Source organism: Rhizobium giardinii bv. giardinii H152 (assembly GCF_000379605.1).
Classification (GTDB): Bacteria; Pseudomonadota; Alphaproteobacteria; order Rhizobiales; family Rhizobiaceae; genus Pararhizobium; species Pararhizobium giardinii.
This window is the reverse complement of record NZ_KB902746.1, coordinates 57,538-114,954: the sequence shown is the minus strand read 5'-3', so window position 1 is coordinate 114,954 and position 57,417 is coordinate 57,538. Positions and strand designations below refer to the sequence as shown.

Annotated in this window: 48 protein-coding genes and 1 pseudogene (2 of these 49 cut by a window edge); 22 read left to right on the top strand and 27 right to left on the bottom strand. The window is 59.0% G+C overall.

What is annotated here, in order from left to right; genetic code table 11:
- The 3 genes and pseudogenes from A3AY_RS0132460 to A3AY_RS0132450 form a co-directional block, all read left to right on the top strand.
- Nucleotides 1-1,341 carry the 3' portion of a hypothetical protein gene (locus A3AY_RS0132460; RefSeq protein WP_018329835.1) on the top strand. The gene continues 843 nt to the left of window position 1, outside the view, so the window shows 1,341 of its 2,184 coding nt (coding positions 844-2,184); the start codon falls outside the window, past its left edge; its stop codon occupies nt 1,339-1,341.
- Nucleotides 1,342-1,391: 50 nt separating this feature from the next.
- Nucleotides 1,392-1,775: pseudogene (locus A3AY_RS36790) on the top strand (glutathione peroxidase); the annotation flags it as partial.
- A 118-nt stretch (nt 1,776-1,893) separates the two neighbouring features.
- Nucleotides 1,894-2,178: an acylphosphatase gene (locus A3AY_RS0132450; protein ID WP_051108457.1), complete on the top strand. Its 285-nt coding sequence runs from the start codon at nt 1,894-1,896 to the stop codon at nt 2,176-2,178.
- A gap of 344 nt (nt 2,179-2,522) precedes the next feature.
- Here A3AY_RS0132450 and A3AY_RS0132445 read toward each other — a convergent pair whose 3' ends face one another.
- Nucleotides 2,523-3,509, bottom strand: coding sequence for a substrate-binding domain-containing protein (locus A3AY_RS0132445; RefSeq protein WP_026204058.1), 987 nt, complete (start codon nt 3,507-3,509; stop codon nt 2,523-2,525).
- Between the two features lie 47 nt (nt 3,510-3,556).
- Complete coding sequence (locus tag A3AY_RS0132440; protein ID WP_018329831.1) at nt 3,557-4,537, bottom strand: NAD-dependent epimerase/dehydratase family protein; 981 nt, start codon at nt 4,535-4,537, stop codon at nt 3,557-3,559.
- 185 nt (nt 4,538-4,722) lie between these two features.
- Between A3AY_RS0132440 and A3AY_RS0132435 the strand changes: the two genes are divergently transcribed.
- On the top strand, nt 4,723-5,520 hold the full coding sequence (locus A3AY_RS0132435) for an ATP-binding cassette domain-containing protein (RefSeq protein ID WP_051108456.1): 798 nt from the start codon (nt 4,723-4,725) through the stop codon (nt 5,518-5,520).
- Nucleotides 5,521-5,563: 43 nt separating this feature from the next.
- Complete coding sequence (locus A3AY_RS0132430; RefSeq protein WP_018329829.1) at nt 5,564-6,562, top strand: ABC transporter permease; 999 nt, start codon at nt 5,564-5,566, stop codon at nt 6,560-6,562.
- Nucleotides 6,563-6,976: 414 nt separating this feature from the next.
- Here the strand turns inward: A3AY_RS0132430 and A3AY_RS0132425 are convergent, their stop codons facing one another.
- The 3 genes from A3AY_RS0132425 to A3AY_RS0132410 form a co-directional block, all read right to left on the bottom strand.
- Nucleotides 6,977-7,414 (bottom strand): hypothetical protein, encoded by a 438-nt coding sequence (locus tag A3AY_RS0132425; protein ID WP_026204057.1) that lies wholly within the window; start codon nt 7,412-7,414, stop codon nt 6,977-6,979.
- A 518-nt stretch (nt 7,415-7,932) separates the two neighbouring features.
- Nucleotides 7,933-8,073, bottom strand: a complete 141-nt coding sequence (locus A3AY_RS41315) for a hypothetical protein (RefSeq protein ID WP_018329826.1) — start codon at nt 8,071-8,073, stop codon at nt 7,933-7,935.
- A gap of 478 nt (nt 8,074-8,551) precedes the next feature.
- Nucleotides 8,552-9,556, bottom strand: coding sequence for a helix-turn-helix transcriptional regulator (locus A3AY_RS0132410; protein ID WP_018329825.1), 1,005 nt, complete (start codon nt 9,554-9,556; stop codon nt 8,552-8,554).
- Nucleotides 9,557-9,990: 434 nt separating this feature from the next.
- Here A3AY_RS0132410 and A3AY_RS0132405 point away from each other — a divergent pair, with 434 nt between their 5' ends.
- The 3 genes from A3AY_RS0132405 to A3AY_RS0132395 are packed head-to-tail and all read left to right on the top strand — an operon-like array spanning nt 9,991 to nt 12,494.
- A complete protein-coding gene (locus A3AY_RS0132405) occupies nt 9,991-11,385 on the top strand; it encodes a TadE/TadG family type IV pilus assembly protein (protein WP_018329824.1) in 1,395 nt (464 codons plus the stop codon).
- Entirely contained in the window at nt 11,382-11,909 is a 528-nt protein-coding gene (locus A3AY_RS0132400) for a TadE/TadG family type IV pilus assembly protein (RefSeq protein ID WP_040669535.1), read from the top strand. Before A3AY_RS0132405 ends, A3AY_RS0132400 begins: the two co-directional genes overlap by 4 nt.
- A 9-nt stretch (nt 11,910-11,918) precedes the next feature.
- Complete coding sequence (locus tag A3AY_RS0132395; RefSeq protein WP_018329822.1) at nt 11,919-12,494, top strand: TadE/TadG family type IV pilus assembly protein; 576 nt, start codon at nt 11,919-11,921, stop codon at nt 12,492-12,494.
- 370 nt (nt 12,495-12,864) lie between these two features.
- On the opposite strand, the gene A3AY_RS0132390 is transcribed toward A3AY_RS0132395, so the two are convergent.
- Complete coding sequence (locus A3AY_RS0132390) at nt 12,865-14,211, bottom strand: sigma-54-dependent transcriptional regulator (RefSeq protein ID WP_026204054.1); 1,347 nt, start codon at nt 14,209-14,211, stop codon at nt 12,865-12,867.
- 4 nt (nt 14,212-14,215) lie between these two features.
- Entirely contained in the window at nt 14,216-16,090 is a 1,875-nt protein-coding gene (locus tag A3AY_RS0132385; RefSeq protein ID WP_018329820.1) for a sensor histidine kinase, read from the bottom strand.
- Between the two features lie 228 nt (nt 16,091-16,318).
- On the opposite strand from A3AY_RS0132385, the gene A3AY_RS0132380 reads away from it, so the two are divergent.
- On the top strand, nt 16,319-17,650 hold the full coding sequence (locus A3AY_RS0132380) for a dicarboxylate/amino acid:cation symporter (RefSeq protein ID WP_018329819.1): 1,332 nt from the start codon (nt 16,319-16,321) through the stop codon (nt 17,648-17,650).
- A 105-nt stretch (nt 17,651-17,755) separates the two neighbouring features.
- On the opposite strand, the gene A3AY_RS0132375 is transcribed toward A3AY_RS0132380, so the two are convergent.
- From A3AY_RS0132375 to A3AY_RS36775, 9 genes are all read right to left on the bottom strand, one after another.
- A complete protein-coding gene (locus A3AY_RS0132375) occupies nt 17,756-18,589 on the bottom strand; it encodes a Hint domain-containing protein (RefSeq protein ID WP_112864757.1) in 834 nt (277 codons plus the stop codon).
- Between the two features lie 278 nt (nt 18,590-18,867).
- Nucleotides 18,868-20,274, bottom strand: coding sequence for an HlyD family type I secretion periplasmic adaptor subunit (locus A3AY_RS0132370; RefSeq protein ID WP_018329817.1), 1,407 nt, complete (start codon nt 20,272-20,274; stop codon nt 18,868-18,870).
- Nucleotides 20,271-22,415 (bottom strand): peptidase domain-containing ABC transporter, encoded by a 2,145-nt coding sequence (locus A3AY_RS0132365; protein ID WP_018329816.1) that lies wholly within the window; start codon nt 22,413-22,415, stop codon nt 20,271-20,273. The genes A3AY_RS0132370 and A3AY_RS0132365 overlap by 4 nt, the downstream gene beginning before the upstream one ends.
- Before the next feature lie 31 nt (nt 22,416-22,446).
- Nucleotides 22,447-22,755 (bottom strand): hypothetical protein, encoded by a 309-nt coding sequence (locus A3AY_RS0132360; protein WP_018329815.1) that lies wholly within the window; start codon nt 22,753-22,755, stop codon nt 22,447-22,449.
- A gap of 33 nt (nt 22,756-22,788) precedes the next feature.
- Nucleotides 22,789-24,003 carry a GTP-binding protein gene (locus tag A3AY_RS0132355; protein WP_018329814.1) on the bottom strand — a complete coding sequence of 405 codons (1,215 nt, stop codon included), beginning with the start codon at nt 24,001-24,003 and terminating at the stop codon, nt 22,789-22,791.
- Between the two features lie 755 nt (nt 24,004-24,758).
- Nucleotides 24,759-25,967 carry an L-2-hydroxyglutarate oxidase gene (gene lhgO / locus A3AY_RS0132345; protein WP_018329812.1) on the bottom strand — a complete coding sequence of 403 codons (1,209 nt, stop codon included), beginning with the start codon at nt 25,965-25,967 and terminating at the stop codon, nt 24,759-24,761.
- Nucleotides 25,968-26,021: 54 nt separating this feature from the next.
- Complete coding sequence (gene wecC / locus A3AY_RS0132340) at nt 26,022-27,278, bottom strand: UDP-N-acetyl-D-mannosamine dehydrogenase (protein ID WP_018329811.1); 1,257 nt, start codon at nt 27,276-27,278, stop codon at nt 26,022-26,024.
- Entirely contained in the window at nt 27,271-28,101 is an 831-nt protein-coding gene (locus A3AY_RS36780) for a WecB/TagA/CpsF family glycosyltransferase (protein ID WP_018329810.1), read from the bottom strand. Before A3AY_RS36780 ends, wecC begins: the two co-directional genes overlap by 8 nt.
- A gap of 1 nt (nt 28,102) precedes the next feature.
- Nucleotides 28,103-29,386 (bottom strand): hypothetical protein, encoded by a 1,284-nt coding sequence (locus A3AY_RS36775; protein WP_154663365.1) that lies wholly within the window; start codon nt 29,384-29,386, stop codon nt 28,103-28,105.
- A gap of 341 nt (nt 29,387-29,727) precedes the next feature.
- On the opposite strand from A3AY_RS36775, the gene A3AY_RS0132325 reads away from it, so the two are divergent.
- Both A3AY_RS0132325 and A3AY_RS37275 read left to right on the top strand, forming a co-directional pair.
- Nucleotides 29,728-30,699, top strand: coding sequence for a glycosyltransferase (locus tag A3AY_RS0132325; RefSeq protein WP_112864762.1), 972 nt, complete (start codon nt 29,728-29,730; stop codon nt 30,697-30,699).
- Nucleotides 30,700-31,355: 656 nt separating this feature from the next.
- On the top strand, nt 31,356-32,972 hold the full coding sequence (locus tag A3AY_RS37275; protein WP_478001577.1) for a calcium-binding protein: 1,617 nt from the start codon (nt 31,356-31,358) through the stop codon (nt 32,970-32,972).
- Nucleotides 32,973-33,144: 172 nt separating this feature from the next.
- On the opposite strand, the gene wecB is transcribed toward A3AY_RS37275, so the two are convergent.
- From wecB to A3AY_RS36765, 3 genes are all read right to left on the bottom strand, one after another.
- Entirely contained in the window at nt 33,145-34,317 is a 1,173-nt protein-coding gene (gene wecB, locus A3AY_RS0132315) for a non-hydrolyzing UDP-N-acetylglucosamine 2-epimerase (protein WP_040669561.1), read from the bottom strand.
- Between the two features lie 76 nt (nt 34,318-34,393).
- Nucleotides 34,394-35,182, bottom strand: coding sequence for a CpsD/CapB family tyrosine-protein kinase (locus A3AY_RS0132310; RefSeq protein WP_018329805.1), 789 nt, complete (start codon nt 35,180-35,182; stop codon nt 34,394-34,396).
- 67 nt (nt 35,183-35,249) lie between these two features.
- A complete protein-coding gene (locus tag A3AY_RS36765; protein ID WP_174371936.1) occupies nt 35,250-36,863 on the bottom strand; it encodes a GumC family protein in 1,614 nt (537 codons plus the stop codon).
- A gap of 421 nt (nt 36,864-37,284) precedes the next feature.
- Between A3AY_RS36765 and A3AY_RS0132300 the strand changes: the two genes are divergently transcribed.
- Both A3AY_RS0132300 and A3AY_RS0132295 read left to right on the top strand, forming a co-directional pair.
- Nucleotides 37,285-38,208, top strand: a complete 924-nt coding sequence (locus tag A3AY_RS0132300) for a glycosyltransferase family 2 protein (RefSeq protein WP_018329803.1) — start codon at nt 37,285-37,287, stop codon at nt 38,206-38,208.
- A 391-nt stretch (nt 38,209-38,599) separates the two neighbouring features.
- The gene (locus tag A3AY_RS0132295) at nt 38,600-39,280 is read left to right on the top strand and encodes a sugar transferase (protein ID WP_018329802.1); all 681 of its coding nucleotides are present in this window, start codon (nt 38,600-38,602) and stop codon (nt 39,278-39,280) included.
- A gap of 98 nt (nt 39,281-39,378) precedes the next feature.
- Here the strand turns inward: A3AY_RS0132295 and A3AY_RS0132290 are convergent, their stop codons facing one another.
- Nucleotides 39,379-40,164 (bottom strand): response regulator transcription factor, encoded by a 786-nt coding sequence (locus A3AY_RS0132290; protein WP_018329801.1) that lies wholly within the window; start codon nt 40,162-40,164, stop codon nt 39,379-39,381.
- Between the two features lie 610 nt (nt 40,165-40,774).
- The gene (locus tag A3AY_RS0132285; RefSeq protein WP_026204053.1) at nt 40,775-41,755 is read right to left on the bottom strand and encodes a right-handed parallel beta-helix repeat-containing protein; all 981 of its coding nucleotides are present in this window, start codon (nt 41,753-41,755) and stop codon (nt 40,775-40,777) included.
- A 226-nt stretch (nt 41,756-41,981) separates the two neighbouring features.
- On the opposite strand from A3AY_RS0132285, the gene A3AY_RS0132280 reads away from it, so the two are divergent.
- Nucleotides 41,982-42,890 carry a glycosyltransferase family 2 protein gene (locus A3AY_RS0132280; RefSeq protein ID WP_112864763.1) on the top strand — a complete coding sequence of 303 codons (909 nt, stop codon included), beginning with the start codon at nt 41,982-41,984 and terminating at the stop codon, nt 42,888-42,890.
- A 59-nt stretch (nt 42,891-42,949) separates the two neighbouring features.
- Here the strand turns inward: A3AY_RS0132280 and A3AY_RS36760 are convergent, their stop codons facing one another.
- Nucleotides 42,950-44,206 (bottom strand): glycosyltransferase family 4 protein, encoded by a 1,257-nt coding sequence (locus A3AY_RS36760; RefSeq protein ID WP_018329798.1) that lies wholly within the window; start codon nt 44,204-44,206, stop codon nt 42,950-42,952.
- Nucleotides 44,207-44,574: 368 nt separating this feature from the next.
- On the opposite strand from A3AY_RS36760, the gene A3AY_RS0132270 reads away from it, so the two are divergent.
- Genes A3AY_RS0132270 through A3AY_RS0132245 form a run of 6 tightly spaced genes read left to right on the top strand, consistent with a single transcriptional unit; the run spans nt 44,575 to nt 50,090 of the window.
- On the top strand, nt 44,575-45,078 hold the full coding sequence (locus tag A3AY_RS0132270) for an acyltransferase (RefSeq protein ID WP_026204052.1): 504 nt from the start codon (nt 44,575-44,577) through the stop codon (nt 45,076-45,078).
- Nucleotides 45,078-46,115 (top strand): Gfo/Idh/MocA family protein, encoded by a 1,038-nt coding sequence (locus tag A3AY_RS0132265; protein ID WP_018329796.1) that lies wholly within the window; start codon nt 45,078-45,080, stop codon nt 46,113-46,115. Before A3AY_RS0132270 ends, A3AY_RS0132265 begins: the two co-directional genes overlap by 1 nt.
- Nucleotides 46,112-47,218, top strand: coding sequence for a DegT/DnrJ/EryC1/StrS family aminotransferase (locus A3AY_RS0132260; protein WP_018329795.1), 1,107 nt, complete (start codon nt 46,112-46,114; stop codon nt 47,216-47,218). Before A3AY_RS0132265 ends, A3AY_RS0132260 begins: the two co-directional genes overlap by 4 nt.
- Entirely contained in the window at nt 47,208-47,912 is a 705-nt protein-coding gene (locus tag A3AY_RS0132255; RefSeq protein ID WP_018329794.1) for an acyltransferase, read from the top strand. The genes A3AY_RS0132260 and A3AY_RS0132255 overlap by 11 nt, the downstream gene beginning before the upstream one ends.
- A gap of 16 nt (nt 47,913-47,928) precedes the next feature.
- A complete protein-coding gene (locus tag A3AY_RS0132250; protein WP_026204051.1) occupies nt 47,929-48,906 on the top strand; it encodes an NAD-dependent epimerase/dehydratase family protein in 978 nt (325 codons plus the stop codon).
- Nucleotides 48,903-50,090 (top strand): DegT/DnrJ/EryC1/StrS family aminotransferase, encoded by a 1,188-nt coding sequence (locus A3AY_RS0132245; RefSeq protein ID WP_018329792.1) that lies wholly within the window; start codon nt 48,903-48,905, stop codon nt 50,088-50,090. Before A3AY_RS0132250 ends, A3AY_RS0132245 begins: the two co-directional genes overlap by 4 nt.
- An 89-nt stretch (nt 50,091-50,179) precedes the next feature.
- Here the strand turns inward: A3AY_RS0132245 and A3AY_RS0132240 are convergent, their stop codons facing one another.
- The 3 genes from A3AY_RS0132240 to A3AY_RS0132230 form a co-directional block, all read right to left on the bottom strand.
- Nucleotides 50,180-51,682 (bottom strand): O-antigen translocase, encoded by a 1,503-nt coding sequence (locus tag A3AY_RS0132240; protein ID WP_018329791.1) that lies wholly within the window; start codon nt 51,680-51,682, stop codon nt 50,180-50,182.
- Nucleotides 51,683-51,689: 7 nt separating this feature from the next.
- Nucleotides 51,690-52,607 carry a dTDP-4-dehydrorhamnose reductase gene (gene rfbD, locus A3AY_RS0132235; protein WP_018329790.1) on the bottom strand — a complete coding sequence of 306 codons (918 nt, stop codon included), beginning with the start codon at nt 52,605-52,607 and terminating at the stop codon, nt 51,690-51,692.
- A gap of 67 nt (nt 52,608-52,674) precedes the next feature.
- Nucleotides 52,675-53,985, bottom strand: a complete 1,311-nt coding sequence (locus A3AY_RS0132230; protein ID WP_018329789.1) for a polysaccharide biosynthesis/export family protein — start codon at nt 53,983-53,985, stop codon at nt 52,675-52,677.
- A 548-nt stretch (nt 53,986-54,533) separates the two neighbouring features.
- Here A3AY_RS0132230 and A3AY_RS0132225 point away from each other — a divergent pair.
- Together A3AY_RS0132225 and A3AY_RS0132220 are read left to right on the top strand one after the other, a co-directional pair.
- Entirely contained in the window at nt 54,534-55,280 is a 747-nt protein-coding gene (locus tag A3AY_RS0132225; protein ID WP_018329788.1) for a helix-turn-helix transcriptional regulator, read from the top strand.
- A gap of 369 nt (nt 55,281-55,649) precedes the next feature.
- Nucleotides 55,650-56,087 carry a hypothetical protein gene (locus tag A3AY_RS0132220; RefSeq protein WP_026204050.1) on the top strand — a complete coding sequence of 146 codons (438 nt, stop codon included), beginning with the start codon at nt 55,650-55,652 and terminating at the stop codon, nt 56,085-56,087.
- Here the strand turns inward: A3AY_RS0132220 and A3AY_RS0132215 are convergent.
- Entirely contained in the window at nt 56,081-56,731 is a 651-nt protein-coding gene (locus A3AY_RS0132215) for a LuxR C-terminal-related transcriptional regulator (protein ID WP_018329786.1), read from the bottom strand. The two genes, A3AY_RS0132220 and A3AY_RS0132215, sit on opposite strands and share 7 nt — an antisense overlap.
- Nucleotides 56,728-57,417, bottom strand: the end of a protein-coding gene (locus tag A3AY_RS0132210) for a sensor histidine kinase (RefSeq protein WP_040669552.1). 693 nt of this gene lie beyond the right edge of the window; 690 of the gene's 1,383 nt are visible here — the last part of the coding sequence; its start codon lies off the right edge, out of view; the stop codon is at nt 56,728-56,730. The genes A3AY_RS0132215 and A3AY_RS0132210 overlap by 4 nt, the downstream gene beginning before the upstream one ends.

The window sequence follows — 57,417 nt, the reverse complement described above, 5'->3', positions numbered from 1 at the left end:
AGCATCCGAGACGAGCTTGCGCGCCGGTTCATTGCCGAGGCCAATGCAGACGGCAAGATTATCGTGCCGCCCCAGTATGTTTCGCGCGTCGAGCGGCTCGCCGAAACTGGCGGGCTTGCCTCCGACGCCCTGTTGCTTGGCTGGTATCATCTGCCGCGCGGTGACATGGAGGCCGCCGAAAAATGGTTCCGGCGCGCCCGCGACAAGGAGGATTCCGCGTCCGCCTCACAGGGGCTGGCGCTGACATTGATCGATCGCAACATGCCTCTCGAAGCCGAAAACGTGCTCTATCGCTGGCGCGACGCCTCGAAGGAGGCGAAAGCGGTGTATCTGGCTGCGACCACAAACCTGCTTGCAGTTGATCCGCCGATTCCGATCACGGCAGAAGTCCTGAAGAGGATTGCCACCGAGGTGATCAAATCGCGGGATGCCGCAACGGCGCAACAGTTCGGCTGGTACGCCCGCGCCCTGAACCAGCCGCAGACGGCGGTGCAATGGTTCAAGACGGCGCTCGGCTGGAAGCTCGACGACGAGCCTTCCGCCTACGGGCTGGCGATCACCTACCTGCAGCTAAACGACATGAAGGGCGTTTCCGAGATCCAGCATCTCTGGGCCGGACGCTCGGAGCGCATCGCCAAACTTGGCGAAGAGGAAAAAGAACCCGAAACCGTCCGGAAAAGGCTGCCGCATGCGGAGGAAACGGTAACGACCCAAAACGGGGCCCGCCCGGCTGCGCGAATAGATGCGGTTTCTAAAGAGCCCCGGGGCTATGCCCGTCCGGAGACCGCCGCTCGACCCCGCCAGCGCAGAAGCGCTGTAACCGTGCGGGGCTGCAGGACGACAATCAACCCGCAAACGCTTTCTCCAGATGCAGCGTTGGCGCGCGGCTGGTGCCTGATGGAGCTGAACAGGCCGGTAGAGGCAGCCGCTGCTTTCGAGGTCGGCCTGCTCGGCGCGTCGGCGAAAACGCGGGAGGACGCGGCTTATGGGCAGAGCCTGGCCTATCTGCGTTCCGGATTGGCGAGCAAGGCTGCCGTTGCGGCAGTCAAGGCGCCGCAGAACCGCCAACGCGCCCTCGAACTGCAGACAGCCATCCTGGCCGACAAGGCCGTCGCCGCCTTCGATGCGGGCCGCCCGCGGGAAACCTTGCTTGCGCTCGACCAGTTGAAACAGATCACGCCGGAAAGGACGGACCTGATGGCCCTTCGCGGCTATGCCTATCTGAAATTGAAGCGATATGGCGACGCCCGTCGGGTCTTCGAAGCCCTGGCCGCGATCGGCAATACGGATGGCCAGCGTGGAGTTGCCATTATCCATGAGATGTTCCATGGAAACGATTGAACGGACGGTGCCACCGGTTTTTTCGTTCACGACAAGAGGGGTCAATACACGTGACATCATCTTTACTGGATATTCCCGTCAAGACCGCTGACGGACGCAATACGACACTTGAGAACTTTCGAGGACAAGTGATGCTTGTCGTCAACGTTGCCTCCAAATGCGGCCTGACCGTCCAGTATGCGGAGCTTGAAAAGCTTTTCGAGGCAAAGCGCGACGACGGCCTCGTCGTTCTTGCCTTTCCGGCCAACGACTTCATGGGGCAGGAGCCGGGAACCGAAGCGGAAATCGTCGAATTCTGCACCAGCACCTATGACGTGCAGTTCCCGATCTTCGCGAAGATATCGGTCAAGGGCGAGAGGATCCATCCTCTCTACCGCCGCCTGACCGCCCTTGCACCCGAGGCGATCGGCGAGGGGCCGATGCGCGACCGGCTCTGAGTCCAGAGCGCGCGGTCTGCTACCGCGTTCCATTCTTGTCGCCCGGGACGAAAACACCCTTGAATCCGCTCACGAATGTTCCAGATTCACGCGGGCGGTGTTGATGGAGACGGCGATGACGGATGATCGCAAGGCAACTCTTGTGCACATATCGGGAAGAGTGCAGGGCGTCAGCTTCCGCGTCTGGACACGCAAGCAGGCACAACGGCTCGGCCTGACCGGTTGGGTGCGCAACGAGGATGACGGTTCGGTCACAGCATTGATCGCCGGGCCGGATGGCGCGGTCGCTACCATGTTGAAGCAATTCTGGGACGGGCCGATCGGCGCGTCTGTTTCCCGGGTCGACACCGAACCAGCACCCGCAGGCGAGCTGCCGTCAGAATTTATCATCAGGCATTAGGCGGCACCATTTCGGGTGCCCACTTGCTTAATCGCGCCACACTCAGCTCCTGTCCAGAAATCCGCCACCTTGCCCCAGGCGGTGCCTTTGAAGCGTTCCGGGTGATAAGGGCGGGGGTCGACCAGAAGTACGGCGCCGGTAATGAGATCGACGATTTCGCTCGGGCAGCGCTGGGTTGTCGAGGATAATGGCGTGGCGCGTCGACCTCGAATTTATGCTCTGGCGAGCCAAGCCTGGGCTGAGATTGAAAGTCGCAAATATCGATCAAGCGCGACAAACCGGCAGACCTAGGGCCGCCATAGCCGTTCGGAGCGCCGACGGTTGAGCGCCCCGAACGGTGCCGTTCACTTCTGAATGCAGGTGTCGACCGTGTCCTTGGTGCATTCATCAAGCCCTGTGAACACCGGATCTTCAACCGGCTTACCGGCAATCAGGTCCAACATCACCGAAGGTGCCTTGTAGCCCATCTCGAAGGGGCGCTGGCCGACAAGTGCCGTCACCAGGCCTTCACGCGCAATCGCCACTTCATCGCCGATCGTGTCGGCGGCCCCAATGACGAACTCGTTGCTGGCGATCTTGTCGGCCATCGGCTTGAACAGATCGCGATAGGGCTGCGGTGCGCCGAACAGCGGCCAGCCGCCCATGATGCCGAAGGCGTCGAGGTCGGGATTGGCGGCAAGAATATCAGTCATCGCCTGGACGCCCTTAGCACCGTCGTCATTGGTGAAGACCGGGCATCCGGCGACTTCCGTCCATCCGCCTTCGCCTTTCAGCTCGGTGAGCCCCTTCTGACCGGTGAGAGTGTCACGCATGCCTTGGGCGCGACGCAGGATATTGTCGGCGCCTGGATTGCCCTCGATCGTGCAGATCTTACCGCCGTTCGGTTTGGCCTTCTTGATGTAGTCACCGATGCGCGCGCCCATCAGATAGTTGTCGGTGCCGAGATAGGTCTTGCGCAGCGCCGCATCTTCGGCAGCAAGATCGGCATCAAGTGTCATCACTGGAACGCTCGGATTGGCGGTCCTCAGCGTCTGGGCGATCAGCTTTGCGTTGGAGGGCGAGATGGCGATCGCTGCGGTGTCGGCTTTGCCGAGCATATCCTGGACGATCTGCGCCTCGCCGGCCTCGTCGGAGGTCGATGCAGGACCAGTGTAGAAGCATTCATATTCAGAGTCGGGATTTTCCTTGTTCCATTTCTGGCAACCCTGGTTGATCGCTTCGAAGAACGGGTTGTCGAGGCCTTTCACGACGATGACGAGCTGCTTCTTGGCCAAAGCCTCTCCTGCGCCGAGGGCTAAAACGGCGACGCCAAGCAATAATATCTTCCTCATAGATTCCTCCCATGAAACAGACGGACACGGCGTGTCCGCCACACACATCAACCCGGATACCAGACGATGCGAGGGTCATTCTGTGAGCGCTCGTATTTCCAAGCCGAGTCGATAAGCAATTCCAGATCGTAGCGGGGCCGCCAATCCAGCAAGTACTTCGCCTTGCTGTTGTCCATCCAGTTCGAATGGAACTGGCTTGGTATGTCGACCGAAGAGAGGCCGCGGGTGCGGGCGAGATAGCCTGCAACTTCGCCGTAGTCGACCGGCCGGTCCATGCAGACGTTGAAGAGCTGACGCTTCGCACGCGGATTGTCGATCGCGGCCAATATGGCGCTGACGAGATCTTCGACGTGGACGAAGTTGCGCTTCAACGGTCGACCGTCGGCATCATGCAGCAGAGGCACGGTCCCCTCCGCGGCATAGCGCTTTGCGTCGGCTTCAGGAACAAGCGTTTTCCAGTCTGGGCCGCCGAACACGTCGTCACCGAAGGACAACGTATGCTTGAAATCGTCCTTTTCCATAATCCACGGCGCGCGCAGACAGCAGCCGTTGATGTCATATTGGATGCCGAACTGTTGCAGTATCACCTCTTCCAGAACTTTCGAGAGAGCGTAGCTTCCCGGATAGGCCTGGTGCGGCACGTTTTCGGTAATCGGGCCGTCGTGGCGATAGTAAAAATGGCCGATTCCGGCATCGCCGCCGATAAGAATGAACTGACGGGCGGTGGTGCTTATCCGGAATGCCTCCAGAAGCCAGAACAGTCCCTTGACCGTGACGTCCATAACGTCGGCGGGCGTTTCCTTGCACGTGGCGAGGTGTACGACGTGGGTGACGTCAGTGAGCGCCGCGTTCGCGACCACCCGGTCGGAAATCGACCCGCGCACAACTTCAATCCGGTCGCTCTCATCGCACAACCGGTTGTGGCAAAGGGCACGTATGCGCGCATTCGAAAAGCGCGGATCGTCAAGCAGCCCAGCTATGAAGTGCCGCCCGACCTTGCCCGTAGCACCCGTGACAAGGATAAGCATGCTCTCCTCCCAATAACAGCTAATAACGGCGCGCGCCGCTCGTCAACAGGATATTTGTACTACAAATGGATATGGTGTGATGGCGCGGCCAATATCGTACAATTGATTGACGCTTTCGCGGCGTTTTGCGTAATGTATAGTATCGCTTCTTCCGAGAGGAAAAGCGAGACGCGGACGGCTCGACCTTGCAGGACGCACGGTTCGTTGCAGCCCCGCGACGGCGTGGGGAGGATAGAAGGCTGGTGGCTGTTCTCGAACTCACCAATATTTCCAAACATTTCGGCGCCATTCAGGCTGTCAATGACGTTTCGTTCGTCCTTGAGGCGGGACAGGTTGTCGGCCTCATGGGCGACAACGGGGCAGGCAAGTCCACGTTGGTGAAGATGATCGCCGGCAATTTCCGGCCAAGTCATGGAACCATGCACATGGACGGGCAGGAGCTTGCCCTTCACCGCCCGGTGGAAGCGCGCCAGCACGGCATCGAGATCGTTCACCAGGATCTTGCCCTGTGCAATAATCTCACGGCGGCAGCGAATGTGTTTCTCGGGCGCGAATTGCGCCGTGGCGTCGGGCCGCTGAAGGTGCTGGACTACAAGGCAATGTACCGGCGCGCTGGCGAGATTTTCAAGGAACTGAAATCGGAGACGCGCCCGCGCGACCTCGTCAAGCAGATGTCGGGTGGCCAGCGGCAGGCGGTCGCGATCGCCCGCACGATGCTCTCCGAGGCGAAGATCGTGCTCATGGATGAGCCGACGGCTGCCATCTCGGTGCGCCAGGTGGCGGAGGTACTTAACTTGATCCGCCATTTGCGCGACCGGGGCATCGCCGTCGTGTTGATCAGTCACCGGATGCCGGACGTCTTTTCGGTTGCCGACCGGGTGATCGTCATGCGGCGCGGCAGAAAGGTCGCGGACAAGCCGATCGAGGCAAGTTCGCCTGAGGAAGTGACGGGGCTTATTACGGGCGCGATAGAGCAGGTGTGATCGAAGCAGCCCCACCGTGTCGGATGGAAACGAAGGTCGACCCATGACGATTACCCTTGATCAGACGATCAAACAAAAGCAGCAGAACTGGCTTGCGGCAGTCCTTGGCAGTCAGACGTTCTGGATCCTGCTCTCCGTCATTCTCGCCTGCATTTTTCTCTCCTTCGCCACCGACTCCTTCGCTACGACGAAGAACCTCTACAACATCACCCGCAATGTGACCTTCGTTGCCATCATTGCACTCGGCATGACGATCGTGATTATCACCGGCGGGATCGATCTGTCGGTGGGATCGGTGCTTTGCCTGTGCAGCATGGTGCTGGCGGTCGTCATGCATGCGGGCTACAGCATCGAGGTAGGGATAGCCGCGTCGATCGGCACCGCCCTGGTGATCGGAGCCTTCAACGGGGTATTGATCGCCTATCTGGGTTTCCCTCCCTTCGTGGTCACACTCGGCATGCTGTCGATCGCGCGCAGCCTGGCGATGGTTGCCTCCAACAACACCGTCGTTTTCCAGTTTGGACCGGATCACGACAAACTGCTGGCGCTGGGCGGTGGCGCCTGGTTTTTCGGTATTGCAAACCCGGTGCTCTACATGATCGTGCTGGCGCTTCTCACCGGTTTCGTGCTGCGCTGGACAAGGTTCGGCCGGTACGTCTTCGCCATGGGCGGAAATGAGCACGCCGCCACGCTCACGGGCGTGCCCGTGCAAAGGATAAAGGTTGTCGTCTACATGATTTCTGCCTTGTCGGCCGGGGTGGCCGGCATTATCCAGACGGGCTGGCTCGGTGCGGTCACCACGAATATCGGCGCCGGAATGGAGCTGCAAGTCATAGCTGCTACAGTTATCGGGGGGGCCAATCTGGCCGGTGGCGTCGGGACCGCCTTCGGCGCGCTGATCGGCGCGGCCTTGATCGAGGTGATCCGCAACAGCCTCGGTTTGCTCGGCATCAATGCCTTCTGGCAAGGTACTTTCATCGGCGGCGCCATCGTGCTTGCCGTTCTGTTCGATCGAATTCGGAATTTGCGCCAAAGCGAATAGAAAGAACGCCAAACCCTTGCTTTCAGCCTGCAAGCGTACTGCGGCTACGGCGATGCGCGCACGTTATTCGGTAAGCAGCGATCCCCTAAAGCGATTGGATGGGCTGTGGTGTTCTGCAGGTGCTGTTTGCGGCTCGCTGCCCTTGTACCCTTGAAATAGCAATCGGAGCGCTGCTCGACGGTATGGCGAGGAACAAGCGCTTGCGTCGACGCGCCCTCGAAAACGAAAACGCTCGTTCCGCGCGGTCGCGAACGATTCCATAAAGAGAGCGTGCAAGACAGCCGACCAAGGTGTTGAGCCGCGCGGCGCTCTTGGTGAGCAAATACGCGCGGTCCTCCGTGCCACGAAATGCAGGACGGCTTTACCGCCGTTACAACGGTTCGTAGACGGAGGCGACAACGCCGGTTTGTTACCTCATCCTACGAATATATCACGTAGGCGCGCCCAGATTCCCTGTGGCCTGTCGATATGCCTTGCCCGGATATAGCTGGCGGTCGTCGCAGCGCTTACCGTTGCACCGAAGTGGCAGTAGCAGACGATCTTGTGCAATTGCCTGTCCGACAGCTCGAAAAACCGTTTCGCTTCTCCATACGTGTCGTTCTTCATCCCGGCTGCGCGAAGGACAGGGTCGTTGAAGGCGACCGAAATCGCGGAGTTGTCGCAGTGCAATGCAGCACGCACCGCATGCGGCTGATATTCGGTTTCGTGCAGCGTCGAGAGAAGCCGCTGTGGATCCGCTTCGAGGAGTTCTGCCCACCGTTGGATGCGCTTTTCGCGCGGCATGGTCTGATGCGGGTAATACTGATTGATCCTGGCAAGATTTTGCAGTTGATCGAATTCATGGTGCTTCATTTCGCCCTCCATTGAACGATTGATGCTCCGACCCTTCTCCTTCAGTAGCGTGACTCGTACGAGGCAATAAGTCCAATCACGATTGGGCGTTCCCGAAGATTTGGACCGCCACAGCGAACGGCTGGGCGGTCGCGATAGTGACATTGCATTATGCCGCACCGCCCGCGTCGCTGGTCGGAAAGCGCGAATACTATACAGAAAGCGCATCTACTGTTTCATGCGGGTAAGGGCATGCCTTTCTTTAAGGTTCCATTAGCGAAAGCGAGACGTCGCTGATTTTCAATAACATCATGTATGACAAGGCCGGGTCTGAGGGGCATGCCCGTGTCATCAGCGGCGATCTGACGGTGGTCAACGATCCGCGCATGATCGAGGCACTCGAGGTGCTGCGCCGCGTATAGCGCCGTGCGGAGCCTGCCGCAGCCCGAAAGACCAAGTCCTGGGCGGATGCCACGACTGCGGTCGGGCCTGGCGAGGCGGGGATGCAGTTCACAGGTGATAGGGCCAAGGGCGCGCTCTCAGTGCGTGGCTATACCGCCGATAAGGACTTCGGTTGCAGCCTCGTGCCCGGCACTGCAAGCCGCGAGGAAGCAGCCGAAGGACAGAAGGCTTTCGCCCGCATGGTGCTCGATCGCGACAATCAGGTGGCATTCAGCCATATCAAGGGCTCGCTCCCGCTCCTGCGACGATCCAAGCGGGGTCGACCGTTGCGACGGCCTGGTCTGCAGATGATTGCCGAAAAAAAAGCGAGGTCAGTGTCAAATCCATGCCGACTCAGTTGTCGGACGGCTGGATCGACGTCCTAGCCGATTTCTTCAACCACCTGACCATCACGTCTGAGACAGCCCCAACGGCGCCTGCAATGATGTCGTCATGCAGCGTTGAGATGAGCGGCGTCCAGATAGCGCAGCCTTTATACCAACTCCGCAGGAAAACAACGGGGGGGACAGATTTGGCAGCTCAGCGTATTGAGGCTTGCCATTTGGTGCGGCAATCTCAGGCGGTCAATGCGACGGCCATGAAGGCCAATTGCCGAAGCAATACCCGCCCGTCGATGATGTCACCGCGATGGGCGGTTACTTCTTTCATCCCGCGCCCTGTTGCCGCAATCGGACGCCGGCAAACCGATCCTAAGCCCTATTTTTTAGTACTGCGCTGCCTGGTCTCGCTCCAGCGCATTCTGGCTGTCTCCGATGGCGTTTCCCCGAAAGCTTGATGGTAGGCTGCCGCAAAGCGACCCATATGGGAAAACCCCCAGTCTCTTGCAATCTCGGCGACAGACAGGGAATCGCCGTCGTCGGCGAGAGCCTTGCGAACCCCCTCGAGGCGAATCGTCCGCAGATAGTTCAACGGCGTGGTGTCCTTGAATTGCTGAAAGGACGCCTGCAATGCCCGCACGCTGGTGCCAGCCTCGCGCGCAATATCCGCGACGGTGATCGCGCGCGATATGTTGGCGTACATGTACTCTATCGCTCTTTTCAATCGCCGGGGAACGGCAGGAGAAACCGGGCGAGTCAGTCGCGGCCAATAGTTGTTGGGGGCCACTTCCAGGAGGGCGATCATCATCGCCTGGAAGAGGCGCTCAATGGCGATCGGCGACAGGTGATCGGCATCATCCACGTCGACAAAATTCCAGACAAGGTTTCCAAGTGCCACCAACCGCGAGCCTTTTGCGGTTGAAAGATCAATGGTGCCGGAGAATTGGATATCGTCAGTGACGGGCCCGTCGAGCAGCTCACTCAGCTGCTGGGTCATCGCCGATTTCTCGAAGACCATGCCGATGTGGCTGCGGTCTTCGTGGAGCACCAGCTTTTCAAAGTGTGACACGTCGCCCAAAAAACCGGTCGCCGGCGTGGAAACGATGCGGCTCCGGCTGACGTCTCTCTTCATGGCGTCAAAGGTGGGAAGACAAAGGATATAGGCGTCAGGCGCGCTTGCGAAAGCCGACTTCATCCCGGGATGGCATTTCCCATTCCAGACGCTATAGCGCCCGATAGTGTAGTGCTTGTCTTCGACGGAAATTCGCTGACGCTGTCTTAGGGGCTCTGCCTTGGCGGGCGACAATGGCCGCGCATAATGATTGGACATTTGGTCCGCATCGGTTTCCACGATGCGAAAAGCGGGGTGAGTAACGTACCTCATCAGGGCTCCAACAACGAGCCCCTGGGAACTCGAACCATGTGTCACCTCAACGACCACAGGGGCCGCCGGCTTTGAATTATCATATAAATAAGCTGGGATTAATATGGGCCCCCGGTCGCGACCGCAGCCTATTTGCGCAAGTTATAGCCATTATAAGCCAAAATCATAGCCTTCGGACCGATCGGGTGGGGCGCACGTTCGTTCCGCGTGCGCTGGATCAGGGCGGCACTGACACTCCCAAGACCGAAAATTTAGGGAAGAGCAGTCGATATTTGGCCGAAAGCGCAAACGCGAACGAAGGCTGTGGGTCATTTTTCGGCGTGGTCCGGATAGCGCTGCGTTATCTGGCTAGGGTGGGCGTATCATCGTTGACTAATGAATAAGCTTCGTCGTGGATCATCGGCCTTCAACAAGCTGAAAAGGTCCATGGGAGAATGAATTCCGCTCTTGTCTTCGGTTGCGGCAGCCTCGCGTCACGGCTGAAGTCGGTGATTGCCGACAGGCGGGGCAATGTCGCCATCTCTGCTGCGATCTGCGCCGTGCCGATGATTCTCGCAGTGGGCGCGAGCCTGGACTACACGCGCGCATACAACGTCCAGAGCAAGATGCAGGCTGATCTTGATGCGGCCCTGGTCGCCGCCATCAAGCAGATCGACACCTACGACGAGAAAAAGCTCGAGCAAAAGGTCACCGATTGGTTCGAAGCCCAGGCGGACAAGAGCGATTCCAGCTACGATCTCACCGGCGTCACGATCGACCAGACGAACCACACCATCACTGCAACCGCCAAGGGAACCGTACCGACGACGATCATGACGATTGCGAATATTCAATCGGTTCCCGTCGGTGTTACCAGCGCGATCAAGGGACCGGCAACATCCTATGTCGACGTTCATATCGTCATCGACAAGTCGGCGTCCATGCTCCTCGCCGCGACACCTGCCGACCAGGCGATGCTGCGCGGCGATGCCAACCTAAAATGTGAATTTGCCTGTCACAGCACCGCTGATCCGGTGAAGAAAAACACCACCGGCGCGACACTGTCGCCGACCTATTACGACTATATCAAAGCGCTCGGTGTCAAGCTCCGCTCGGACGTTGCGCTCGATGCGGTCGAAGAAGTTCTCGACATGGTCGACGAGGCCGACGAGGACCACAAGCGGATCAGGGTCAGTCTCTACAGCCTCGGCGACGATGTTTCAGAGGTCCTTGCACCGACCTATTCGACCAGCGCGGCGCGCAAGAAACTGTCCGATGACGACAGCGGCCTGACGAGCGTCAGCTCGAAAGAGGCCACGTACTTCGACACGTCGCTGACGACACTCGCCAGCAAGATCGGGACTGGCGGTGACGGTTCGTCAGCATCGAGCCCGATGAAACTCGTACTTCTGCTGACTGATGGCGTGCAGTCGGAGCGAAACTGGGTCTTGCAAGACAAAAAGTTGACCACGCTTCGCAGCCCAACATCCCTTGGCAATCTTCGAAAAGTGGTCACGCCGCTCAATCCGGATTGGTGCATTTCGGTGCAGCAGAAAACAGCGACGATTGCGGTTCTCTATACCGAATATCTGGCAATTTCGGCTGACTGGGGATACAACGCGACACTTGCGCAAAATATGGCGGGCAGTCGCTGGGACTCCGTGTGGGGCGGCACCCTTCATAGCGGCGTCGGCGGCAGCATCAGTCGCCAGGATTATATCCCCATCGCCCTGCAAGACTGCGCCTCCTCGCCCGACCTCTTCATCTCAGCGGCTTCAGAAGACGAGATCACCGAAGGTCTCTCCACGCTCTTCGGCCAGTATCTGACCTCGGTGCGCCTGACACAATGATACGACGTTCCCATTCACCCTTGCCTCGCGTTGTCCGCGATAAAAGCGGCGCGGCGGCCATCGAGTTCGCGATCCTGTCGCTTCCGCTTTTTGTGCTTGTTTTCGGCATTCTCGAGCTCGCGGCAATGTTCTTCGTCGATACCGCTCTTGACGCGGCTCTGCACAAGAGCGCGCGGCTCATCAGGACCGGGCAGGCGGCTGAGAAAAACACGTCGCTCGCGGACTTTAAGGCAGCCGTCTGCGAAGGCATGGTCTATCTCCTCAACTGCGAGAGTAACCTGCTCGTGGTGGCAAAGGTAGTCAGCAACGTCTCGACGGCAGCCACCATGACGCCTGCCGATTCCGATGGCAACGTCACCATCACCGAGAGTTTCAATATCGGCTACGGCAGCGACTATATCCTCGTGCAAGCGTTTCTGCCCTGGTCGCCTGTGGTGCCGGTCAATTCGCTCTCCAGCCAAAAATTCTTCGACGGCAGCTATGTCCTTGGCGCTGCGGTGCTGTTTCGCAACGAGCCCTTCTGAGGAGCGCCGATGACAAGGTTTATCAAAAGCTGTCTCACGTCGTGGCTGCCGCGACGGCTCTGGTGGGATCGAACCGGCGCATCTGCCGTGGAGTTCGCTCTCTTGGTCCCGGTTCTCCTTCTTCTCCTTGCCGGGTTGGCCGATCTTGGCCACGGATTGGCGGTTCGCAGGAAAGTCAACCAGATGGCTTCGACATCGGGCGAGATGATCTCGATGCAGACGGCCTGGGGCAGTTCGGACGTGTCCAGCATTCTTTCCGGGGTCAGTTCTATCCTGCAGCCTTACGACCTCGACAACCTCACCATCCTGCTCTGCGTTGTCGATATCGACAAGAAGGGCAAAGCGACGGTTGCCTGGTCGGCGGCCTATGGGACGACCGCTCTTTCGGCGGGGCAGGACCCTCCGAAAGATATTCCGGGAGATCTGCAAGAGGAAGATGTGCAGATGATCGTGACGCGTGTGCAATACAGGCTGAACACGATCCTGTCTGGGCTGTTCGAGAGCTTCACCGGCGACGGCGCCTATGAGTACGAGCAGTATTTTCTCACCCGACCGCGCAACGGTGATACCATCACCTACGGTTAGCAAGCGCTCAGCTTAGCACGAAATATTCCTGCGGTTTCGGACTTGCCGTGCTGCTCGTACAACCGCCAGTTATGGGTAGGGACGTCTGTGAAACCGCGAAGGGCGTCACGCAAGGCGGGCGGAAGACGAATGGAGATCGCTCCGCGCGATCGCCGCTGTCCGCCAAAAGCTGGAGCGGGAGCATCGCCTGGGCGGGGAGCGCATCGCCAAAAATGCAAGCGGTCCTTTCATCGGCCAATCGGATCCTCCAGCGTACGGAATGTGTGCTGGAAGAGCTGAACGCGTCAGCAGGGACTTGGACAAATAGCCGCGGCGGACGGATCGATCCGTCCGCCCTCCCGTGACGTGGCGATGCTGTCGGGTCCGAGCGTCATTTGCGTGCCGCATAGCCCGTTCGATTGATGCCATGGCGCTGCAGTTTGTCGTAAAACGTCTTTCGTGGAATGCCGAGCGCTTCTATTGTCCGGCGCACATCTCCGTCATTGGCTGCCAGCGCTTCGCGAATGATTTCCGCCTCGTACTGCTCCAGCTTTTCCGGAAGCGTGGTCGAGGCCGACGGCAAGGAGATCGCCTTCTCGCCACCACCTTCAAGTCCGAGCACCACCCTTTCGGCGAAATGGGAAAGCTCGCGAACATTTCCCGGCCAGGTGTGCGACGAGAGGTGGCGGCGCAGGCTTTGTGAAAGGGCAGGTACGTCCCGATGAAAACGGGCCGCGGCGCGGGCAGCAAAATGCGTAAACAACAGGGGAACATCGTCGCGGCGTTCGCGGAGCGGAGGGATGGAAATTGTCACGACGTTCAGCCGATAATAGAGATCCTCGCGAAAATCACCGCGTGCCTCGGGATCGCCGAGATCGATCTTGGCGGCGGCAACGACCCTGAGATCGACCGGGCGTACCTCGTTCGTGCCGAGCGGCGTGATTTCGCGCATTTCGAGAACGCGAAGCATCTTCACCTGCGTGGCCACCGGCATGCTTTCGATTTCGTCCAGAAAAAGCGTGCCGCCGCTGGCATGCTCGATGCGTCCCATGCGACGCTTTTGGGCGCCGGTGAAGGCTCCCGCTTCATGGCCAAACAGTTCGCTCTCAATCACGGTTTCAGGCAGGGCGCCACAATTGAGTGCCACGAAATTGCCCTTTCGCCTTCGGCTCCATTGATGGAGAAGTTGGGCGACAACCTCCTTGCCGCTGCCGGTCTCGCCGGCGACCAGCACGTCGACATCGGTATCGGCGATGTGGCGCAGGATATTGCGCAGGTTCTCCATCGCCGGCGTCTGACCGATCAGCGGCAGACTGTCCTGCGCATCCTCGGCCGCCCGACGCAGTGCCCGGTTTTCCATCACCAGCCGTCGTTTCTCGCTTGCCCGGTGTACGCTCTGGATCAGCCGGTCTGCCGCGAACGGTTTGGCGATGAAATCATAGGCGCCATTCTGGATCGCCTGAACAGCCATTGGGATGTCGCCGTGTCCCGTGACGAGGATAACCGGCAGGTCGGCGTCCCTCTCTTTCAGCATGTCGAACAGTTGCAGGCCATCGATTTCCGGCATTCGAATATCGGTCACGACGGCACCGGCGAAGTCCGGTGTCAGCTCGGCAAGTGCAGCCTTGGCGCCGGCGAACGCCGACACGGTAAAGCCGGCCAACTCGAGCGTCTGAGCGGTGGCGCGGCGAAGGTCCTTGTCATCATCGACGAGCGCGACTGGCGTCAATGGCTCCATCATCTCATGCTCTCTTCAGAAAAACGGTAAATTGGGTTCCGCTGCCATCGCTGGATACCTCCATCCGGCCGCCGTAATCGGCAACGATGTCTTTGGATATGACCAGCCCCAGTCCGAGGCCGCTTTCCTTGGAAGTATTGAATGGTGTGAACAGACCCTCACGAATCTTCGGCGATATGCCCGGTCCATTGTCCGCGACAGTCAACATTACGGTGTCCTCGCCACTCTCGACGCGAATCTCGACGCGCCCCTGCTCGCCTTTCGGCGCCACCGCCTCCAGTGCATTCTGCAGCAGGTTGATCAGCACTTGCTCCAGCCGGATGCGGTTTCCCATCACCATGGTGCCGACCGCCGGCAGGCGGAGGTCCAGCGTATCCATGCGTCCGGCAAACCGACTGCGCAGCAACATCACTGCACCTTCGATGATATCGATCACCGCGGTGGGTTCGGGGGCGCTGCGGCCCTTGCGAGCAAATGCCTTCAACTCTTCGGTGATCGAACCGATCCGCTCCGTCAGCGCGGCAATACGCAACAGGTTCTCGCCAGCGGGCGCCGTTTGCCCGCGGTTGAGGAACACTCGCGCATTGTCGGCATAGGCCCGAATGGTGGCGACCGGCTGGTTAATTTCGTGGGCGACGCCCGCCGCGACCTGGCCGAGGATGGCCAGCCGATTGGCCTGCACCAGATCATGCTGCACCGCCTGCAGCTTCTGTTCGGTGTTTCTGTGATCGGTGATTTCCGCCTGCAGCCGGTCGCGCGCCTGGCTCAGATCCAGCGTTCGCTCGGTCACGCGACGTTCCAGTTCCTCTCGCGCATGCTGTTCGCGGAAGATCCGCAAGGCGAGGGAATGGCGGCGGCGCAGCAGGAAAGCGCCTGCTGCCAGAAGCGGCAACAGTACGAGCAGCGTCAATAGGCGCGCTTCGCGCACGCTGGCATCCATCGGCGCCGTCAGTGACACCAGATGCTGCAATTGCCATGCCGTGGTCGGCACGGGCACCTGCACGTTCAGAAACTCCGTCTCGCCGGCATCGCCCGGCATGACGATCCGGGCCAGATCAAGTCCGGCCCCAAGGGTTCCGACGACATGGAACGGTAGTGGCCGCAACGGGGCATCACCGAACTGAAGGCTTTCGCGTATGCTGAACAGGCGATCGGGTGGGATTTCGCCGATGGTCATGAAGCGCCAGGACGGAATGCTGGTAACAAGGACGATGCCGCGTTCGTCAACCACATAGGATGGCTTTCCGGAGGCGTTCCAGTCTGCCTCGACATCATCGAATTCGACCTTGACCACGACAACGCCAAGCGGGCCGCTACTGCCGTCGATACGCTGCGAAACATAGAGCCCCGGCTTCTTGCTGACACTGCCGAGCGCGAAGTGTTCGGCCTGCCCCTTGGCCAGCGCTCGCTGGAAATACTCCCGGAAGCGATAGTCATTGCCGACGAAGCTTGTCGGTTCGCGCCAATTGCTGGCCGCGAGTGCTGTACCATCCTTCCCGATGACATAGATGACAGCAGCCTTCGTGCCCGTGGCGAGCATTTCCAGCTTGCGATCGAGCCGGTCGAGCGTACCGGGGTCGTTTCCCGCCAGCGCCGTGGCAAGCGCACTATCTTGCGAAAGTACAAAGGGAAGCGCTCGGTATTTTTCCAGAACCGTGCGCAGCAGCGCCGCATTCAAGGTGGCATCGTTGCGAGCCTGCGTTTCCAGCGCGACTTCCGCGCGTTGCCGCCCGATTTCGCCGCTTCCCCATAGTCCGGCAGCGATCACCAGCAAGGCCAGGCCGGCATAGATAAGCCACGCGCGGCGGATGCGTGCTTGCAACGGGGCGGAGGGCGCCCACCATTGAAGTCCCAGAACAGTCATGGCGAAGTTGTGCATATTTTCGCATAGCGATCAACAAGCTTCGTGCGGATTGCCACACGAAATAATGCGCCAATCGTAGCCGAAGATAAATTTCCCGGCGGCTTTTCAATTGGTTACGGAAATCTCAAAAACTGGCACGGTGCTTGCGAAGCATTTCCTCAACAGCGGCCCGACCGTTGGAATTGAAGCTCATGGCCCGGGAGGCCGGAACCACCGTTCCGGGCGGGTCAGAAGGAGGAAATCATGATTGCAGCATTCGATGCCGCCGAGCGGCCCCCGATCAAGACGCCTTTCTACAAGCATCTCTACGTCCAGGTTCTCGCGGCGATCGCTGCGGGTATCCTCCTTGGTCACTTCTACCCGGAGCTCGGCACACAGCTGAAGCCCTTGGGCGACGCATTCATCAAACTGGTCAAGATGATTATCGCGCCGGTCATTTTCCTGACGGTTGCAACCGGCATTGCCGGCATGAGCGACCTGCAGAAGGTCGGCCGCGTCGCGGGCAAGGCCATGGTGTATTTCCTGACCTTTTCGACGCTCGCCCTGGTTATTGGCCTTGCCGTCGCCAACGTGGTCCAGCCCGGTGCCGGCATGCACATCGATCCAGCCTCGCTCGATCCGACGGCTGTCGCCACTTACACCGAGAAGGCGCATGAGCAAAGCATTACGGGGTTCCTGACCAACATCATCCCGACGACGATTGTCGGTGCCTTTGCAGATGGAGACATCCTGCAGGTTCTGTTCTTCTCCGTGCTGTTCGGCATTGCGCTCGCAATGGTCGGGGAGAAGGGTGAACCGGTCATCAATTTCCTCAACGCGTTGACGGCGCCGATCTTCAAGCTCGTCGCCATCCTGATGAAGGCCGCCCCGATCGGTGCCTTTGGTGCCATGGCGTTTACAATCGGCAAATATGGCGTCGGCTCGATCGCCAACCTCGCCATGCTGATCGGTACCTTCTATGTTACCTCGTTGCTCTTCGTGCTCGTTGTGCTCGGCGCTGTGGCTCGCTACAACGGCTTCTCGATTCTGGCACTGCTGCGCTATATCAAGGAAGAACTGCTCCTGGTCCTTGGCACATCCTCGTCGGAAGCGGCCCTGCCGGGACTGATGAACAAGATGGAAAAGGCCGGGTGCAAGCGCTCGGTCGTTGGCCTCGTCATTCCGACCGGCTATTCCTTCAACCTCGACGGCACGAACATCTACATGACGCTGGCCGCACTGTTCATCGCTCAGGCCACGGACATCCATCTCTCCTGGGGTGACCAGATCCTGCTGCTGCTTGTTGCGATGTTGAGCTCCAAGGGTGCGGCAGGCATCACCGGCGCCGGCTTCATCACGCTCGCCGCCACGCTTTCGGTCGTGCCTTCGGTACCGGTTGCCGGCATGGCGCTCATCCTTGGCATCGACCGGTTCATGTCCGAATGCCGGGCCCTGACCAATCTCGTGGGCAACGCAGTCGCCACCATCGTCGTTGCACGCTGGGAGAATGAGCTTGACACCGACCAGCTTGCCCGAGCGCTCGATGGAAAGGTCGTTGACGGCCTGTCGGCAACCGGACTTCAACCTGCCGAGTAATTAAGCGTCTGTTCCGTGTTTTTGGAAATGAAACGGCTCGCCATCGGCGAGCCGTTTCATTTGATCCTGGTCACCGGGCGCGCCAGCCAATTGCGGGTCACGTCGTCAACTGTGGCGCATGAGTTGCACGGCGCGTGCCGCAAGTCTTTCGTGGATGTTCTCAACGAGTTCACGCATCTGAAAGGCACGACGTACCCCCTGGGGCAGGAGCGCCTTCAGGTGTTCTCGGCCGGAATCGCGGCCCACGATCGGTGCGAAAGGCTTCATGACTTGGCCTTTACCGGCAGGATAGAGGCGCGCGTATTCAACGAAGTTCGTGAACTCCTCGTAGTTGTGCGTCTCCACAAGGAACGTCTCGGCCGGAACACCCTCGGCCAGGATCACTTCGTGAGTGTCGAGCACGACGTGGAAATATTCAAACATGTCCCGGTCGGTAAGAGCGGGAGCAATGGATAGCCCGTTGACGAGATCCTTTGCCCTGACGAGCACGCCGCCCATGAAAAGGGCGTGGCCCGGCGAGAGATAGAGATCCCGGTGAGGCGTCTGATGGTCAAGCGCGTGCTGCGAGATGCGGATCGGGATGACCCCCTCGTTCCAGGATGGGCCGGTCTTCTTGTAGACATGCCGACCGATCCATTTGACGGCCAGGGCTTCGCCGCGCACCGTTTTCACGCGATCGCCGATTTGAAGATCTTCAACGCAGACTTCGCCTGTGGGGGTCATGATGGCGGTGCCCCGCAGGAAGCACATCGTGCCTCCGCCCGGTTTGGTGTCTTTCTTCCACCACTTCCTTCCCTTGGCCTGCGCGCCCGAAGATGAAAACACTGCCGCCGCGAAGCTGCCCACCGCGGAAATTCGGGCGCCTGATGCAGCTGCCAGACCCAGGAAATGACGCCGTGCGCGGTTGAGCTGGGGGTGTCTCTCTTCGTTTGACGACATATTTCTCTCCGTTCTCGAATGGCTGGTTTGTGCAGATTTCGTACGCCATGCTGCCTTGAATTGCCGGCTATGAAAATTGGTTCATTCGTATGTCACTTCGTCCTTTAGGCTTAGGATTATACTACCTGGGCGTGCCAAGCCCCGATAATCTTCGACGAGACCGGCGCTACGCCAGCGGATGGGTTGGGGGCGGGGTTGCGTGCGGACTTGCGCGTCCTGACTGGCCCGGTGGTCTCCTGCAGCCATGGTCCAGGTGCGGTTATCAGACATGATGATCGTCACGGTTCGCGGATGGCGCTGTCGAGCCCGCGCAGCACAGGATAGAGGAAGTAGGAGATCACTGTCCGGCGGCCAACCTTGATCTCCGTGGACACCGTCATGCCTGGCAGAAGCCTGACCGGCTCGCCGGAGACACGAAGTTTCGTATCGGTCAGAAGAACGCGCGCCTTGAAGAACGGCTCCGGCCGTTGACCAGCGGCCGCGTCCTCCTCAGATGGTGTAAAGGCGTCGCGGCTGATGGTCCTGATCGTGCCCGAGGCGGTACCGAACTTCTGGAACGGAAAGGCGTCGAACTTGACCCGAGCCTCCTTGTCGACCGCGACGCGTCCGATATCACGCGAACTGATCGAGACCTCGGCCTCGAGGGGCACGTTGAGCGGAACCAGTGTGACGATAGGCTCCGCTTCGCGCACGACAGACCCTATGGAACGTTCCGCGAGATTGAGGACGACCGCGTCGGCAGGCGCGGTCAGCGTGATCATATTGCGGCGCAGCTCCATCTTTTTCAGCTCTTCGCCGATCGTGTCGCGCTGGTTGCGCAACTCGACGAGTTGTTCCATCGACGCGCGCCGGAAGTCCTCGATGAAGGCCTGTCGATCGGCCGTCAGTTTCGCGAGGGAATGTTTGGCCTCGGCCGACTTGCCGTGCAGGGCCGAGATGTCTGAATCGACGTCGAGGCGGGCATCGCGCGACCCAAGAAAGGCGACCAGCGAGCCGGTGTCGTTGTGGTAGAGCGTCTCGCGCGCGCTTTCGATCCGGATCAGGTTTTCACGCCGGGTGGCAAGCACGGCTTCCTGATCCCTGCCGGATGAGATCGCCGCTGCCTGACCGGCGATCTGCTGATCGAAATTCTGAAGCTGGGCGACGTAGAAGGCGCGGCGTTGTTCGAAGAGCCGTACCTGCAGCATTTCGTCAGCGGAATTGCCTGCCTGCTTGGCATAATCGGTACCGGCAAGCTCTGCCTCGATCCGCCGAACCTGTGCGTCGAGTGCCGCGAATTTCGTCCTTTGTTGATCGACGTCCGACTGGCTGAACGTTGCATCGAGCTTGGCGAGCGTCTGCCCGGCACGAACCTCTTGGCCGATCGCCACATCGATCGAGCGGATGATCGAGGTTTCCAGCGGCTGGACGACGATGGTCGGCTGGGTCGTGATCAGCTTGCCGGGCGCGACGACAACTTCGTCGATCTTGGAAACGCAGGCCCAGAAAATCGCCGTGCCGATCAGGGCCGTCACCCCATAAAGGGTCATTCGCGCAATTCTTGGCGGTACGCGTTCCTCCAGTTCGACTGCGTCGGACTGAAATTCGGCGATAACGGGCGGCAATGCGCGTTGCACCACCAGCCCTGTCTTGGGCGCTACGGGAACGGGGAGGTTCTCCTGGGACTTCTTCGCGCGCTTGTTCATGCGACCTGCCTCGTTTGTTGCGACCACAGATGGCGGTACGTCATGCAACGCGAGACAAGCTGATCGTGACGGCCGATATCTGCGATCTTGCCGCGTTCCACGACCAGGATAGCGTCGGCATCGACCAGCGTGGTCAGACGATGGGAAACGATGATCACGGTGCGTCCCTTGGCGATCTTGCTCAGGTTTTGCCTCAGGATCGCTTCGCTGTCCGGATCGAGCGCGCTGGTCGCCTCGTCGAGAATGAGAAGCTTGGGATTGGTGATCAGCGCGCGGGCAATCGCGAGGCGCTGCTTCTGGCCGCCGGAGAGATTGGCCGCGTTCTCCTCCAGCATGGATTCGAAGCCGCGCGGCAGCCGCTCGATGAATTCCTCGGCGCCGGCAGTGCGCGCTGCCGCCACAACTTCCTCGATGCTCGCATCGGGCTTTGCCGCAGCGATGTTGTCGCGAACAGTGCCCCGGAACAGGAAGTTGTCCTGAAGGACCACGCCGATGCTGGTGCGAAGATGGACAAGGTCGACCTCGCGACTGTCATAGCCATCGATGCGAACGATCCCCTGCTGGTTCTGGTAGAGCCCCTGGATCAACCGGGTAATGGTGGTCTTGCCCGATCCGCTCTTGCCGACAATGCCGAACACGGTGCCGGCGGGAACCGTGAAGGAAACATCGTCGAGCGCGGGCGCACCATCCGGTCCGTAGCGGAAGGTAACCTTGTCGAAATCGATACGGCCATGCAGCTCTGGTCTTATACCGCGTCCCCGACCGAACTGCTCGGGGCGCTGGTTCATGATCTCACCGAGCATGCGAACGGAAAGTGCCACTTCCTGATATTCGTGCACCATGGTCACGATCTGGACGAGCGGGCCCGAAACCCTGCCGGCCAGCATGTTGAACGCCACGAGCGCGCCGATCGTCATGGCGCCGCTGAACACGTCGAGGGCTCCCAGACCGATAATGGCGACGCTCATCAGCTTTTCAAGAAGTCCGATGATCGACTGCGCGATGGTCGAAATCTTCTCGACACGAAAACGCACGGAAATTGATTGTGCAGAACAATCGTCCCACACCCGCCGCTGGCGTGGCTCGAGCGCGAGAGATTTGACGGTGCGCATGCCGTGAACGGTTTCCACGAGCAGGGCTTGGCGTTCGCCCTCGGCACGATAAAGGGCTTGAAGCCGCCGCTGGAACGGACCAACCAACATCATGACGACGAGACCGACGAGCGCCGCAAATCCCAGTACCACGAAAGTGAGCTTCACACTGTAAAGAACCAGGATCGGCACGAAGACGAGCAGGGAAAGCCCGTCGAGCAGCGTCAGGAAAAGCCGACCCGTCAGGAACTCGCGGATACGGCCCGTCTGTTGCATGTGCTTTACGAGAACGCCGGCGGACGCCTGCTCGAAAAGAGCGATCGGCAGATTGAGGAGGTGACCGAATGTGCGCGTTGCGACCCGGATGTCGATCCTGTTGGTGGCGTAAAGCAGCAGATATCGCCGCAGGAAGGTGAAGGCGGCATCGAAGATCAGCGCGACCGCAACGCCGATGGTGAGGACCGTCAGTGTCGCATAACTCTGATGGACGAGCACCTTGTCGATGATCAGCTGAAAGAAAATCGGTGTGGCAAGGCCAAGTCCGTAGAGGATGAAAGCGGCCAATCCGACGTCGCGGAATAGGCTGCGCTGGCGGACGATTTCCGGCAGGAACCAACGAAAACCGAAGGGCTGGTCATCATCTGAAAGGCGATAGTTCCGCTTCACGAGCACGGCCGACCCGCGCCATTGTCTGGAAAATTGCTGCTCGTCGAGAAGGAGGAATTCCGGGCGTTCCGCAAGAGGGTCAAGGACCCGGATCATCTCATTGCCGTCGCTGCCGGCGACGCCGGCAATGACCACCCAGTTTCCGTTTTCGAGTTCGGCCAGCACCGGAAAGGCGTTGCCCAATTTGAACAGCGTCCGCCATGTAAGCCGCAGGCTGCGGGCGCGTAGCCCGGCATCCTTCGCGATCCGAAGGAGTTTCCGGGTGGGGACGGGCTGGTCTCCTAGGGCATAGTCATGCAGCAACCTTTCGGGGGAAAGATCGATGCCATGATGGCGCCCGACCAGAACCAGGCATTGCAGGTTGGTGTGCGGAAATGTGCTCATGGCCCGGCCCCAGGGATAGCTGCGTTTCCGCTTAATTGAAATTCGGCGATGCGTTCGCAGAGGTCTGCGGTTGTGATGCGGTGTCGACTGCAGGAAGTTGCTGGATATCGCCAATCCTGCGTACCGCGCCGGCTTCCACCAGGCCGCCAAGCGCTTTCTGCATCAGGTCCACGGCGTTCGCGAAGGCGTCGACCGGCATGATGATCCGTTGGCGAAACACTGGTTTCGGATTGTTGTTTGCGTCGCGTTCCGTGGCGGACAGGGACATCAGGTCGATCCGGACAATCGTCCCGGTGACGGTGATTTCGCTGATGCCGTCAGCATAGAGTTCATTGGTCATTGTGTTCTCCCCTTGGTTGATGATTGAGATCTGTTAAGCAGCATGCGCCTGCTCCCACGGCGGAAACGGGTCATGTAGGTGATGTGCAAGCTCCGGATCGAAGCCACCTTCTTGTCCGATCAGGCTGTCGTCGAGTGCTGCGCAGATGGTGTCTTCGTCGAGGCCCGCGCCAATGAAGACCAGTTCCTGCCTGCGATCACCCCAGGCGGCGCTCCAATGCCGGTTGATCTGGGTGATGAATTGGGGGTGACGGGGCCAGTATGCCCGTGGCACCGTCACCCACCACCGGCCGCGCGCCTCCGTGCGGCACTGCTTACCGGCTATCGATAGCAGACCGATCCAGTCGGGGCGGGTCGCCAGCCAGAAATGACCTTTCGCGCGGATGAGGCCCGGCCATTTCTTCGCAAGGAAATCCTGAAGTTTTACGGGATCGAAAGGACGGCGCGCGCGGTACACAAAACTGGTGATGCCGTATTCGTCCGTTTCGGGGAGATGGTCCCCCCAGCCGAAGAGCTCCTTGTGCCAGAGCGGATGCCGTGAAGATTTCGCCTCGCTGAAGAGGCCGGTGTCAAGTATTGACGAAAGCGGCAGATTGCCGAAGTCCGTTTCGATGATGCGTGCATCAGGGTTGAGCGCTGCAATGATCCGGCGCAGGCTGGTCCGCGTCTCGATCGTCACTTCCGAAATCTTGTTGATCACCACGATGTCGGCAAATTCGATTTGCTCGACGAGAAGATCGACCAGGGTACGCTTGTCGTTCGCGTCCCGCGTTTCGCCGCGATCGCTCAGAAAATCCAAGCTGGAATAGTCGGCGAGCAGGTTTACCGCGTCAACGACCGACACCATGGCGTCGAGCCTGGCGACATCACACAGAGCCGCACCCGCTTCGTCCCGGAAGGAAAAAGTTGCCGCAATCGGCAGGGGTTCTGCAATACCGGTCGCTTCCACGACGAGGTAATCGAAGCGCTTCTCAGCAGCAAGCCTGCGAACTTCGCCGAGCAGGTCGTCGCGGAGTGTGCAGCATATGCATCCGTTGCTGAGTTCGACCAGCGTCTCGTTCGTGCGCGACAGATCGGCTCCACCCTCGCGAACGAGATCCGCATCGATGTTGATCTCGCTCATGTCGTTGACGAGGACAGCGACGCGCAGTCCATCGCGATTGCGCAGGACATGGTTCAGTATCGTCGTCTTGCCCGCGCCAAGAAAACCCGACAACACGATTACGGGGAGCCGGTTATCGCCTTTCATCCGAATCCCATTCCTTCTCTCTGTTGCCAGATGCTGTTTGAAGGCAAAGTACACACCGAAATTTCCTCAACCTGCGGCGGCCTCGATCGTCATTTTGGAACTGATTGACCCCGGTATTGACCCAACCATCTTGCCAATTTTCTTGTGCCGGCGAACGACCCCAATCGGTGGTATCCGGCATCGCGGTCGCTCCACCGATGTGATTAGGGTGGTTAACCGAACAGCAAGATCCGCGGTCGTGACGCTGCCGCTGCTGCACGAAACGGCGGCCACTGTGAGCAGCAGTCGAAACAGCAGCCCGCGACGCTTCTTGACGGGTGGACGATGCGGCGCCGTCCCGACGTCCAGGATGTCCTGTCACTTGCCGGTTTCAATCGCCGCGGAGTCCACAGAATGGCTCATCCAGAGAAGGCCGGCGGCGCCAACCGCGGCAAAGGCGAGGCAAACTGCGATCACCCGCCGGCGTGAGCCGGGGAGACTGGGCTTACGGTCACCGGGGTCGCTCTGACAGCCGAACGCACGGTGATCTTCAGCGAGCCCGGAATTCAGGTAGTTGTCGTTGGCGTTAATGGCTGGCTCCCCCCTGGTGCACATCCGCGTCGCGATCCCGGACGGTTGGCGATAAAGCATTAGCGTAGTCTAAAGCGCGCGCCGATCCAGTTATCACTTTGGCTGAGGTTCCGCTCCCGAATGACAGCGCGCGTCTTTGACCCGCAACGAGTGGCGGCCTGTTCCTGCCAGTCCCGGTCCGGAGATTACGCGTAGTTGAAATGCGCGCCCGCAATGTCGGCGATGTGCCTGCCGATCGGCAATGCCGACGTGGCGGCGGGTGACGGCGCATTGAGCACATGGACAGTGCGCGCCGTCCGTTCGATCAAAAAATCATGCAACAGACGGCCGTCGCGGTTGACGGCCTGGGCGCGGATGCCGGCTGGATGCGGATGCAGATCGGTCAGCTCCAGTTCCGGGCAGTAGCGCTGGCATAAGGCAAGATAGCGCCGACGGCTGAGCGAATTGGCAATCTCCGCCAGCCCGGAGCGTATATTGTCGACGATCATCCGGCGGAAACCTCGGAAACGGGCCATTTCCCAGAGATCCCTGGAATTGATATCGCCAAATCGATAGCCGTCACGGGCAAAGGCCAGAACGGCGTTCGGGCCGACCGTCACGAAGCCGCCGATCATCGGCGTCAGATGCACGCCGAGAAACGGCAGAGACGGGTCCGGAATCGGATAGATCAGGTGTTGAACGATACGGTTCAGGCTGGGGCTCAGGCGGAAGTATTCGCCTCGAAAAGGGATGATGGCAAGCTCGGCGGCGAGGCCGCACAGTCGCGCCAGCCGATCGGCATTGATGCCGGCACAGGCAACAACATGGCGAGCGCGAAGCAGAGCGCCGTCGTTCAGAACAATCTCGACGCTATCGGGTTGTTCACTGAGATCGCGAACGTCAGAGTTGGTCATGATCGTGCCGCCGGCCTCGGTCAGGATTGTCCCCATGCGGCGCGTGATCTTGCCATAGTCGACGATGCCGGATGCGGGGATGAACAGGGCCCCAAGGCCGGTTATATGTGGCTCGCGCTCGGTTAACTCGTCTTTTCCAACACGGTGAACCTCGAGTCCGTTGGCGCGTGCGCGCTCATGGAGCTTCTCCATACGCGGCAGTTCCTCTGCGCTGGTCGCCACAAGCAGCTTGCCGCGCTGTTCGAAGGGTATGCTGTACTCTTCGCAGAAGCGCATCGTTGCCGCGCTGCCCTGCCTGCAAAACTGCGCTTTGAGGCTGCCGGGTTCATAGTAGACGCCAGCGTGGATGACGCCGCTGTTGCGTCCCGTCTGATGGCCGGCAAGGATCGGCTCCTTTTCAAGAACCGCTATGGCTTTGCCAGGAAAGCGCCGCGACAGCTGCATCGCCGTTGACAGTCCGACAATGCCGCCGCCGATAACCACGATGTCGAAGTCCGCCATCCGCCCGACGCCCTTCCCTTTCAGCCATCATCAGACTGGAAGCATTAGCATTTCTCAGTGCCACGCGCCACGCGTGTCGTAGATAACCTTGCCGCCAAGGCGTGTATGCCTTATGGCCTTGAATGGCTCATGTTCGACAAGAAGGACGACGATGTCCGCGCGCTCGACTGCCTGATGGGCACCCTCCAGACGGAGATTGCTGTATTCCGACAGCTGCCTGGGCATGACGCTGACATAGGGATCCGAGACGAAGATATCCACCTCCGGGAGCGCTTTGGCGATGAGCCCTACAACCTCGATCGCCGGGCTTTCCCGAACATCGTCGACATTTGCCTTGAAGGTCAGGCCCAGGCACGCCACCGTCGGTGAGCGGAACCTTTTCGCCTTCTCGACGACCTGGGCGGCGACATGGTGCGGTCGATGGTCATTGACCTCGCGCGCCGTGCGGATCAGGCGCGAGAGTTGCGGCGCGGCGGAAACGATGAACCACGGATCAACAGGAATGCAATGGCCGCCGACGCCTGGTCCCGGGTTGAGAATGTTGACGCGCGGATGCCGGTTGGCCAAGCGGATCACTTCCCACACGTCGATATGAAGGGATTCGCTGATCAGGGAAATTTCATTGGCGAAAGCAAGGTTGACATCGCGATAGGCGTTTTCAACCAGCTTGGCCATTTCGGCGCTTGCCGCATCGGTTAGCAGAATTTCGCCTTGAGCGAACAGCCGATAGATGGACGCCGCCTTTTCGGCGCATCTCGGCGTCAAACCACCGACGACGCGGTCATTGGTGATGATCTCGATCATGATGCGGCCGGGAAGAACACGCTCCGGGCAATGGGCGACATATATGTCTGCACCCGTTTCGCCGTCCCGCGGCATTTTGAGATCCGGTCGCAGGGCGCCGATCCAATCGCACACCTTTTGCGTGGTGCCGGGAGGGGACGTGGACTCGAGCACCACGATGTTTCCCGATCGCAGCATGGGAGCGATCTGCTCGGCGGCGGCTTTGACATAGGACAAATCGGCGGTTCGGTCCTCGTTGAACGGGGTTGGCACCGCGATGATGAAAGCGTCTGCTTCTGGTGTTTCGGTTGTGGCGGTCAATCGACCCATCGCGACAGCGCCGCTGACGCCTACGGCGAGATCCGGCTCGACGAAAGGAACTTCGCCGCGTCTCACTGCCGCAACGGCCGCCGGATTGACATCGACCCCGATCACATCGATGCCGCGCGTTGCGATGGCAACGGCGGTGGGTAGGCCGATATATCCCATTCCCAGTATGGCCAATCGGCCCTTGAACACGTCAGTCATCGGCAATGCTCCGAAGTTGGGCGTCCGGGAGCATCGGACTGCCGGATGTTACACGATGGTTTGCCCCAGCCAGGAAGGGATGATCGGGATGGAACATTTCACGGGCGGTGAGCTGGGCGAAGCTCGTATTTGTCTTCAGATAACGCCACCAGAGCCGCCTGGGTTCCTGCAGCAGCCTGTACGCCCATTCCATGCCACACTTCTGCCAGGCAATCGGCGCCCTTTTTGTCAGGCCCGCCATGATGTCGAAGGAACCACCCACGCCGTGCATCACCGGCACGCCGAGGGAGGCACCGTAGGAGCCTAGAAATATCTCCTTCTTCGGCGACGTCATTCCGAGGAAGAGCATGTCGGCGCCGGACTCCCTGATTCCGGCTGCGATCTGCCCCGCTTCAGCGGCCTCATAATATCCGTGATGACTGTAGGCGATTTTCAGACCGGGAAAGCGCCGTGCCACGACGTGTAGCATCTCCGCGAGAACATCCGGCTTTGCCCCCAAAAATGCGACGGAGCGGCCTTCCTTGTGGGCAAGGAGGAGAAGTCGACTGAAAATGTCGATCCCTGCAACACGTTCAGGCAGCGGCCGACCAAGCAACTTGCTTGCCCAAACGATGGATTGGCCATCCGCCAGCAAAAGATCGCACTCCATCAGCGATTCACGTAGCGCAGCATTTCTGCGCAACTCCACGACCTTGGCTGCATTGAGAACCCCAAGAAGGATCGGCCGCCTTGTGATGAGCGCCGTACGGCAGTGTTCGATCACCTCGTCCATACGCATGGCGTCCATATACATGCCGAACAAAAGCTGACGTTGCGCCTGCATCTCAGATCTCCTTTGCAGGCGTGGCCTTTGCCGAGCCGGGGGCCAGCCTGGTGACCACTTCGCCCGAGAGCCACGCGTATAGCAGCCAGCCCAACTCATAGGGGCGGCATTCAAAATCCACTTGATTGGGAGGAAAAAGCACATCAAGGGCCGGCATATGCAGGCCGGGAACCAATGCGGTCGTGACGGCAGAAATTGCCCGCACTGCCTTGCGGGGTTCGCGGCGCGCCACTTTACGCCAGATCACGCCTTTTTCGGGAACAACGAGCGGTACCGCGACCTCGGGATGCCTATCGAGCCACCGCAGACCTTTGGCGATCGCCCCGGAGTGGTCGAAACCTCCTGCCTCCCTGAGATCGAGCAATGCCATCGGCGCCATCGCGTGCTGGTGGACACTATAGACGGGGTAGCCTTCGACCACGCTTCCGTCGCGCGTATCATAGTGCCACCACCATTGCCCGGCGGCCCCCTGCAAGGCGCAAATCCGTTCCGCGCATGCCTCGGCGGCCGACAGCGCCGAGACATCGCCGCGGGCCATATGAAGACGAGACAGTGCCTGTATCGGGTAGACCTGATCGGCAAAGCAACCGACATGGGCCCGCAAGCGTCCGCTTACCGACGCGGGGAGCATGTGGGGAAACAGCCCCGCCGGGGATAATCCCGACATCAGCCGTTTTGCGGCGAACGCGGTCAGATCCTGCGTGTCGCCGAATTGTTCTGCCGCCAGCGCGGCCGTCAATGTCCATGCACAGTGAACCGTCGCGATGGGGGCGTGGGAGGCAGGGAGCAGACGAAGCTTTCGAAAGAGTGGGGCTGCATGAAATCGCCCTGCCTCGGCGGCCGCCCAGGCGGCCAGCGCCACAGCGCCCGTGTCGGCAGATGTTTCGGCGCGTGCGGCGCATGCATGGGCCAGTTCGGACGCCGTGCTGCCGTTCAGTATCTGCTGCTGAATTCCCTCGTCGGCGTAGGATAGGCCGAGGGCAACGATAGCCGCATAGCGAAGACTGTCGCCTTCGAGCCGTTCCGACGAGTGGGATCCGTCTTTGACCGCGCGCAACGTGTGGCCGAATGCTCCGTCGTTATGCATGCGCGGCAAGCCTCGCAATGCGATGCCCAGCAATTGAACGACCTGGGCCTGCCCCTCACGCGACGTCAATTCAATGGCTTCCAGCCTGTCGAGCGTGCCGATGCGGCGCAGTTCGGGTGCAGGGCTGCTGTGACTACTGTTTTCCGATGGAGCGTTTTGTGTTCTCGCAGACAATGAATGCTGAAAATCAATTGGCATGAAAACCCCTCGCACTCGCGTTTAGAGGAGATGGCCGCTCACCAAGGCGAAAACGGGCGCATCGTCCAAAGACGCGAAAAATCGACGCGTCGACGACATGCTAGAAAATCCCCGCAGATATTCCAGCGCACTCAAAGGCTTACCGACCCGGCATCCGCATGCCGCCAATGGTATTGGGATACATCGATCGGCTTACCCGGATTGGATGCCGTTTAGCATTCCGGATTAGCGTTCGCTCCGAACGGGTCTTCTGCTACGTCTCTCGACCGTCTTCCGGCCCGGGCTCTTTTTCTACAAGGATTGCGGAAGTGCCATGTCGGGTGTGGATGCGAGAGCGCAAGATGGACGCTTCAACGAGACAACAGGAACATCATACAGGCAGCAGCGCAGCCGCGGCCCTGGTTGCGCGCAGACTTGCTGTCGTCACGGTCACCTACAACAGCGCTTCTGTGTTATCCGGTTTGCTGGATAGTCTGAACGCGGGGCTCGAAGGCGTCGAGCAATATGAAGTGATTGTCGTCGACAACGACTCGCACGATCACTCCGTCGATCTCGCCCTCGCTCACCCGATCGGCGCTAGGGTTATTCGAACGGGTCGCAACGCCGGCTACTCAGCCGCCATCAATGCCGCGACCGCGACTATTGATCCGTCTACCGATCTGCTCGTTCTCAATCCGGACATCCGCCTGCAGCGGGGCTGCATAAGCAGTCTGTACGCAGGTCTTCGTTCAGCCGGAGTAGCGGTGCCGCAGGTCCTTGGAGAGGACGGCGGCATTTCGAGGTCCATCCGCCGCGAGCCGTCTTTGGTTACCGCATGGTCGGAGGCGCTGCTGGGAGGCACGCTCGCTGCACGATTGGGGCTTGGTGAAATTGTCGATGGAGCTGCCGTCTACCGCGAGGGAGGCCCGATCGAATGGGCAACCGGCGCCATCCTGTTGGTGTCCGCCGAAGCTCGTAAAGCGGTCGGTGAATGGGATGAGAGCTTCTTCCTTTATAGCGAGGAGGTTGATTATCTTCGCCGCGTCCGGACAGCAGGCCTTGAGGTTCTGTATGTTCCGCAGGCCTTGGCGGTCCACATTGGCGGCGACTACCACAGCAGCCCGTTCCTCACCGCTCTTATGACGGCCAATCGCATCAAGTATTATCGGCGGTACCATAACCCGTCGGCGTCGGTATTGTTTCGGCTCGGGATCATCATCGGTGAGGCGATCCGCCTGGCAGTCGGATTGGGGCATCGCTCGGCATTCAGGGCCGCGGTCGGCTTGAGCGACGGTCTCCAGGCCGACCTAAAACGGCTTGGCGCTGTCCAATAGCCTATATCCCCTGTTTGTAAGCTCCGACTTTCTCGAATCACCGGACGTATCGGCTGCCCAGCAGCCCTGTTTCGTCTCTTTCACCGCCCGTGTGCGTGGAAAAACCGCCGAAATGCGGTTGAGCCGAGCGTTCTTATACTCTTAGGTTGCCGAGAAAATTTTTTCAGAAAAAAAGATGGCTTATTTGCCCGGCGAGACGATCGCGTGGAGTTTGAAATTTTTTTGCAAATAGTTTCAGCGCAGTAGTCAGACTGCAGGTTGCGCTTTTGTATGATTATTTAAAAATTTTGAAAACTTTATTTTTTCGGTAGCCGCCGGAAATTAACCAATTATTTCATAGTAGCAATGTCTAATTCAATTTATTACGGCGATTATAAGGCGCCGACTTTTGGCTTTTATGGGCCTGTTCCTACTGCATTGCACAACGTTGGAAGTTGCAATAGGTCTCCGTTTTATAGGTTCGGCTTACCAAAAAAGAGGTAGTCGGCTTAGCAGTAAGACCATCTTGAAACGGGGTTTAAGGGCTGAGGAGAAAGGCTATAACAACAGTGGCAGATTTTCCAGATGCAACCAACACGGGCGTCACGTCCGGCGCGACGCTGACCCAGTATAACGGCACGCTTCACATCACCGAAGACAATGCCGTCATCAGCAACATGGAAGTGACCGGCGATATCGTCATCGACGCCCAGAACGTTACGCTGAGCAATATCAAGCTGACGTCCACCGGTGCATGGACGGCGATCCGGGTCATGGACGATGCGAGCGGCTTCACGCTGCAGAACAGTGAAATCAACGGCAAGGGCCTCAGCCAGAACGGCATCTACGGTCACGGTACGTTTATNGGCAACGACATCTACGGCGTCGAAAACGGCATCACCGTGGCCGGTCCGTCGGATATTCGCGACAACTACATCCANAACTTCCTTGGCACCGCCGAAGCCCATTACGACGGCNTCGAGGTCAATGGCGGTCACGACATCGACATCGTCCACAACACCGTCGTCGTCGATCACGGCCAGACCTCGGCGGTGATGCTCGACAACTGGGCTGGTGGCTTGTCGAACATCACGGTTGAAAACAATCGCCTGGCGGGCGGTGGCTACACCGTTTATCTCGATGACACTTTTGGTGGCGGCGCCGTCGATGACAGCTCGATCAAGATCATCAACAACCAGGTCGGCGACGGTCAATGGGGTGATTTTGCGCTCTATGGCAACAACCCGGTGATGTACGGAAACACCGACCTGAACACCTTGCCGGATACCGGTACGGACACGGGCACCGACACCGGTACGGACACGGGCACCGACACTGGAACAGATACCGGCACGTCAACCGTCTACACGGGCACCGCAGGTGATGACATCTTGCCGGTCACCGGAAAATCCAATGCGGGCAGCGAGACCTACAACGGGCTTGGCGGCGATGATCTGCTCAAGGGCGGTGCCGGCGCGGACGTTCTTGATGGCGGTGCAGGCACCGATACGGCAAGCTATTCCGGATCGAACGCTGCCGTGAAGGTCAATCTTGGAGCAAGCACCGCATCCGGCGGCGATGCAACTGGCGACAAGTTCACCAGCATCGAAAAACTGCTCGGCTCCGGCTTCGGCGACACCCTGCAGGGCAATACCGAAAGCAACGTATTGAACGGCAGCAGTGGTGCCGACAAGCTCGACGGCGCAGCAGGCACGGATACCGCCTCCTACATCGGCGCCGCGACCGGCGTTACGGCAAGCCTTGCCAACGCTGCGAACAACACGGGCGACGCCAAGGGCGACACCTATGTGTCGATCGAGCGGCTGTCCGGTTCGAGTTTTGCCGACAAGCTCTATGGCGATACGGGTGCCAATTTGCTTTCCGGCGGCGCCGGCGATGATGTCCTCAAGGGCAGCGGCGGCAGTGACGCGCTTTATGGCGGTCTCGGCGCGGATGATCTGGTGGGCGGCTCGGGCGCCGATACCTTCGTCTTCAATGCGGCGAGTGAGAGCACGTCTGCATCGACGGGCCGAGATTCGATCTTCGACTTCTCGGGCACCGGCGGTGACAGGATTGATCTGGCGGACATCGACGCCAATTCGGCAGCGTCCGGCGATCAAGCTTTCACCTACCTCGGTACTGCTGCCTTCACTGGCAAGGCCGGCGAACTACGTTACGTCAAGCAGGCCTCTGACACCTATGTATATGGTGACACCAATGGTGACAGGAATGCCGATTTCGCCGTTCATCTTGATGATGCAGTGTCGCTGTCGAAGGGCTATTTCCTTCTGTGATCCGACGTGTGCTACAGGGCCGCGCGCCGTGTTTGACGCGCGGGGGCTGTAGTGCGGCCTTGGATGCCTGCTTGTCATGAACCGCGATAAACCAAAGGCGACCCTCCGGTCGCCTTTGGTGTTCAAAACATCCGGACTGCTTCTTGGGGATGTCGCCTCGCTCTCGATCGTCTCAGGCCGCGACCACCCGTGTCGGCGCCGGTTCTGTAGCAGGCCCGAACTCGGCTGGTCGGTCTGCCAACCCAAAGAAATGCTCGATAGCCTGAACGGAGCGCATCGCGGCTTGTCCGTCACCGTAAGGGTTTATGGAGCGCGCCATCTTCTGGTAAGCACGTCGATCCGTCAAAAGGCTAGTCACCTCGGCAACGATCCGATCCTCGCTCGTACCGACGAGCCGCACAGTGCCGGCTGCGACGGCCTCCGGACGTTCGGTTGTGTCACGCATGACCAGGACCGGCTTGCCAAAGCTGGGGGCTTCTTCCTGGACGCCGCCGCTATCGGTGAGCACGATCGTGCAGTCGCGCATGGCCTTGACGAAGTCGCCATAATCGAGCGGCTGTGTAATCACCACATTTTCAAGCCCGGCAAGCGGAGGAAGCAGGACGTCGCGCACAGCCGGATTGAGATGGGCTGGAAGGAGAAAGGCAATCTCCGGAAATATCCGCGCCAGCCGCGCGATGGCGCGAGCGGACTGTGCCATCGGTTCCCCCCAGGATTCGCGCCGATGAGCGGTTATCAGAACGCTCTTTCTACCCCTGATCCGGTTGAGGTCGGGATTTTCACTTGAGCTGTTTCGCCCCGACACCTGCAGCAGGGCATCGATGACGGTGTTGCCCGTAACGACGATTTCGCATTCGGCGACACCGTCATTCAGAAGATTTTGCTTCGATGTCCGGGTCGGCGCCAGGTGCAGCGCCGCGAGTTGGGTTGTGAGGCGCCGGTTGATTTCCTCGGGGAAGGGGTTGTGGCGATCGCCGGTCCTCAGGCCCGCCTCAAGGTGGATCAACGGGATTTTGCGGTAGAACGCGGCCAATGCAGCGGCAAAGCAACTTGTCGTGTCGCCCTGGACCAGAAGAGCGTCGGGTGCTTCCGTCTCAATGACGTTCGAAACTCCAATCAAAACACGAGTCGTGACGTTTTCGAGGCTTTGCGATTGCGTCAGGATATTGAGATCATGGCTAGGTTGGATGTCGAACAATCGGTTGACCTGATCAAGCATTTCGCGATGTTGACCTGTAACTGCGACGATTGGCCTGCAATGGCTCGAACGAGCGAGTTCGCCGATCAGGGGTGCCATCTTGACCGCCTCCGGGCGGGTGCCATAGACGATCAGTATCTTGCGCATCGCCATCTCCTTATAGTCTGTGTTCATAGCGCTTCGGAAAGAGAGATCTTCAGAGTCATCGACACGAATGCCCCGGTCACCGGTCGGTGTACCTGCATCTGTTCAAGACTGCGCCAAGCACCTTGGTGCGTTCCGCCAGATACCGCTCGCATTCGTCCACTTCGTCGAAGGTGCTGCTGTCGGCTGCTGCAACCAGGATCGCGCAATCCACGTTGGGCAGGAAAGCCGTAACATCGTCACTTGCGAGCACTGCGGGCATGTCGAACAGGATCACATCCGGTTCAAGCTTCGCTTGCAGGTCCTGCAGTATTCTTGCCGCGTCCTGGGATTGCAGCAGTTCCGCTGAAAACTGTACGGGCTGATGGTTCGTGCCGATCGCCAGATTGTGCCCGTGCCGCAGGAAAAGGTTATGGGTTGCGGTGTGGCCTCTCAGAAACTCCTCCATCGACGCTGGAGCTCTCACGCCAAGCATCGCGCCGATTGCGGGGTGTTTCAGATTGAGATCGATCAGCAGTGTCCGGCAGTCTTCCTGATGGGCAAGGCTGAACGCCAGATTGAGCGCGACAAGCGATTTTCCGCAGGAGGGAGTCGGCGATGTGATCGCCACGGAAGTCCAGTTGTTCTGGCGCAGATTCTGCAGCACCCGAGTCCGCAACATATCAAACGGGGCGTGCGCGGGATCGGCACGGCCTATGGTGACGATGCGGTTTTGAAGTGCTCTTTCCTGGTCAAGATCAAGCGGCGACAAGTTTTCCCAGGCGATTTCGCGTCCGAGCCGCGTGCAGGCCTGAATTGCCTGCTCTGTCAGCCGGTCCGTGCTGTGAAAGCGCCGGGTCTCCTGCAGTGATGGCGGAACGTGCTTCATGTTTTCAACTCTGATCCTGATGACAAGTACAGTTCGTGTTGGGCGATACTGAAAATATGCATTGGACTTATATCTGCTCGGCGATGGTTTCCCGGTCGGTTGAAGGTGACTGCATCCAGACAGGGTCAGCAACGATGAAGGAGATCGGTATCACTCCGACGGCGATCATTGCCGCGATGCGGCGCCTCAGTCTTGAGGGCGGAAGCTCGCCGGGGAGGCTGATATTTGGGATCGTGGCCAACGGCGGAGATTGAAGCAGGCGCTCCAGTTCCACCGGCCTGCGAACCTTTTTATTGAACACTTCGAGTAAAACGACAAAAGCCAGTCCGAGTCCGATCCCGGCAACGGAGGCGAGGCCCACTAGTCGCTTCCGTTGCGGGCGGATCGGCTGGCTGGGCGGCGTCGCTGCTTCGAGAACCGAGAAGCGCTCACCGTCCGAACGCATCTCTATCTGCTCGCCGGTCAACGCTTCTGCGCGCCTTGCGATTGCGGCGTTATATTGCGTCTGTATGTTTTCCCGGTTCCGCTCAAGCGAATTCAGGACGGTCTCGCTTGCCGGCGTGCCACTGATCGCCTGGGTCAGTTCTTCTATGCGCCGGGCGACGGATACCTTCTCTGCTGCCACGGCCTGAAGACGCTTGTCGACATCCGAAAGCTGCAGGTTAAGGCCAAACGGCGTGCCCTGCGTAGCGGCCGCTCCCGCCTTCTTCGTGCCTTCTGGCTTGATGGCCAGCAGACTGTTCTGCAGCGAGGCGATCCGAAGGCGAAGCGCTGAAATGTTTGGGCTTGCTTCCGAGAAAATCAGTAGTTGCTCGGACAATGCCCTGTTCAGCTCCGCGAGCATTTGCTGTTCCGGCGTGAGCGAAACGGCGCCGACAAGCTGCCCAGAAGTAGCGTACGTGGCGACAAGGCTGCTCCGCCTGGTGCGGAGATCGGATTCTTCGCGTTCCAGAGCGATCAGCCTGTCCTGGAGACTGCTTTGCTGGCTGCGGTGAAATTCAAGGCTGTCGGGCAGCGTGTCCTTGTGTTCGGTCTTGAACTTGAGGATATCTGCCTCGAGCCGGCTCAAATCGGAGCCCAGTCGGGAGACCTCCCGGTTGAAGAATTGCAGCGTGCTTCCTGCACGATCGGTGCGTTGACGCTGGTTTCTGCCCAGGATCATCGCAGCAAGTTCGTTGGCACCGTTTGCGGCAAGATCCGGCTCGTTGGCCTGGAATGATACGCTGAAGATCGACGCACCGTCACCTTGTGGGTCAAGCTGCAGTTGCTCGAACGCAATACGAGCGCGCATGTCTTTGACGATATCGTCTCCGTCAGGCTGCTTCTCGCTATCGTCATAGACATGCAGCTTCTGCGCAAGGGCAATTAAGTCGGCCCGCGTCGTGATCTGTTGTTGAAGGATCTGCAGCTGCGCGACCGCGCCTATCGGAACTGTTGAACGAGCCAGTTCAGCCGGTATTTGCGGAGACTCCGCCAGAATTTTGGCGCTTGCACGGTATACGGGTGAGAGAAGCAACGCCACCGATACCGCAGATACAAATACGGTGGCGGCAATCGCCAACACATATGGCATCCTCTGCAGCAGGATCGAACGGTAGAAACGTATGTCGCGTATATCTATGTTGCCCATTGCGCAGACACTCAACTCCCGGAACCAGATTGGCGTCGTGATGGAAGTCATTGTTCGGCGGTTCGCAGTTGCGGAATAGATAGTCAATATGAGGTGGGAAAGGGGGTCGCCGTCCGCGCAAGTAGTACTTTCGGACATGGCAACTCACCCGATGCGTTAGGCATTATCCGGGCGTGGCAATTGGCTTTAGCCGGTTGCCCCGCCTTGTCCTTGATGCTTCGACGCGCTTGCAAACGGTGCAGCCGTGTGCCGACAAGACGCAGATCGGTGGGACCATGTCTTTCCCCCAAAAGGCGTACTTGGCGCGGAGCGGCCCCCCATTTTGCACCCAGGCGTTCAGCCGCACTGCGCCTCAAGGCGGGGGGTGGCGCGTCTTCCTACGTCCGGCCCGTTCATGGTCTGATGAGAGCATCCGCAATCGCGGAGGCGTGCCTGTGCCGCCTATTCTGGTTGAACCCGGCGGGAAGATTTGATGGACGATCCCTTGCAGCTCAGCGTGATCATTCCGCACCTCAACGAGCCCGACGATCTGCGTCGCTGCCTTCTTTCCTTGAATGCGCAGCACGCAGACGGCATCCCGTTCGAGATCATCGTCGTCGACAATGGTTCAACCGAAATGCCTGCGGCTGCGTGTTCTCACATTCAAAATCTGCGGTTGGAGCGCGAAATTCTTCCCGGTCCAGGCCCTGCGCGCAATTTGGGCGCCTCTCTCGCCCGGGCTGAGATACTTGCGTTCATCGATTCTGATTGCATTGCGCAACCGGGGTGGGTGCGCGCAGTTGTCGGGTACATGGCCAGGAATCCCGATATCGATCTCATCGGCGGCGAAATTGGAGTCCTGCTCGACAATCCCGCGTGCCCGAGCGCAATCGAGTCCTACGAGAACATTTATAGCTACCGAGCGCGCGTTTACGTGGAACGCTATGGTTTTGCGGCAACGGGCAACATGGCCGTACGAGCCCGGGTTTTTCAGTCCGTTGGGCCCTTCGGCGGAATTGCAACGATGGAGGATACCGAGTGGGGCCAGCGAGCAACGAGTCTGGGCTATCGGATCGCCTTTCTGCCTGAGGCGCGGGTTCTGACGCCCTCCTGCAAATCCTTTGCAGAACTGGCCCGTCGATGGGACCGGCACGTGGCCCATGAATATGGGAAAGTCGCCGGCCGACGCAAGGCGATGTTGCGATGGTTCGTCGGCTGCGCAATCGTGGTTGCTTCGCCCCTGGCCGAAAGCATAAAAATCATGAGGACGGACCGTGTCTCGGGTATGCGAAATCGCCTGCTCGCGATGGTTTGCCTGACGCGCATTCGCCTTCACCGGGGGCGCCGAATGTTCGATCTGGCGCTACGCGGCGGTTCAAGCCGGTTCGTGGAAAATTGGAACCGCGAGCGGTCCTGATTTCCCTTTTCGCGCCGGTCCTCTTTGGTTTTTGCCTTGCACCGCGAGGGCGAACTGGTTGGCAACAACCTTGACGCGATGCCCCCACTCGATCCGGTCAACAAGGCAGAAGCACCGCGCCTCATCGGCAAAAATCCCCGCCTTTGTTTGAATTTTTCCAAGTTCGGTTCGAGCTCATCGCTTTGTCGCCGGGCGACCTACATCCAATTGTTTAGATTAGGTTTATTGAGTTTCTTTACAATATGTTTAATATCTAATTAATAGAGGGATTTCCGGATCAGCGCACAAAATAAGAGAACGGAAATCATTGTCTCAGGCACAACCTCATTCTTCATCTCTTGTGTCGGATCAGCCTGACTGTTCTTAAAAAATTCATATTGCTGGAGGGCGTATGTCAAAAATAGAGATGCAATACTCCTTGCGGCTTGTCCCGCAGAGCGTTCCGGATCGCCAGGCGATCAAGCCGCGATTCCTCTATTTCACCGCCAAGCGTGCTTTTGATGTCGTGGTGACATTGCTGGCCGCGCCGTTTGCGCTCGCAATTGTTGGAATATGTGTGGTGTTGATCCGCAGCGACGGCGGCAAGGCTTTCTACCGCCAGCCGCGTGTCGGGAAAGGGGGAAGATTATTCCATCTTTGGAAGCTTCGTACCATGGCCCCCGATGCAGAGAAGCGGCTGCAAACGTATCTCGCCGCCGATCCCGTGGCGAAGGCGGAGTGGGAGACCATGCAGAAGCTCAGAAACGATCCGCGCATTACCAGATTGGGTAAATGCTTGCGCAAATACTCCATTGATGAAATTCCGCAACTATACAATGTACTTGTTGGGGACATGAGCCTTGTTGGTCCGCGTCCGATGCTTCCCGAGCAGCGCCAACATTACCCAGGGACGGCCTATTTCGACATGCGCCCAGGACTGACCGGGCTTTGGCAAATCAGCGAGCGTAATGGGTGCACCTTCACCGAACGGGCGCTGCATGACACCCGGTACTCCGGCATCATGTCCTTTAGCACCGATTTGTGGATATTGATGCGGACGCCCGCTGTCGTCCTCAAGGGAACCGGTCTCTAACCGGTTCAGACAAACAAAAGAGAAGGCAAAGCACGGTCTGGTGCTTTGCCTTAGTGCGTAGATTTATCTCTTTTCGGCTAAAGGGCCTCGATCAAGTGCTAGTGTTCACTTGCGTTCATACTCTCGACCGTAAGCGGGAAAAGATCCTTGATCTTGTAGGCCACCTCGGTTCTGTTGGTCGCCTTGACCTTCTTCATGATGTTGCGGATGTGGACCTTTACGGTGCTTTCCCGCAGGTTCAGTTCATAGGCGATGATCTTGTTGGCTTTTCCGCGCCGCAGCGCCTCGACCACTTCAGCCTGTCGTTCGGTGAACATGCCGGCGAGGGGCCGCGCGGCTGGATTGCCAGATTCGATCGCCTGGCGCATGGCCAAGACGCTGCTGGCCGGAACGAAGATACCGCCTGCCATTGAAAGGGCAATCGCCTCGATGCAAACGTCAATGCTGACTGAAGAAGGAATATAGCCCTTGGCACCGCATTCGAGCGCCTTCATGATTTGCGAGAGCTCATCGGTATCGGCCAATACGATGATTGGCGCTTCCAACGCCGAAGATAGCCTGCGGATTTCCTCGGCAACGGCCGGTTCGGCAATTTTCTTGCCTCCCACGTTCAACAGAATTGCAGCCAGCGGGGGATAGTCGTGGCGCTTGCGTTCCCACTCATTGATCGAGCCGAATGCCAGAACGTCCATATCCATCTTGTGGGCAGATATGCAGTAGGCAAGGCATTGCCGATCAAGCGCGCGGTCGTCGATGATCAGCAGCGAACGTCCTCGCGTTACGTGATCGGTATCGTCCAGAGTGTGGGATGGGTCGATTGTTGGTGCTGCATGAAAAAGACTGTTCTGTACTGGCTTGCCATTCGTCATTGTCAGCGAGTTCATAGGTACCTTACTCCCTTAAAGACACATGCTCACCGGCCCCGATCCATTCGAGGTGTTTTACACAGCGCATGTGCTAGCCCCAGTTTTTAATGCGGGCCTTGAGCCCTTTTATACATGATCAATAAAACGAAGATTTTCTATGCGTACCTGCTTATATTAACCGATCCTTACGAGATTGCATAGCTTTAGAGTAATTTCGTGAACTGTTTGTTTTTCAAGGGAAAAATGCCTGATCACCCAATAGAGGTAAAATATTATCCCTAAGCATACCCCCTATCTTTTTGGGGGATCCTTGGAGTGTTTTATGTATTGCCGACCGTGGAATGACGAATCCTGCCTCTTTTTTAGGCCCTGGCGATTGAGCAGGCAAAACGACATTTCGCTCATCTAAGGATGAATTTGCTGGCTCGATGAAACGAGAAAGTGTATTTTTGTGGCCTGTATGTAAAATACAGTAAAAGCTGGTCCCCGGGTGCCAGGAATTTCTCGTCTCAGCCGAGGTCGCTTCAACTTCTGCTGGACGTTGCCATTACTTTCACCCTCCTTGAAAGCGCGGCCCGGACAGCACCGGCTAAAGGATGCGATCGTGGCGCCCCTTGTCTCGCACATTTCACCGGTTCACCGGCGTCCCAAGCTTGTCGTCAATGTTTCCGGACCATTTTGGGGAGTTTTTCTGGATGGAGGCGTATCCGTAGTAACCTCGTCCCAGCCTATTGCCCAGGAACGTAACGTCGGAGATTTTGCTGTCAGTGAATTGGCCGTCAGCGTAAACGGTGTATCCGCCGCCTATAAGTCGATTGCCTTCGATCAAGACGCCGGAGATGGGACCGAAATAGTTGCTCAGCATGACCGCCGATGTTTGCTGGTGCGGATTGATCACCGTATTGCCGCGGATGAGGACATCCGATATGCCTCCATCCGCGGCAATTCCGTCAAAATGGGGCTCTCCCCAATCGGATTGCAGGTCATGTATATAATTGTTTTCAATGGATAATTTTTCAGTCTCGGTCAGGTAGATCCCGTCTTCCACGTGATGAATGTCGCAGCGGCGGATCGAAACATTGCGGCCGGAAACGCTGATCCCCCGAGTACCAGGCGTGCTTTGACCATTTATCTCGCAATTTTCTACGGTCACTCCGTCCGCGCGGATGTCTAACGCCGCCCACCCTTTGGCGGTTATGCGGCAATTCCGGAGCGTCACGTTGGGAGCCGCGATCGTGACCGGCCCCTGAAAATCCAGGCCACTTAGCGTTTCCCCGGCGACCTCAAGGCTGAAACGCGTGGCAGGGAGGAGGTTCACATCTGCGGGTACGCCGGTGTTCGCTGCCTCGGGATAGGCGCCGGCCTCAGCGCGCGCCGCCGATGCGCGCACCAGTTGCGACCTTTCTTGCGCTACGGCATCGGCCGCCCCACGCATTTCGATCGCAGCCGGGAGGAGCCAGGCGGCGGCAAGCAGCAGTTCAAGTGTTACCCAGTGTCTCATGGCGATCTCAAAACACCCCCCCAGAAGAGTTGGAAGTGTGTCCAACTCTTTGGCAGAAATAAACTTCGATTTACGTCGCTGAAGTGGCGGGGCTTCGAATGAGGGCATACCTCTTATGCTTGCTTGCCCGTCTGTAGGCGGCCTGGAAACCGACTATCGGTCGCACGAAGGATCATCCAAATGGGGAGCGTTTAATCGGCTGGATATTCCGTGCAAGCCTGATGGCATCGCCCTCACGAATAAAGATAAATTGTGTCGCTCGTGATCGTCCCATAGGGAAGAAGGGTCGTGTTGCGCCGTTACGCCGGTTTCAATTGTGTGGATTCTTCTTCTGATGAAAATATCGGTGATCCTACCCACGTATAATCGAAGCGACTGCCTGGTGGCAGCCATGAACAGCGTGCTCTCGCAATCCTATGAGGATTTGGAGCTGATCGTTGTCGACGACGCTTCCACGGAAGATATTGAGCGCGTCGTTCGCAGCGTGGATGACCGTCGGATAACTTATGTAAGGCGCTTACGAAACGGTGGCGCTGCAGCCGCGCGAAATACCGGCCTAGGTCACGCCAAAGGAGACTATATCGCCTTCCAGGACAGTGACGATCTGTGGTTGCCCGGTAAACTGCAAAAGCAGCTTACGCTGTTCTCTTCAATTCCCAGCAATGTCGGCGCCGTTACCGGTGCAAAAATCATCTATGGCCGCGACAACGAGCAGAACTACGGCCCCGGCCGCGTTGCCTACGCGCCCATCCCTGAAGGGCGACTGCGCCTTGGTGAAGACCAGCTGGGACACCTTCTCGTAGAGAACCGGATCAGTCTGCAAAACGCGTTGTTCCGGAAAAACTGCATTCCGGATGCGGAATGGTTCGATGTTTGCGCCAAGGCCAATGAAGACTGGGAGTTCGCCATCAGACTGGCCCAGCATACGTCCATCTACGAGGACATCGAACCGGTTGTGCTGGGCTTCGTCTCGCACGACAGCATTTCGAGAAATCGCCGCAAGGAAACGATCGGCGTGCTGCGCATTCTGAAAAAGAACAAAGACGTCCTGCAATGTCGAAAGAAACAGCGGTCGCTGATGCTGATCGATGTCGGCCGCTATTTCCACACCGTGGGCAAGAAAAGACGAATGATCAGGTTCCTGGCGGCTGCGCTTAAGGATTATCCGCTTCATGTAAAGCTGATCGGTTCCATTCTACTCGGCAAGCTGTTTAAAAGAAGGCCCCGCCGGCCTGCCACTTGATGGCCGGTGACAGTGTGGGGGTGCACGCTCAGCGCCAGAGCGTCGCTTAGACGTCCTCGTTACTGCCCGTATTCAGCGGCCTCCGGTGGCCAGCGCCCCGAGCGTGCTGCCGAAAGGATTGCCAGCTCACGGAGCTTCTTGCTTTTCTTTCGAGCGGGGTCGTGATTTGCAAATTCCAGCGTGAGGGCCAAGCGTGCCGAACGCGCGGCGTCGGCAAAGCTTCTGCGGGGCGGACTGGCCAGGACATGCCGGTAGATGTCCAGTTGCAGATCGATCGCTCGCTTTAGGCTGAAGCGCTCAGCCACCACCTGTCGCCCGTAGGAGCCGAGCCTGCTGCGGCGGGCAGGGTCGAGAAGCAATTCTTCAATCTGTCGGGCGAGCCGGTGGGAACCGGCCGATGCATCGCTTAACCCGTAGAAGCCCTGCTTCAGAAACAGGTCATAGGTTGTCGGTTCGAATATCTCGGAAAACGCCTTTTCACCCTGGACGATCAGCGGGCGACCGATCGCCAGCGCTCGCAGTGCAGAGCTTCCCATCCCCACCACGAGATCCGCTGCGGCATAAGCCGGCCTCGGGTCCATTTCGGCGCCCGGGAGAAGAACAACATCTCGACCGTGCCTCAGGTTTACAGCTTTTGCCCGGCTGGCCAGCGCCTCGCGGGCGGGGCCGTCACCAACCAGGACAAGTTTCAGCGGATATTGGCCTGCGAGCATATCGACAGCATCGAGGGCCCGCACCAAGGCATCCAGCTTGAGGTCGAGCGCGAGGCGCGAGACGCTGACTACAAGAAAGTCATCCGCAGACACGCCGAGCCTGCTGCGGAACGCGCTGCCGTCAATGCGGGGATTGTCGTAGTCTACATCGATCGGCGGCTCCAGCACCCAGACGTCGCTCCGCTGAACCTTGCGTGCCTGTGCTCCGAGATCTGCCGTTCCCATTATCAGAGGAACCGAAGCAGGAACGTAGGGCATCACGTCCATGCTCAGCACAGTACACAACAACGGCACATTGAGGAAAAGCGAAGCGCCGTAATAGGCATCCAGACAACTTGGCCACTCGTAGGTGTGGACGAGGTCGATCCGGTTTCGTAATGCGATGGTGGCTATTTGAGCTATTCGTGATGGTGCCGGGCGGTAGTGCAGGGGCCGAGCGGGAATGAACCGCAGCCCACGTTCGGCGATGTAGTCAACAAGCGGGCCAGGGATGCCGTAGACGATCACCTCATGACCCGCAGCAGCTGCACCGGCTGCGAGATCGATTGCGTTGATCTGGCTGCCGCCGATCGACAGGTCATGCGGATAGACAAGAAGACGCATCGTTTCCCTCGGTTTTCGGCTTCTCGGCACCATCCTGCTCCGTCGCCGGGACGGGGTGGACGGAAGGGCTGCCAGACTTGCGTGGATCCATGCGTACCGCAACCTCCCACTTCGACTGAAAACGACATGTGCCAGAGCCGACCGCGACCGGCATCCGCCTTAGGGCGCACTACGATTCCGTGCGCAGCTACGCCTTTCGAAGGCCTAAATACCGCATTTTGTTTTCTTTACTCGCTGGTCGAAACGAATTCTTCTGAACGTGGAATAAAGGAAGTTTGCGCAGCATTCGCGGGCACTGGAGCGAGGGACATTATCCGCATGGAAACCATTCGGTTGAGCGATAATCGGAAATGCGGGGTCGTCGCGGGATGATTGCATCGAGTGTTACCTTAGGCGAAGGGGTGGTTATCCATCATCCCGATCTGGTCAATCTCTACGGCTGCAGCATTGGTGCGGGCACCCGTATCGGCACCTTCGTGGAGATCCAGAAAAATGCAAATGTCGGCCGCAACTGCAAAGTTTCCAGCCACTCTTTCATCTGCGAGGCCGTGACGATCGAGGACGGTGTTTTCATCGGCCACGGCGTCATGTTCACCAACGACCGTTATCCGCGTGCCGTTGATCCTGGCGGAGGGCTTTTGGCCGATGGCGACTGGGAGGTCGTCCCGACCCTAGTGAAGCGACATGCGGCAATCGGCAGCAATGCCACGATCCTGCCGGGTCTGATGATCGGCGAGGGAGCGCAGGTCGGCGCCGGAGCGGTCGTGACAAGAGACGTTCCAGACCACGCTATCGTAGCTGGCGTTCCCGCAAGGATTATCGGCCGTGTGCAGGATGCGCCGGCAGCTGTCCCATTCTCCAGGAGAACATGATGATTGGCATCGCGGTAATCGGTTACGGCTATTGGGGACCGAACCTGGTTCGGAACATAGCGGAAGTCCCCGGCGCGCGGCTCCTCTATGTCTGCGATCTCCGAAAGGAACGACTGGCAGCCGTCAAAGCGCGCTATCCCTCGGTCGAGATAACCGACGACTTCGAGCAGGTCCTGCGCGATCCCAGCGTCGACGCGATCGCGATAGCCACCCCGGTGTCGACCCATTTCAAGCTCGCCATGAAAGCCATGATGGCTGGCAAGCATGTCTTTGTCGAAAAGCCGATGGCATGGACGGTGGACGAGGCACGCCGCATGGTCGATGAAGCCGCCCGCAGACGCCTGATACTCGCCGTCGATCATACGTTCGTGCACACCGGTGCGGTCCGAAAGATGCGCGAAATTGTCGAGAACGGACTAGGGGATGTCTATTATTACGACTCCGTCCGGGTCAATCTCGGACTTTTCCAACACGATGTCAGCGTCGTCTGGGATCTCGCCGTCCACGATCTCTCCATCATGGACTACGTGCTGCCGGAAAAGCCGGTTGCCGTCTCGGCAACGGGGATGAGCCACGTTGTCGGCGAACCCGAGAACATCGCCTATCTCAATCTCTTTTTCGAAAGCAAGCTCATTGCGCATATCCACGTCAATTGGCTGGCGCCCGTCAAGGTACGCCGGACGCTGATCGGCGGCAGCAGCAAGATGATCGTCTATGACGATCTGGAGCCCAGCGAGAAGATCAAGATCTACGACAAGGGCATCACGCTGAACGGTAACCCGCAGCGCAACGGCGAGAAAGTCTACCAGATGCTGGTAGGCTACCGCACCGGCGACATGTATGCGCCGCATCTCGATATGACGGAGGCGCTGAGCCGCGAACTTAGCCAATTCGTCGATTGCGTCGAACAGAACCAACAGCCGATCGCCGACGGACATGCCGGCTTGCGGGTTGTCCGCATTCTCGAAGCCGCAACACAGTCCCTTGCGCAGCGCGGACGATTGATCGAACTCGAACAGACGAGGCGGATCGCATGATCCCTTTTCTCGATTTGAAAGCGCAATATGCATCGATCAAGAGCGAGATCGATACCGCGGTTCTGGGCGTGCTTGCCTCGGCTCAGTATATTCTGGGCGATGAAGTGGCGCATCTCGAAGAAGAGTTCGCTGATTATTGCGACGTGAAGCATGCCGTTGCCGTCAATACCGGCACCAGTGCGCTGCATCTGGCCTTGCTCGCCGCGGGCGTCGGCCGCGGCGACGAAGTCGTCACTGTTCCCTTCACCTTCGTCGCAACGGTGTCGGCGATTTGCTACACCGGCGCATTGCCGGTTTTCGTCGATGTCGAGCCCGTCACCCTGACGATGGACCCGGCAAAGCTGGAAGCGGCGATCACGCCCCGCACCAAGGCCATTATCCCCGTTCATCTGTACGGACAGGTGGCTGACATGGACGCGATCATGACGATCGCGGCGCGTCACGGCATCCCGGTGATCGAAGACGCCTGTCAGGCCCACGGTGCCGAATATAAAGGCCACCGAGCGGGCAGCATGGGCATATCCGGCTGCTTCAGCTTTTATCCGGGCAAGAATCTCGGCGCCTGCGGCGAGGGCGGCATTGCGGTCACCAATGACGATGCGCATGCCAAGACCATGCGGATGCTGAGGGACTGGGGACAGGAGCGGCGCTACCATCATGTAGCGAAGGGGTTCAACTATCGCATGGATGGTATTCAGGGCGCCATCCTGCGCGTGAAACTTCGCCATCTGGACGGTTGGACCGCGGCACGGCGCGCGCATGCGGCGCACTACTCGTCCCTGCTTGCCGGATTGGACACGGTGAAGACCCCGGTCGAGGTTGCCGATCGCCGGCACGTCTATCACATCTATGCTGTTCGATGCCGGGATCGTGACGGACTTCACCGGGTTTTGGAAGCCGAAGGCATCCAGTCAGGTCTTCACTATCCGATCCCCGTACACCTCCAGAAGGCGCATGAAGACCTGGGCTATCGGCCGGGGGATTTCCCGGTCTCCGAGGCTGCCGCACGTACGGTGCTTTCGCTGCCCATCTATCCGGAGATGACGGCAAAGCAGGTCGAACAGGTGGTGGCAGCTGTGGAGCAGGACGCCTATGTCGGTTGAGAAGATCTCCATGGCACGAATTGTGCAGGCCGTGCATGGCCGCCGCGATGGCTCGGAGGACGCGCGTTCTCTTGGTGAACTCGCCGCGGAGTTGAAGAAAGCCTACGGCTCGGCGGGCCTTTTGGAGCTTTACGGGCGCTTTTCATCCGGCGACGGATTTATCGATGCCGTGATGCGCCGCGCGATCTGGCATGCGATCTCGCGGCGATGCGGCACCGGTCTTCAGGTCGGCAGCGGCGCCGGCTTCAAGCACCCCGAAACGTTTGAAATCGGCAACGGCGTTTTCATCGGTGCACAGGCCTATATCCAGGGTCGGTATGACGGAACTTGCGTGATCGGAGACAATGTCTGGATTGGCCCGCAAGCCTATATGGATGCACGCGAGCTGGTGATCGAGGAGTGCGTCGGCTGGGGCCCGGGCGCCAAGCTGCTTGGCTCCAGTCATACGGCTGTTCCGGTCGATGTCCCGATTATTCGAACAGACCTCGAAATCAAGCCGGTCCGCATCGGAGCCTGGGCGGATATTGGCACCAATGCGACGATCCTCCCCGGCGTGACGATCGGCAAAGGCGCGATCGTCGGCGCGGGAGCGGTTGTCGTTTCCGATGTGGCGCCATTTTCGGTCGTCGCGGGCGTTCCTGCGAAATTCCTGCATTGGCGAAATGAAAACGACGCATCGCCGGCAACATCTTGAAGATGAAGGGCAGATCATGAAGGACAAGCGGATACTGATTACCGGCGGAGCTGGCCTCGTCGGGTCGCATATTGCCGATCTCGTTGCCTTGGAACAGCCGCGGGAAATTCTGATCCTAGATAATTTCGTGCGTGGCCGGCGGGAAAACCTCGCACAGGCAGCCGCGATCTTTCCGCTGACGATCATCGAGGGAGACATTCGCGACCGCGCGCTGCTTGCGACGTGCCTCGAGGGTGTCGACGTCGTCTTCCATCAGGCGGCAATCCGGATCACCCAGTGCGCCGAAGAACCGCGTCTTGCATTCGACGTTCTGGCGGAGGGCACGTTCAATGTCCTCGAAGCCGCCGTCAAAGCCAATGTCCAAAAGGTGATAGCGGCCTCTTCCGCATCCGTTCTTGGTCTTGCCGACAGTTTCCCCACAACCGAGGAACATCATCCGTACAACAACCGAACGATCTACGGCGCGGCAAAGGCGTTCAACGAGGGGCTCCTGCGCAGCTTTGCCGAGATGTATGGCCTTCGCTATGTCGGACTGCGGTATTTCAACGTCTATGGTCCGCGCATGGACGTCTACGGCGTCTATACCGAGGTGCTGATCCGATGGATGGAACGAATCTCGGCCGGCTTGCCGCCCGTGATCCATGGAGACGGCAGCCAGACGATGGATTTCGTCCATATTCACGATATTGCGCGAGCAAACCTGCTCGCTGCAAAATCGGAGGTCACCGACGAGGTTTTCAACGTCGCCAGCGGTACCGAAACGAGTCTCCTGGAACTGGCAAGGATGCTCGCCGGCGTTATGAATTCGACGATCGAACCGCAACATCAGCCGGCGCGCAAGGTGAACGCCGTCACGCGACGGCTCGCCGACACCAGCAAGGCCGAGCGACTTCTTGGATTCCGGGCGCGCGTGACCCTTGAGGATGGGCTTCGCGATCTGGTGCAATGGTGGCGGCAGGAGAGGGCGGTCGCAGCCGGAGGGCAGGCCGCATGAAACCGGCGCTCTTCCAGATTCCCGTCGCAAAACCCCTTCTCAACGAGCTGGAAGTGGAGGCCGTTCGCCGGGTCGTGTTGTCCGGATGGGTAACCCAAGGGCCGGAGGTTGCCGCGTTCGAGCGCGAATTTGCCGAATTCGTGCAGGCCGATCATGCCTGCGCGGTTTCAAACTGCACCACTGCGCTCCATCTGGCCTTGCGGGCCGTCGGTGTTGGCGAAGGCGACGAGGTTATAACGGTCAGCCATTCATTCATCGCAACGGCAAATGCAATTCGCTACTGTGCCGCAATCCCTGTGTTTGTCGACATCGAAGCCGATGGGTTCAATATAGATCCGGACCTGATCCTGGCGGAAATCACGCCTCGGACGAAGGCGATATTGTGCGTGCATCAACTCGGCATGCCCTGCAATCTTGAAAAGATTGTCGGCATAGGCCGCAACCACGGCATACCGGTCATCGAAGATGCCGCCTGTGCAACCGGCAGCGAAATCCTGTGGAATGGCGCGTGGCAAAAAATCGGCGCTCCGCAGGCGGACATTGCCTGCTTTTCCTTCCATCCGCGCAAGGTCGTCACTACCGGTGACGGCGGAATGCTGACCACTGCCAACGCCGAGTATGACCAGAAGTTTCGCCTGTGGCGACAACACGGCATGAGTGTTCCCGATACGGTTCGTCATGGCTCGAAGCAGGTAATCTATGAAGTTTACCCCGAGCTGGGCTACAACTACCGCATGACGGATCTGCAGGCGGCGATCGGCCGGGTGCAGCTTGCGCGTCTGCCGGCCCTGGTCGCACAACGGCGTCATCTTGCCGAGCTTTATCGGGAAGGGCTTGGAAATATTCCCTGGCTCGAGACGCCGGCTGAGCCTTCTTGGGCTCGCAGCAACTGGCAGAGCTATTGTGTGAAGCTTCCGCCATGGCTCGATCAAAGGGACACGATGCAGGCGCTTCTCGACATCGGCATATCGACGCGACGGGGCATCATGAACATCCATCGTGAGGGTGCTTATGCCGACAAGTCGTCGCATCGCGTGGCGGCAAGCCACCTTGCGCGAAGCGTCGCGGCGCAGGAAGGCGCGGTCATTCTGCCGCTGTTTGCGCAGATGACGCAGAACGAGGTATCCTTCGTCGTCGAGGCATTGCGCGATCTGTGCATCGATCGCCAGGCCGCCACTGCATAAGGCCGTTGAGCGCTTTTCCATTGCACAACCGAAATTATTGCTTCGCTCCGCCTGAAATGAGAGCGGGCTTGCCGGCCGCGCCGCTAAACTTATCTCAGCACCCATTTTCTGATCGGCCGTGGAAGGCGCTCCGGCGGCACAAGTGCGACCAGCAGTTTCAGCGCGTAGAGTCCGCTCAGGACGACCGCCAGGCAACCCAGCGCGGTCGCTTGCCAGAGCGGCAGAATGAGAGTCGCGCTAAATATCAGTGCCGAGGCGGCGAGGAATACAAGCCCGATCCTGCGGTTGGCGGTCGACCAGCGAAATCCGGTAAGCTTTCGCGCGAACATGTAGATGAGGACGCCGTGCCAGAGGTAAAGGCCGAAAAATGCTGCTGCGGAACCAGCCACACCGAACTTTGATACCAGCAACCAGGCCAAGCCTAAATGGACGGCGGTCGCCGCAACTTCCGTCCAGAAGAAGACGGCCTCTTCACCCTTTGCAAGGACGATGTAGCCCATAGGCCAGGCAATGATGCGGAGCAACATGCCAAGGCAGATCCAGCGAAGAAGATTCGCAGCAGCATAGAACTCCGGCGAATAGAAGAGCCACATCACAAAGGGCGCGAACGTCAAGGTCGCCAGTACCCCCGGCCCGGCAAGCAGCATGCTCACCTGCGCCTGCTCATTCACCAAGCGGTTACACGCGGCATGATCCTTTGCGATCGCCGTCAGGCGTGGATAGAAGTCAGTCCCCATGGCCTGCAGGATGAAGCCGGCGTAGAGACTGCCGAGTGCCCAGGCGGCCTGATACAAGCCCGCGGCCGCAACACCGCCCTGCTGCAATACGATAATGCGGACGACATAGGCGCTGCCGAGAGTGAGCAAGCCGCTGATCATGAAAACTAAACCCAGCCTCACAAGGCCGGCAAATTCTTCCCTGAACTGCGCGCCGGAAAGATCTGGCGTATCGCGCAGCACGCGCCGGCTGTACCACCATGAGACCAAAAGCGTAGCGCCTGCTGCGGCGACGAGAGACGGGACAATCCCGTCGGCGCCGAACAAATACACCAGCGGTATGGTAACCACTGTGGCGAAAAATGCGGCGAGCATATTGATCCTGGCAAGTGTCGAAATCTCCCGCAGTCCCTGGATCAATGCCGTCTGCCCCGCTGAGGCAAGGCGAAAGAAAATCCCAACTGACAGCAATGCGACGCCGATGACGTGCTGATGGTCACCGAAAGTGAACCACGTCACCGGAAAGGCCAGCGCCGCAAGCATGATCGTGCCTGCGAGGCCGAGTGCAATGGACACGGATCGAAGCACGCACGCGGTTCGCGCAATCTTTGCGTCATCCCCCGTTCCAACAGCCTCGGCAATCTGGCGGACACCGCTGGACTGGACCCCAAGGCCGGCAATCGTCTGGGCAATATCGGCGATCGAGTTGTAAATGCCCATCAGCCCCACACCCTCCGGGCCAAGCAGCAGGGCCACTGCCTTGTTGCGGACGACGGCGAAAATCATCGTGACCAGCGATGAACCGCCGATCACCATTGTCGATTTGAGGATCTGGACGTAGGTATGCCGTGCGGCTGGCGTTTCGCGCATGTTCATGGATCGCTCAAGCCTTTCGTTTCCCGCGTGCCTTCGGGCGAAAGCGAGGGTAGTCCGCGTTGATGATGCGCCGGACGACGGGCACGACGCTCGATTGCCAGATTGGCGCACGCCAGCCGAAGATCCTGTCGAATTTGTCGGTCGAGAGACATGAGTTGGATGGCCGCTTGGCCCTGGTGCGGTAGTCGGCGGAAGCAACCTCCTGCACCTCGGCGAACGGGCCGCCATGCGTGCGGCTGACCTCGAAAATATACCTGGCAAAGCCCGACCAACTGGTCTCGCCGGTGCCGGCGACGTGAAAGATGCCGGTATGATGTCTTGTCGGGTGCGTTGCGACGAGCAAAATGGCATCTGCCAGGTCCAAGGCAGATGTCGGATTGCCCCACTGGTCGGAGACGACGGCAATCCTCTGACGCTCGGCTGCGATGCGCAGCATCGTCCGGACGAAATTGTGGCCGAAGGGACTATAGAGCCCGCTCGTGCGCAGGATTATGTGGCGGGGGTTGACGCTGGCAACGGCGCGTTCGCCTCTCAGCTTGGTATAGCCGTAGACTGTTTTCGGTTCGGCCTCGTCTTCTTCGTCGTAGGGATAGGGCTCGTCTCCGGAAAAGACGTAGTTGGAGGAGAGATGGATGATCGGCACATGGAGCGTGGCCGCCACCTCGGCGACAGCGGCGGCACCAACCACGTTGATCGTATAGGCGAGGTTCCGTTCGTCCTCGACGCGGTCGACCATGGTACAGGCGGCTGCAGATACAACGATGTCAGGCTTCACATCCAGGATCGCCTGTCTGACCGAAGTGGGATTTGCCAGATCGAGGTCCGGTCGTCCGACAGGCACCAACTGGATGTCAGGCATGGCCGCAGCTGCCTCGACAAGGCTGGTCACCACCTGGCCGCTTGTGCCGGTCACCGCGATTTTCATATCGTCGCCATCATATCCGACTGGTTCGCAATCATCGGTAGCGGTTGCCTACGAAGTGTTTGGCGCGTCATTGGCTAGCCTGCTCTGATCGCATATCCGGAAGCTGCGTCACCTGTGGTGAAGGCTGGGCGCTCGCAGTGACTTTGCGAGTGACGCGGACGACATCTCCCGGCTGCAGAAAGGTCGAGTCGGATGCGGCGATCTCGTTGACCGTTTTACCGATCCGGCGTGTTACCGTAAAGGCGAGCGTAAGACCGCCACCGGGTGCGCCTGCACCCATGCCGCTGGAAAGGGCGTTCACCAGTAGTTTCTGCGTGGTGTCGCGCTTCAATTGCAACTGATCAAGAGCCGCCTGTGCCGATTGCAGTTCGGTCGCAACCTCTGTCTGCTGCTTGTCGTAAAGTCCCTCCAGATTGCGTGTTGCTTCGGCGATGTTCTGGCGTGCCCGCATGATCGCCGTCACCAGATCGAGCCGATTGGCGTGGTAACCGCGCAGCGTCCGCTCAAGATCCGCTTGGCGCGATGGAAGCGCAATGCCTTTCTCGACCATGCTTTTGGCACTCGCGACTTCTTTTTTTATCGATGTTATGTCCTCGTCGGTCCCGTCGATCTTCTTTTCGATGACGCCAATTTCCGCCCCCAGGAGATCACGCAGTTCCACGAGAGACTTCGATTGCCGAGCCACGACGTTGATGCGGGCGGCAAGGATACTTTTTTCCTGTTGGAGAATTGCTGCAGCGAGTTCCTGGTCGTCCTGCGAGCCTAGATCGAACCGCATCTCCTTTTCGCCGGAAATTTCGGCCTGAAGCCGCGCAATTCTGATCCGAGTGCGCAATATGGAGTTTTCGATCTCCCGAAGCTGGCCGACGTAACCAGTATTATCCCCGGCCCCCAGGAGACCATTCGATGGGCGGAATTCGCCGCCGCTCATGGCCAACGACTGCAAGACGGTGAGGCCGGGATGGAACTTGTACTCTCCCGGCTTGTTGACATCGCCGACAACATACACCGGTTGGTGCTCGAGAATTTCGACGGTGACGTGCGGTGTTTCGACCAATCCTATCTTGGCCTTCAATTCCTTGGAAATCTGTGCGGCCAGCGCGACGGTGTCGATATTGCCGACGGGCAGGGTGCCGATAACCGGGAGTGACACCGTCCCCGCGTCCGAAATCAGGAACTCGCCGCCGATCGAATCCCATTTTTCGTAGACGCCGCGGGTGGGCATCCATTGGACGATCGTCAATCGAATTTTGGTCTGCGGTGCAAGCTGAGAGCTTTCGGCTAGAGCCGCTGTCGACATGCCGCCGAAAACGCTCATTGCTGCGGCAATGAACACCGCACGAAGCGGTCCACGGTACGAGCGGGAAGATACGTTCAAGGTCTTTCTCCGTGCTGCAAAACCAAAGCGCCCCGTGGCTAAAAGGCAAAGAGCAATGCTCAGTGTGCCAATTGAACGCGGATTGAGAAGGGGAAGAGCGGAGGTTCCGCTTCATCAATATTGCTGAGAATCGGATGCGCGGTATGCGTGGACTAGACCGAGGTGGATATCGGTTTAGCCCAACTGATCTAAGGAGGGATGTTGATAGGGGGCGGGTATGAGAAGGGGTGCGGGCATACCTCCGGCAGGACCCCTGATATAGCCCCCTCATAGCCCGTTTGGATGAGTAAGCCGTCGCAGCCTTTCTTCGTTGATCGAGCGGCCACCCCCAGGCTCAGTCCTTTTGCGTCGTCGCGATTGTCCGCGGGCTGCGCTAAAGTCCAGCAAGTGGGCGTGCGGAATGCATCGCTGCCGCCGTAGGATGCGGAGACTGTATCAGGAGGGTTCCTGGTCGGAGATATCGGGATCGCTCCAACAGTTTGGAATTTTGCCTGCATCCTGAAACCAGCCGGTTCCAGGATGCAGGCAAATGCTGATAGGTAACGGATATGCTGCTCGACGGGAATGCGTATGACGCTGCAGGCGCCAGAAGGCGACTTGAGCCGCAACGCGTCATTTTGCTTCTGACGAACAGCGGAAGCGTGTCGGAACGATTGATCGACGCCATCGAACGGGAATTCCCCTGGATCCGCATCGAGCAAGTCGAGCACGTTGCCGCCGCCTGCATGACGTTTTCTCATCCCGTGGCACTCATCCTGGTCGACATAGCGCTGATGAAGGAAGCCGAAGCCTCATCCGCAGAACTTTTACGCATGCATCCGCATGCTCTTACCGCCTTGATCGAGCCCTACGACAAGGTCGATGTCACGCCTCTGAGTGAAATTGCCGGATCTCCGCTTGTTCGCAGCGTTCTGCCAATGGATCTCAGGCTCGATGTCTGGCTGTCGGTCATCCGTCTGATGCTCTGCGGCGGGGAGTATTTTCCTCCTAGACCGCTGATCAAGACGATGTTGCGCGAGCAAAACGCTTTGCTGGCACATAATGGCGCCGCTCAGGTTCCGGCGGCTCGGACGAGCAACATGGCTGAACTCACGGCGCGAGAATCGCAGATACTCGGGATGGTATCTCACGGTCTTCAGAACAAGGTGATTGCTGTCGAATGCGGGCTATCCGAACATACGGTCAAGATTCATCTGCACCACATCATTCGAAAACTGGGTGTGCACAACAGGACGGAGGCCGCCGCGCGGTTCCGCGGCCTTCAGGACAGCGGCCAGCCTATGATCGAGGGCTGAGCCGTGCGAGGTTTTCAGCCAGCAGGAGTAGGCGCAACTCTTTGCGATCGCCCGCGGCGTCCCTGCGACCTTAGTCCTAAACTCCTCGGACGAACGTCCTATGCTCGCTGAGGGAAAGGTCTGATAGCCCCCGGCTGGCTGGGTCTGTGGTTGACGATGAGGGGGAGCCGTGAGCAAAATCCTCAGAACGTGATGGATACGCGTGTTGAGGACTCCCCGTTGGTCCATCATGTCCGTGAAACCTTTTTGCTCCGCTGTCGCAACGAATGCGACGGTCTCGACCTCAAATCCGCCTTGTTCACGGGTGCGTATTTCTGTAGCCGATGGAGGGTGAGCGGTGCGCCGATCGGAGCTGCCAAGGGAATAATCATGACGACGGGCCGGAGATTTATTGCAGCGCTGTGGTGTGTCCCGATCGCTCTTTGCCTTTCTATCCTTCCCTGCAAAATAGAGATGGGTGGCTCCACGCTTGAACTCGCCTCGCAGTCCGCTTTGGCCAAAAATGGCGGAAACGGCAATGGCAAGGGAGGCGGCGATGGAAAGGGCGGCGGCGATGGAAACCGCGGTGGAGACGGAAGCGGGAAGGGAAGCGGCAACTCAAACGGCAAGAGCAATTCAGGTGGGGTGAGGGCAAAGGCCACGTCAGTCGAAGACGGCACGTCGGCGTTGGGCGTTCGCCATGTCGACGGGATGAGCGAAGTCATCAGAAATGGCCGCTATATCATGAAGGATGCCAGGGGGCGCACCATCGTCAACCGGCGCGCGACGTCAGCCGACGAAAAGCGGCTTCACTCTCTTATTCATTGACCCCGCTGGTCGATCGCGTCACGCCACACCATGGCGGCTTCTGTCCGGTTCGTGACCCCCAGTTTGGTCATGATCTGCGTCATGTGGTGTTTGACGGTCTTTTCCTGCAGATCGAGCTTTCTGGCGATGAGTTTGTTGCTCATTCCCGATGCCACCAGTTGCAGAACTTCCTGTTCTCTGCTGGTCAGGCTGGCGACCAGTTCAAACTGGTTTGCAGAGGCGTGCGAGCGGCTGGAGAGGAGTTTGGCAGACAGCGTCGGGGTGACATAGCTCTCCCCCGAGGCCACGGTGCGAATGACATCTGCCAGTGCGCGAGAGCCGATCCCTTTGAGAACATAACCTTTTGCGCCATGGCCGAGAGCTGCCGTGACATCGTCGCTTGCCTCGGAAACAGTGAGCATGACGATCTTCTGCAGGGGCGCTTTTGCAAGGATCAGAGGGATCGCGTTCAGCCCGCCGCCTGGCATGGAGATATCCATCAGCATGATGTGCGGGTTCAACTGCTCGGCGATGCGCAGTGCGTCCTCCGCCGAGCTTCCCTCCGCGACGATTTCGAACCCGTCGATTTCCGACAGGCTTCGCGTCACGCCTTCTCTGAATAGTGGATGATCGTCGATCACCGCCACACGTATTGCTGCCGTCATCCTTGCCCCATCTCCTCAGTGCTGAGCGACATCCGAACGATCGTACCCGGTGCGGAAGAGCTGACTTCAAATGCGCCACCCAGGCTTTCGATCCGCTCCCTCAGGCCCGCGAGCCCCAGACTTGTCGGCTTTACATCACCGGGATCGAAGCCTGGACCGTTGTCCGCGACCTCAATCCAGACGCGTTCGCCATCCATCGTCTGGACAACCCGCTGACCGACGCCTCCGCCGTGACGGTAGGCATTGTTAAGCGCCTCCTGCACGAAACGGTATATGCATATTTTGGCCGACGGCGAAAGGCGATCGGGCGGCGTGGACATCGATAAATCCACGGCCGATCCTGTTCGCTGCTTGTGTGCCTGAACGCTTCTCTCCAATATTTCGGCCAGGCTCGCGGTCTCTATCTGCGGCAGGACCAGCCCGCTGCATATCGTTCTGATCTCATCCATGGCTTCGTCGAGGCTTGCCTTGATGGCGATGATTTCACGCTCGCGCGTCGCCGATGACGTCATCGGGCTGATCAATGCATGGCTGTCCAGCCGCAACGAGGCAAAGGCAACGAGCTGCGCCGGGCCGTCATGCAGGTCGGCGCCGATGCGCCGCAAATGGCTTTCGTTCAGCGCTGTCGCACGTTGCGACGCCCGCTGGAGGCGCCCCCGCAGCGTCTCGTTTTGCGAAAGCAACGC

Coding starts and splice junctions, on each gene's coding strand:
- A3AY_RS0132450 (WP_051108457.1), top strand. CDS start 1,894: ATGACGGATGATCGCAAGGCAACTCTTGTGCACATATCGGGAAGAGTG.
- A3AY_RS0132445 (WP_026204058.1), bottom strand. CDS start 3,509: ATGAGGAAGATATTATTGCTTGGCGTCGCCGTTTTAGCCCTCGGCGCA.
- A3AY_RS0132440 (WP_018329831.1), bottom strand. CDS start 4,537: ATGCTTATCCTTGTCACGGGTGCTACGGGCAAGGTCGGGCGGCACTTC.
- A3AY_RS0132430 (WP_018329829.1), top strand. CDS start 5,564: ATGACGATTACCCTTGATCAGACGATCAAACAAAAGCAGCAGAACTGG.
- A3AY_RS0132425 (WP_026204057.1), bottom strand. CDS start 7,414: ATGAAGCACCATGAATTCGATCAACTGCAAAATCTTGCCAGGATCAAT.
- A3AY_RS41315 (WP_018329826.1), bottom strand. CDS start 8,073: ATGGCTGAATGCCACCTGATTGTCGCGATCGAGCACCATGCGGGCGAA.
- A3AY_RS0132410 (WP_018329825.1), bottom strand. CDS start 9,556: ATGAGGTACGTTACTCACCCCGCTTTTCGCATCGTGGAAACCGATGCG.
- A3AY_RS0132405 (WP_018329824.1), top strand. CDS start 9,991: ATGAATTCCGCTCTTGTCTTCGGTTGCGGCAGCCTCGCGTCACGGCTG.
- A3AY_RS0132400 (WP_040669535.1), top strand. CDS start 11,382: ATGATACGACGTTCCCATTCACCCTTGCCTCGCGTTGTCCGCGATAAA.
- A3AY_RS0132395 (WP_018329822.1), top strand. CDS start 11,919: ATGACAAGGTTTATCAAAAGCTGTCTCACGTCGTGGCTGCCGCGACGG.
- A3AY_RS0132390 (WP_026204054.1), bottom strand. CDS start 14,211: ATGGAGCCATTGACGCCAGTCGCGCTCGTCGATGATGACAAGGACCTT.
- A3AY_RS0132385 (WP_018329820.1), bottom strand. CDS start 16,090: ATGCACAACTTCGCCATGACTGTTCTGGGACTTCAATGGTGGGCGCCC.
- A3AY_RS0132380 (WP_018329819.1), top strand. CDS start 16,319: ATGATTGCAGCATTCGATGCCGCCGAGCGGCCCCCGATCAAGACGCCT.
- A3AY_RS0132375 (WP_112864757.1), bottom strand. CDS start 18,589: ATGTCGTCAAACGAAGAGAGACACCCCCAGCTCAACCGCGCACGGCGT.
- A3AY_RS0132370 (WP_018329817.1), bottom strand. CDS start 20,274: ATGAACAAGCGCGCGAAGAAGTCCCAGGAGAACCTCCCCGTTCCCGTA.
- A3AY_RS0132365 (WP_018329816.1), bottom strand. CDS start 22,415: ATGAGCACATTTCCGCACACCAACCTGCAATGCCTGGTTCTGGTCGGG.
- A3AY_RS0132360 (WP_018329815.1), bottom strand. CDS start 22,755: ATGACCAATGAACTCTATGCTGACGGCATCAGCGAAATCACCGTCACC.
- A3AY_RS0132355 (WP_018329814.1), bottom strand. CDS start 24,003: ATGAAAGGCGATAACCGGCTCCCCGTAATCGTGTTGTCGGGTTTTCTT.
- lhgO (WP_018329812.1), bottom strand. CDS start 25,967: ATGGCGGACTTCGACATCGTGGTTATCGGCGGCGGCATTGTCGGACTG.
- wecC (WP_018329811.1), bottom strand. CDS start 27,278: ATGACTGACGTGTTCAAGGGCCGATTGGCCATACTGGGAATGGGATAT.
- A3AY_RS36780 (WP_018329810.1), bottom strand. CDS start 28,101: ATGCAGGCGCAACGTCAGCTTTTGTTCGGCATGTATATGGACGCCATG.
- A3AY_RS36775 (WP_154663365.1), bottom strand. CDS start 29,386: ATGCCAATTGATTTTCAGCATTCATTGTCTGCGAGAACACAAAACGCT.
- A3AY_RS0132325 (WP_112864762.1), top strand. CDS start 29,728: ATGGACGCTTCAACGAGACAACAGGAACATCATACAGGCAGCAGCGCA.
- wecB (WP_040669561.1), bottom strand. CDS start 34,317: ATGCGCAAGATACTGATCGTCTATGGCACCCGCCCGGAGGCGGTCAAG.
- A3AY_RS0132310 (WP_018329805.1), bottom strand. CDS start 35,182: ATGAAGCACGTTCCGCCATCACTGCAGGAGACCCGGCGCTTTCACAGC.
- A3AY_RS36765 (WP_174371936.1), bottom strand. CDS start 36,863: ATGACTTCCATCACGACGCCAATCTGGTTCCGGGAGTTGAGTGTCTGC.
- A3AY_RS0132300 (WP_018329803.1), top strand. CDS start 37,285: ATGGACGATCCCTTGCAGCTCAGCGTGATCATTCCGCACCTCAACGAG.
- A3AY_RS0132295 (WP_018329802.1), top strand. CDS start 38,600: ATGTCAAAAATAGAGATGCAATACTCCTTGCGGCTTGTCCCGCAGAGC.
- A3AY_RS0132290 (WP_018329801.1), bottom strand. CDS start 40,164: ATGAACTCGCTGACAATGACGAATGGCAAGCCAGTACAGAACAGTCTT.
- A3AY_RS0132285 (WP_026204053.1), bottom strand. CDS start 41,755: ATGCCCTCATTCGAAGCCCCGCCACTTCAGCGACGTAAATCGAAGTTT.
- A3AY_RS0132280 (WP_112864763.1), top strand. CDS start 41,982: ATGAAAATATCGGTGATCCTACCCACGTATAATCGAAGCGACTGCCTG.
- A3AY_RS36760 (WP_018329798.1), bottom strand. CDS start 44,206: ATGCGTCTTCTTGTCTATCCGCATGACCTGTCGATCGGCGGCAGCCAG.
- A3AY_RS0132270 (WP_026204052.1), top strand. CDS start 44,575: ATGATTGCATCGAGTGTTACCTTAGGCGAAGGGGTGGTTATCCATCAT.
- A3AY_RS0132265 (WP_018329796.1), top strand. CDS start 45,078: ATGATTGGCATCGCGGTAATCGGTTACGGCTATTGGGGACCGAACCTG.
- A3AY_RS0132260 (WP_018329795.1), top strand. CDS start 46,112: ATGATCCCTTTTCTCGATTTGAAAGCGCAATATGCATCGATCAAGAGC.
- A3AY_RS0132255 (WP_018329794.1), top strand. CDS start 47,208: ATGTCGGTTGAGAAGATCTCCATGGCACGAATTGTGCAGGCCGTGCAT.
- A3AY_RS0132250 (WP_026204051.1), top strand. CDS start 47,929: ATGAAGGACAAGCGGATACTGATTACCGGCGGAGCTGGCCTCGTCGGG.
- A3AY_RS0132245 (WP_018329792.1), top strand. CDS start 48,903: ATGAAACCGGCGCTCTTCCAGATTCCCGTCGCAAAACCCCTTCTCAAC.
- A3AY_RS0132240 (WP_018329791.1), bottom strand. CDS start 51,682: ATGAACATGCGCGAAACGCCAGCCGCACGGCATACCTACGTCCAGATC.
- rfbD (WP_018329790.1), bottom strand. CDS start 52,607: ATGAAAATCGCGGTGACCGGCACAAGCGGCCAGGTGGTGACCAGCCTT.
- A3AY_RS0132225 (WP_018329788.1), top strand. CDS start 54,534: ATGCTGCTCGACGGGAATGCGTATGACGCTGCAGGCGCCAGAAGGCGA.
- A3AY_RS0132220 (WP_026204050.1), top strand. CDS start 55,650: ATGACGACGGGCCGGAGATTTATTGCAGCGCTGTGGTGTGTCCCGATC.
- A3AY_RS0132215 (WP_018329786.1), bottom strand. CDS start 56,731: ATGACGGCAGCAATACGTGTGGCGGTGATCGACGATCATCCACTATTC.